At 72.9% G+C, this 57,671-nt stretch carries 24 protein-coding genes (1 of these 24 running past the window's edge); 17 read left to right on the top strand and 7 right to left on the bottom strand.

All coding sequences use genetic code 11. From position 1 onward, the window contains the following. From ACZ4E1_RS36195 to ACZ4E1_RS36155, 9 genes are all read left to right on the top strand, one after another. Positions 1–367 carry the 3' portion of an LmbU family transcriptional regulator gene (locus tag ACZ4E1_RS36195; protein ID WP_467547571.1) on the top strand. Its footprint begins 353 nt before the window's first position, so the window shows 367 of its 720 coding nt (coding positions 354–720); its start codon lies off the left edge, out of view; the stop codon is at positions 365–367. Between the two features lie 68 nt (positions 368–435). Beyond that, a complete protein-coding gene (locus ACZ4E1_RS36190; RefSeq protein WP_467547569.1) occupies positions 436–2,013 on the top strand; it encodes an amino acid adenylation domain-containing protein in 1,578 nt (525 codons plus the stop codon). Next, positions 2,010–2,228, top strand: a complete 219-nt coding sequence (locus ACZ4E1_RS36185; protein ID WP_467547567.1) for a phosphopantetheine-binding protein — start codon at positions 2,010–2,012, stop codon at positions 2,226–2,228. Before ACZ4E1_RS36190 ends, ACZ4E1_RS36185 begins: the two co-directional genes overlap by 4 nt. A 19-nt stretch (positions 2,229–2,247) precedes the next feature. Further along, complete coding sequence (locus tag ACZ4E1_RS36180) at positions 2,248–3,435, top strand: NAD(P)/FAD-dependent oxidoreductase (protein ID WP_467547565.1); 1,188 nt, start codon at positions 2,248–2,250, stop codon at positions 3,433–3,435. 40 nt (positions 3,436–3,475) lie between these two features. Continuing rightward, positions 3,476–11,254 (top strand): amino acid adenylation domain-containing protein, encoded by a 7,779-nt coding sequence (locus ACZ4E1_RS36175; RefSeq protein WP_467547563.1) that lies wholly within the window; start codon positions 3,476–3,478, stop codon positions 11,252–11,254. Positions 11,255–11,265: 11 nt separating this feature from the next. Beyond that, positions 11,266–20,127, top strand: a complete 8,862-nt coding sequence (locus ACZ4E1_RS36170) for an amino acid adenylation domain-containing protein (protein WP_467547561.1) — start codon at positions 11,266–11,268, stop codon at positions 20,125–20,127. A 4-nt stretch (positions 20,128–20,131) separates the two neighbouring features. Next, positions 20,132–23,986, top strand: coding sequence for a non-ribosomal peptide synthetase (locus ACZ4E1_RS36165; protein WP_467547559.1), 3,855 nt, complete (start codon positions 20,132–20,134; stop codon positions 23,984–23,986). Between the two features lie 42 nt (positions 23,987–24,028). Then, entirely contained in the window at positions 24,029–24,772 is a 744-nt protein-coding gene (locus ACZ4E1_RS36160; RefSeq protein WP_467547557.1) for a thioesterase II family protein, read from the top strand. Positions 24,773–25,126: 354 nt separating this feature from the next. Further along, entirely contained in the window at positions 25,127–26,353 is a 1,227-nt protein-coding gene (locus ACZ4E1_RS36155) for a cytochrome P450 (protein WP_467547555.1), read from the top strand. Here ACZ4E1_RS36155 and ACZ4E1_RS36150 read toward each other — a convergent pair. Together ACZ4E1_RS36150 and ACZ4E1_RS36145 are read right to left on the bottom strand one after the other, a co-directional pair. Further along, positions 26,328–27,020 carry a 4'-phosphopantetheinyl transferase family protein gene (locus ACZ4E1_RS36150; RefSeq protein ID WP_467547553.1) on the bottom strand — a complete coding sequence of 231 codons (693 nt, stop codon included), beginning with the start codon at positions 27,018–27,020 and terminating at the stop codon, positions 26,328–26,330. The genes ACZ4E1_RS36155 and ACZ4E1_RS36150 overlap by 26 nt on opposite strands. A gap of 36 nt (positions 27,021–27,056) precedes the next feature. Then, positions 27,057–28,559, bottom strand: coding sequence for an FAD-dependent monooxygenase (locus ACZ4E1_RS36145; protein WP_467547611.1), 1,503 nt, complete (start codon positions 28,557–28,559; stop codon positions 27,057–27,059). Positions 28,560–28,813: 254 nt separating this feature from the next. On the opposite strand from ACZ4E1_RS36145, the gene ACZ4E1_RS36140 reads away from it, so the two are divergent. The 8 genes from ACZ4E1_RS36140 to ACZ4E1_RS36105 all read left to right on the top strand — a co-directional run bounded on the left by ACZ4E1_RS36140 (position 28,814) and on the right by ACZ4E1_RS36105 (position 52,935). Further along, positions 28,814–29,116, top strand: coding sequence for a phosphopantetheine-binding protein (locus tag ACZ4E1_RS36140; protein WP_467547551.1), 303 nt, complete (start codon positions 28,814–28,816; stop codon positions 29,114–29,116). Continuing rightward, entirely contained in the window at positions 29,113–30,363 is a 1,251-nt protein-coding gene (locus ACZ4E1_RS36135) for a cytochrome P450 (RefSeq protein WP_467547549.1), read from the top strand. Before ACZ4E1_RS36140 ends, ACZ4E1_RS36135 begins: the two co-directional genes overlap by 4 nt. Further along, positions 30,360–31,121 carry a thioesterase II family protein gene (locus ACZ4E1_RS36130; protein ID WP_467547547.1) on the top strand — a complete coding sequence of 254 codons (762 nt, stop codon included), beginning with the start codon at positions 30,360–30,362 and terminating at the stop codon, positions 31,119–31,121. Before ACZ4E1_RS36135 ends, ACZ4E1_RS36130 begins: the two co-directional genes overlap by 4 nt. Further along, positions 31,118–34,219: a type I polyketide synthase gene (locus ACZ4E1_RS36125; protein WP_467547545.1), complete on the top strand. Its 3,102-nt coding sequence runs from the start codon at positions 31,118–31,120 to the stop codon at positions 34,217–34,219. The genes ACZ4E1_RS36130 and ACZ4E1_RS36125 overlap by 4 nt, the downstream gene beginning before the upstream one ends. A gap of 50 nt (positions 34,220–34,269) precedes the next feature. After that, the gene (locus ACZ4E1_RS36120) at positions 34,270–39,804 is read left to right on the top strand and encodes an SDR family NAD(P)-dependent oxidoreductase (RefSeq protein ID WP_467547543.1); all 5,535 of its coding nucleotides are present in this window, start codon (positions 34,270–34,272) and stop codon (positions 39,802–39,804) included. Between the two features lie 9 nt (positions 39,805–39,813). Continuing rightward, positions 39,814–46,413 carry a type I polyketide synthase gene (locus ACZ4E1_RS36115; RefSeq protein WP_467547541.1) on the top strand — a complete coding sequence of 2,200 codons (6,600 nt, stop codon included), beginning with the start codon at positions 39,814–39,816 and terminating at the stop codon, positions 46,411–46,413. A gap of 5 nt (positions 46,414–46,418) precedes the next feature. Then, positions 46,419–49,538, top strand: a complete 3,120-nt coding sequence (locus ACZ4E1_RS36110; protein WP_467547539.1) for a type I polyketide synthase — start codon at positions 46,419–46,421, stop codon at positions 49,536–49,538. Positions 49,539–49,674: 136 nt separating this feature from the next. After that, positions 49,675–52,935, top strand: coding sequence for an AMP-binding protein (locus ACZ4E1_RS36105; protein WP_467547537.1), 3,261 nt, complete (start codon positions 49,675–49,677; stop codon positions 52,933–52,935). A 94-nt stretch (positions 52,936–53,029) separates the two neighbouring features. Here the strand turns inward: ACZ4E1_RS36105 and ACZ4E1_RS36100 are convergent, their stop codons facing one another. The 5 genes from ACZ4E1_RS36100 to ACZ4E1_RS36080 form a co-directional block, all read right to left on the bottom strand. Next, complete coding sequence (locus ACZ4E1_RS36100; RefSeq protein ID WP_467547535.1) at positions 53,030–53,809, bottom strand: thioesterase II family protein; 780 nt, start codon at positions 53,807–53,809, stop codon at positions 53,030–53,032. Positions 53,810–53,936: 127 nt separating this feature from the next. After that, positions 53,937–55,253 (bottom strand): aminotransferase-like domain-containing protein, encoded by a 1,317-nt coding sequence (locus ACZ4E1_RS36095; protein ID WP_467547533.1) that lies wholly within the window; start codon positions 55,251–55,253, stop codon positions 53,937–53,939. 13 nt (positions 55,254–55,266) lie between these two features. Continuing rightward, positions 55,267–56,676 (bottom strand): adenosylhomocysteinase, encoded by a 1,410-nt coding sequence (gene ahcY / locus ACZ4E1_RS36090; protein ID WP_467547531.1) that lies wholly within the window; start codon positions 56,674–56,676, stop codon positions 55,267–55,269. Next, entirely contained in the window at positions 56,654–57,526 is an 873-nt protein-coding gene (gene metF / locus ACZ4E1_RS36085; protein WP_467547529.1) for a methylenetetrahydrofolate reductase [NAD(P)H], read from the bottom strand. Before metF ends, ahcY begins: the two co-directional genes overlap by 23 nt. Beyond that, positions 57,523–57,671 (bottom strand): vitamin B12 dependent-methionine synthase activation domain-containing protein (locus ACZ4E1_RS36080; RefSeq protein WP_467547609.1); only part of this gene is annotated, 149 nt, incomplete at its 5' end. The genes ACZ4E1_RS36080 and metF, both read right to left, overlap by 4 nt.

Genomic DNA, 57,671 nt, shown 5'->3' with positions numbered 1-57,671 from the left:
GACCCGACTCGCGCCCCCCGAGCAGGACTACTGGCTGCGCAAGGCGGAGCAGCAGAAGTGGTCCCGCAACGAACTGCGCCGGGCGGTCCGGGCCGGCCTGGCCGTGCAGAACGACTCCACCGAGGTCCCGGCCGACGGCGCCGACCGCGAGCGGGACGTGTCCCGGCTCGGCAAGCCGGGCCCCGCCGAGCGCGGCCGGCAGGAGGTCGCCACGCTCACCATCGAGCTGCCGGCCGGACAACTGGAGGGCTACGCGAAGGCGGCCGCGGCGCAGGGCCTGCCCGTCGCCACCTGGGTGGCGCGGCTCCTCGAGAGCGCGGACCGCGGCGCGGCGCAGGAACGTCTCGCCGAGAAGCGCACCGCCTAGGGCCTTGCGTTTGGAGCACCCCGCCTGGCAGCAGGCGACCCGGACCCTACTCATATCGGAGCCCATTGATGATCCTTCAGGGAAAGCGGGTCGCCCTGCCCCCGGCCCCCGTCGTGCACAAGCGGTTCGAGGAGAACGTGGCGGCCCGCCCCGACGCGGTCGCCGTCGTCCGGGCCGGACAGCAGGTGACGTACGCCGAACTGGACGCGCGAGCCAACCGGTTCGCGCAGTTCCTCGCCGCGCGCGGGCACGGCCGGGGCGCCAAGGTCGGGGTCTGCCTCGACTACTCGGCCGACCTGCTCGTCGCCATCCTCGGCACGCTGAAGGCGGGCGCCGCCTACGTGCCCTTCGACCCGGCCTACCCGGCGGCGCGGCTCGAACTGCTGCTGGGCCAGGTACCGGATCTGGCCCTGATCGTGGCCTCCCCGGCGACGGCCGACATGGTCGCCTCGGCGCCCGTCGACGTCGTCGACCTGAAGCACCTGAGCGAGGACCTGGCCGCGCTCCCGGCCACCGCGCCCGACGTCCACGTCACCGGGGACGACCTCTGCTACGCGGTGTTCACCTCGGGCTCGACCGGCACACCGAAGCTGACCGCGGTGCGCCACGAGGGCTGGTTCAACCTCATGAACTGGCTGCAGCTGGAGTACGGCCTGGACCACCGGTCCCACAACCTCGTGGTCAGCGCCTTCGGCTTCGACCTCTCGCAGCGCGCCCTGATGACCCCGCTGTTCTGCGGCGCCACCCAGTACCTGCTGGCGAGCCGCAACTTCGACGCCATGATGGCCTACCGCCTGCTGAACCAGCACGAGATACGGGTGGTGCACTGCGCCTCCAGCACCCTGTACGTGCTCGTGGACTGGGAGACCGCACGGGGCGGCGACGCGCTGACCCGCCTCGACTACGTGCTGTTCGGCGGTGAGGCGCTCAAGGCCGAGCGGCTCACCGACTGGGCGCGGCGCGAGGGCAACACGTGCACCCTGCTGCACCAGTACGGCGTCGCCGAGTGCACGGACGTCGCGACCTCCTACGACCTGGCCGGCTACCGGCCCGGCGTCCACGACATCGCACCGGTCGGCCTCCCCGCGTACAACACCGACATCCACCTCCTCGACGAGGACCTGCGCGGGGTCGCGCCGGGCGAGGAGGGCGAGATCTGCATCGCCGGCGCGGGCGTCGGCGCGGGCTACCTGGGGGCCGCGGGCCCCGAGAACCGGAAGTTCACGACGATCGAGGTCGACGGCGAGCCCGTGCGGGTCTACCGCACCGGCGACCGCGGCCGGCTGACCGAGGCCGGCGAACTCGTCGTCGCCGGGCGCATGGACTCCCAGGTGAAGGTGCGCGGCATGCGCATCGACCCCACCGACATCGAGCGCGCGCTCGGCCGCCTCGACGGGGTGCGCGAGGCCGCCGTCGTGGTCACGTACACCGACGCCGGCGAGGCGGAACTGACCGCCTTCCTGGTCCCCGCGGCCGACGACCTCACCGACGACGACGTGCGCACGGGCCTGCTGGAGACGCTGCCGCGGAACATGGTCCCGGCCAGGTTCCTGAACATTCCGAGCATTCCGCTGAGCCCGCACGGAAAAGTCGACCGCGCGGCACTCGCCGACGCATTCCGCAAGCAGGAGGAGTTGGAGCCGTGACCACCGCCGAACGTGTGCGCGCCATTTGGTGCCGGGAACTCAAGCGCGACGAGATCGCATTCGAAGACGATTTCTTCGCCCTGGGCGGCCAGTCGGTGATCATGGTGAGTATCCAGGGCGCCTTCCTGGAGGAACTCGACGTCGAGGTCCCGATGGACCAGATGTTCCTCAACCCGACCGTGGCCTCCATCTCCGCATACATCGACTCCCTCTAATCGATAAGAGAGGCGCGCCATGTACGACGTCATTGTGATAGGTGCCCGTTGTGCGGGTTCGCCGACGGCCATGCTCTTCGCACGGCAGGGATATCGAGTCCTGCTTCTGGAGAAGGCCCGATTCCCGCAGGACACCCTTTCCTCGCACTACATCCATATGCAGGGAATGTCTCTGCTCAACCGCTGGGGGCTGCTCGACAGGCTCCGCGACGCGGGCTGCCGGCCGATCACCCGGCAGAGCTACGAGGGCCCCGGGGTCCGGATCGAGGGCTTCTCCCAGCCGATCGACGACCTGCGGTACACGTACGCGCCGAGGCGGTACGTCCTCGATCCGATCCTCGCCGAGGGCGCCGCCGCGGCCGGGGTCGACTTCCGCGAGGGCTGCGCGGTCAAGGACCTGATCCGGGAGGACGACCGGGTCGTCGGCGTGCGGTACTCGACGCCCGGTGGCACCGAGACGACGGAGCGGGCCCGGCTGGTCGTCGGAGCGGACGGGATGCGCTCGCTGGTGGCGCGCAAGATGGGCGCGCAGAACGTCATCGAGCACCCGCGGATCACCTGCACCTACTACAGCTACTGGTCCGGGGTCCCCTCGAACTTCGAGCTGTACGAGCGGCCGGGGCGCTGGATCGGGGTCATTCCCACCAACGACGACCTCACGCTGCTGATGACCTACTTCCCGCAGGACGAGTACCAGGACGTCCGCAAGGGGGTGGAGCCGTTCTATCTCGACACCTTCCGCACGACGGCACCCGAGCTGTTCGAGCGGATGTCCTCGGGCAAGCGCGAGGAGCAGCTCTACGGCACGGGACATCAGGAGAACTTCTTCCGGAAGGCCTACGGGCCGGGCTGGGTGCTCGTCGGCGACGCGGTGAACCACAAGGACTCGATCACCGCCCGCGGTATCACCGAGGCGTTCGCCCAGGCGCAGTCCCTCACCGACCACATCGGGGACGGGCTGCACGACGACGCCGCGCTCGGGACGGCGCTGCGGCGCTACGAGGAGGACCTGAGCGGCGAGGCGCTCAGCCACTACCAAGGCGCCCTCAACGTGGCCGAGCTCAAGCCTCAAGGCCGGGTCGACATGCTGCAGAAACTGGTCGGCCACCAGGAGCACATCGACCGGTACTTCTCGACGCTGTCGGGTGCCTGCTCCCTCGACGACTTCTACAACGAAGAACTGCTGACCCTGCTCGACCAGGACTGAGTGACGACTCGCTCCCTGGTTCCGCCGATTTGGAGACACAATGATCCCGTTGTCGTTCGCGCAGCGTCGGCTGTGGTTCGTGGACCGGTTCGAAGGCCCGTCGCCGACCTACAACGGCGCGTTCGCCCTGCGGCTGACCGGTGAGCTGAACGTGAGCGCCCTGCAGACGGCGCTGTGTGATGTCGTCGACCGCCACGAGGTCCTGCGCACGGTGATCGTCGAGGGCGACGACGGTGTCCCGCACCAGCAGGTGGTGCCGGGCGAGCAGCGGCCGTTCGCCCTGACGGTCGTCGAGGCCGCGGGGGAGGAGCAGCGGGCGGCGGCCGTCGACGCCGCCGCCACCGCGACCTTCGACCTGGCCGCCGACATCCCGATCCGCGCCACCCTGGTGCGCTCCGCGCCGCACGAGCACACCCTCGTCGTCGTCGCCCACCACATCGCCGTCGACGGTGAGTCCTTCGGCCCGCTGTTCCGCGACCTCACCACGGCCTACGCGACGCGCTCGGCGGGCTCCGCCCCGGCCTGGGAACCGCTGCCGGTGCAGTACGCGGACTACACGCTGTGGCAACTGGACCTGCTGGGCGACGAGAACGACCCGGAGAGTGTCTCCGCGCGGCAACTCGCCTACTGGCGCGACGCCCTGGCCGACCTGCCGCAGCCGCTGGCCCTGCCGACGGACCGCCCGCGCCCCCGCGTGATGAGCCCCGACGGCGACCGGGTGCCGTTCGAGATCGGCTCCGAACTGCTCGACGCGGTGGAGAAGCTCGCCACCGAGCAGGACACGACGGTGTCGATGGTCATGCACTCCGCCCTCGCGGTGCTGCTGCACCACCTCGGCTGCGGCGACGACGTGTCCATCGGCGCGCCCATCACCGACCGCACCGACGAGGATCTGCGCGACCTCGTCGGCTTCTTCGTCAACACCTGGGTGCTGCGCGTCGACCTCTCCGGCAACCCCACCTTCCGCGACCTGCTGGCCCGCGTGCGGGACCGCTCGCTCGCGGCCTACGACAACCAGGACATGCCCTTCGAGCGGCTGGTCGAGCTGCTCAACCCCGACCGCTCCACCGCCTACAACCCGTTCTTCCAGGTCATGCTCTCCTGGCAGCCGCCCGTGCCGCCGCTCGAACTGCCCGGCCTGGACACCCGGGTCGAGCGCCTGGAGACGCAGACGGCCAAGTTCGACCTCTTCTTCGACCTGCTCCCGGACAGCTCGGGCGGGGCCCGCTGCCGGCTCGAGTACAGCACCGGCCTGTTCGACCGCGGCACGGCGGAGAGCCTCGCGGACCGGTTCGTGCGGGTGCTGGGCCGTCTCGTCGCCGACGCCGAGCGCACGATCGGCACCGTCGACGTCCTCGGCACGGCCGAGCGCGCGCGCCTGCTCACCGAGTTCAACGCCGACGACGACACCACCACCGCCGCCACCGGCGACCTGACCGTCCCCGAGCTGTTCGCGGCGCAGGTCGCGCGGACGCCGGACGCTCCCGCGCTCGTGTGCGCCGACCGCACCCTGACGTACCGGGAGCTGGACGAGCGGGCCGAATCCGTCGCGCGCGAGCTCGTGCGGCGCGGGGCCGGCCCGGAGGACCTGGTGGTCCTCGCGCTGCCCCGCACCGAGGACCTGGTCGCCGGCCTGCTCGGCATCCTCAAGTCCGGTGCCGCGTACGTGCCGCTGGACCCGCAGTACCTGAGCGGCCGGGCCGAGCACGTGCTCTCCGAGGCGGCCCCGCGCTTCGCGGTCACCGACAGTGCGACCTGGCAGGACATGCCCCCGAACGACGTCACGGCCGTCCTCCTGGACCAGCGCGCCCAGTGGGAGCCCGCCGGCGCGGACGACACCGCGCGCCGCGCCGCCCCGGCCCCGGACAACCTCGCCTACGTGATGTACACCTCCGGCTCCACCGGCAAGCCGAAGGGCGCGGCGATCACCCACCGCGGCGTCGTCAACGGCGTGCGCGAGCTGGTGCGCGTCCTCGACGCGCCGGCCGGCTGGAAGATGCTCGCCGGCACCTCCGTGAACTTCGACGTCTCCGTCTTCGAGCTGCTGACCACGCTCTCCACCGGCGGCACGGCCGAACTGGTGGCGAACGCGCTCGAGCTCGCCGACCGGGACAGCTGGGACGGCCACGTCATCAGCGGCGTCCCCTCGGTGCTCGGCGAACTCGCCGGCAGCCTCGACCGGTTCACGGACGTGCGCACCGTCGTGTTCGCGGGCGACGTCCTGCCGGGCCGGCTGGTGCGCCAGGTGCGCGAAGCGCTGCCCGACGTACAGATCGTCAACTCCTACGGGCAGAGCGAGAGCTTCTACGCCACGACCTTCTCCCTCGCCGCCTCCGACGCGTGGGCGGACGGAGACGTCGCGCCCATCGGCACCCCGCTGGGCAACATGCGGGCCTACGTCCTCGGCCCCGGGCTCGCCCCGGTGCCGCAGGGCGTGATCGGCGAGCTGTACGTCGTCGGCACCTGCCTGGGCCGCGGCTACCACGGCCGCCCCGGCCTGACCGCCGAGCGCTTCGTGGCGAACCCGTTCGGCCGGCCCGGCGAGCGGATGTACCGCACCGGCGACCTGGCCCGCTGGACCGCGGACGGACACCTCGAGTGCGTCGGCCGCGGTGACGGCCAGGTCAAGGTGCGCGGCTTCCGCATCGAGACCGCCGAGGTCGAGGCCGCGATCACCGCGCACCCCGGCATCAGCGAGGCCGTCGTGATCAGCCGGGAGGTGGCCGCCGGAGGGAAGCGGCTCGTCGCCTACGTCGTGCACACCGGCGAGGGCGCCGTCGGCGACGACGGCGCCGGCGGCATCGGCGACGTCGACGTGCAGGCCGGCGCCTCCGCCGCGGAACTGCGCAAGTTCGTCGCGGCCCGGCTGCCCGACTACATGGTGCCCTCCGCCTTCGTCGCCCTCGGCCGGCTGCCGCTCGGCCCCACCGGGAAGCTCGACCGCTCGGCCCTGCCCGAACCCGAGTTCACCGGCGAGGCCTACCGGGAGCCCCGCACCGAGGCCGAGATCATCATCACCGCCGCGTACGCGGACGTCCTCGGCGTGGACCGCGTCGGCGTCGACGACGACTTCTTCGCCGTCGGCGGCGACAGCCTGCGCTCGATCCAGGTGGTGGCCCGCGCCCGCGCCCGCGGACTGGAGGTCTCCACGCGGGAGATCTTCGAATGCCGCACCGCGGCCCGCCTCGCCGAGGCCGCCTCCGCCCGCCGCGAGCAGGTGCCCGTCCTGGCCGAGCTGGAGGGCGGCGGAGTCGGCCCGATGCCGCTGCAGCCCGTCGCCCGGCACATCTTCGAACAGGGCGGCGGCACGAACCGCTTCGCCATGTCGATGGTCCTCGAACTGCCCGCGGGGATCGACGCGAACGGCCTCGCCACGACACTGGACGCCGTGCTCGACCGGCACGACCTCCTGCGCGCCGAGCTGGTGCGCGGCGACGAGGACTCCCTCCGCGTTCGCCCGCGAGGCACCGTGTCGGCGACCGGCCTGATCCACCGCGTCGAGTGCGACGGCCCCTGGGACGCCGACGCCTCGCTGGAGGCCGCGAAGGCCGAACTGTACGACGCGGTCGGGCGACTGGACCCGGAAGCCGGAAAGATGGCGGCCTTCGTCTGGTTCGCCGCGCCCGACGGCACGGGACGGCTGCTCGTCGTCCTGCACCACCTGGTGGTGGACGGCGTCTCCTGGCGCATCCTCATGTCGGACCTCGCCGAGGCCTGGCAGCAGGTCCGGACCGGCCGGACGCCCGAGCTGCCCGCGGTCGGCACCTCGGCGCGCCGCTGGGCGGCGGCCCTGGAGTCCGAGGCGCTCTCGACGGAGCGGGAGGCGGAACTGCCGTACTGGCGCGACCTGCTGGAGGCGCCCAACCCGCCGATCGGCGCCCGCGCCTTCGACCCCGCCGTGGACGTGTGGTCCACCGTCGACACCGTACGGGTGCAACTGCCGCCCGAGGTGACCGACGCCGTCCTCACCAAGCTGCCCGCCGCGTTCAAGGGCACCGGCACCGACGTCCTGCTCGCGGCGCTCGCCCTCGCGGTGAACCGCTGGCGCGGCACGGACCGTTCCAGCCTGGTCCGCCTCGAAGGACACGGACGCGAGGAAGAAGCGGTCCCCGGCGCCGACCTGTCCCGCACCGTCGGCTGGTTCACGACCATGTACCCGGCGCGCGTCGACGTGAACGGCGTGGACATCGCCGACGTCCTGGCGGGAGGCCCTTCGGCCGGTACGGCCGTCAAGCGGGTCAAGGAGCAGCTGCGCGGCGTCCCGGACAAGGGCCTCGGCTACGGCCTGCTGCGCCACCTGAACCCGGAGACCGCCGAACAGCTCTGTGACCTCGCCGTACCGCAGATCGGCTTCAACTACCTCGGCCGGATATCCGACGCCGACGTCCCCGAGCACCTGCGCACCGACGGCTGGGGCCCCGCGTCCTGGTCCGCCGAGCTGATCGCCGAGCCCGACCCGGACCTGCCGGCGCTCTCCGCCCTGGAGGTCAACTCGGTCGCCACCGAGACCCCGGACGGCATCCAGCTGCAGGCCGCCTTCATGTTCCCGACCGGCGTGCTGAGCCGCGAGCGGACCGCCGAACTCGCCGACCTGTGGGTCGAGGTGCTGCGCGGCATGGCCGCGTACGCCGCCCGCCCGGCGATCGGCGGGCTCACCCCCTCCGACGCCCCGCTGGTGTCGGTCACCCAGGACGACATCGAGTCCTGGGAGGAGCGCTACGGCCCGCTGGCCGAGGTGTGGCCGCAGGCACCGGGCCAGTCCGGCATCCAGTTCCAGGCCGCACTCGCCGACGGCGCCTTCGACGTCTACCACATGCAGTTCGTCCTGCATCTGTCCGGACACGTGGACCCGGAGCGCATGCGGGCGGCCGGACAGGCGCTCCTGGAGCGTTACCCGAACCTGCGCTCCGCGTTCGTCTCCACCGCCGACGGCGACCCCGTGCAGGTCGTCGCCGAACACGTCGACATCCCGTGGCGGCACATCGACCTGACCGGCCGCAGCGGCGCCGAGCAGGACACCGCGCTCGACCAGGCCCTCGCCGACGACCGCGCGGACCAGCTCGACCCGAACCGCCCGCCGCTGCTGCGCCTGGCCCTGCTCACCTGCGGGCCGCAGCAGGCCAAGCTCATCATCACGGCGCACCACACCCTGTTCGACGGCTGGTCCTCGCCACTGGTCATCACGGACCTGATCAACCTGTACGGCGGAAGCCGCGACCTCGGCCCGGTCCGCTCCTACGGCGACTACCTGGCCTGGCTGTCCCGGCAGGACCGGGACGCGTCGGCCGCCCGCTGGCAGGCCGAACTGGAAGGGATCGACCAGCCGACGCTCGTCGCCGACGGCCAGAGCGCCGACGGCGAGGCGACCGCGCTGGGCCGCGTCGAGGTACCGCTCTCGATCGACAAGGGGCGGGAACTCGCGCGGCGCGCGGCGGAGCTGGGCGTCACCCTCAACACGCTGCTCCAGGGTGCGTGGGCCGTCGTGCTCGCCAAGCTGACCGGCCGGCAGGACGTCGTCTTCGGAGCCGCCGTCAACGGCCGGCCCGCGGACCTCACCGGCTCGGACGAGATGGTCGGCCTGTTCATCAACACCCTGCCCACCCGGGTGCTGTGCCGGCCGGACCAGACCATGGGCGAGGTCATCACCGAGCTGCAGAACCGGCAGATCAGCCTCTTCGACCACCACTACTACGGCCTCGCCGACATCCAGCGCGGCGTCGGACTGCCCTCCCTGTTCGACTCGATCGTGGTGTTCGAGAACTACCCGATCGACCGCGAGGGCATCGTCGACGCGAACGCCTCCGCCGGTCTCACGATCGACAGCATCCGGCCCTTCGCCGGCTCCCACTACCCCCTCACCCTCAACTCCTCGGACCCCTACCTCCGCCTCTCCCTCGACTACCAGCGGAACATCTACGACCGGGACGCCGCCGAGACCGTCGCCGCCCGGCTGGTCCGCGTCCTCGACCAGGTGCTCGCCGACCCGGCGACCCCGGTCGGCGCCATCGACGTCCTGTCGGCCGACGAGCGCGACCTGCTCGTCAGCCGCGTCAACGACACGGCGCGCGATGTCGTGGCGGGGACGTTGCCGGGTGCTTTTGAGGCGCAGGTGGAGCGGACTCCGGAGCGGGTGGCTCTGGTGGGTGAGTCGGAGTCGCTGACCTATGGGGAGTTCAACCGGCGTGCGAATCGGTTGGCGCACTGGTTGGTGGAGCAGGGGGCGGGTCCGGAGGATCTGGTCGCGGTGAAGATTCCGCGGTCGGTGGATCTGCTGGTGGCGATCTATGCGGTGGTGAAGTCGGGTGCCGCGTATGTGCCGGTGGATCCGGAGCTGCCGGAGGACCGGGTGCGGCATGTGCTGGACAGTGCGCGGCCGTTGCTGGTGCTGGACGAGGAGTTGCCGGATGTGTCCGGGTATCCGGAGTCGAATCCGGAGCGGTCGTTGTCGCCGGATCATGCGGCGTATGTGATCTTCACGTCGGGTTCGACGGGTGGTCCGAAGGGTGTGCAGGTGGCGCACCGGTCGATCATGAACCGGTTGGCGTGGGGTCTGTCGCACTTCGATGTGACGGCCGAGGACCGGGTGCTGTTGAGCACGACGGCGAGTTTCGATGTGTCGGTGCCGGAGTTGTTCGCGCCGTTGCAGGTGGGTGCGTCGATCGTGATCGCGCGTCCCGACGGCCGCCGCGACCCGGCGTATCTCGCGGACCTGATCCGCCGTGAGGGCGTCACCGGCGCCGACTTCGTCCCCTCCCTCCTCGAAGCCTTCCTGGCCGAACCCGAGGCCAAGGAGTGCACCAGCCTGCGCTGGATCGAGGTCGCCGGCGAGGCCTTCCCGCCGGCCCTCGCGGACCGGGCCGTCGACGTGCTCCCCGGCTGCGGCGTGCACAACCTCTACGGCCCCACCGAGGCGTCGGTCGAGGTCACCGCCTGGCAGCACGTGCCCGGCTCCGCCCGGGTGCCGATCGGCGCACCGGTGTGGAACACGCAGGTGTACGTGCTCGACGCGGCCCTGCGCCCCGTCGCCCCCGGCGTCGCCGGCGAGCTGTACCTGGCCGGCACCGGCCTCGCCCGCGGCTACCTCGGCCGGACCGACCTGACCGCGACCCGCTTCGTCGCCTGCCCCTACGGGGAGCCCGGTACCCGGATGTACCGCACCGGCGACCTCGTGCGCTGGAGCCACGACGGGCAGGTCGAGTACATCGGCCGGACCGACTTCCAGGTCAAGGTCCGCGGCTTCCGCATCGAACTCGGCGAGATCGAGCAGGTGCTCGGCTCCCACCCGGACGTGCAGAGCACGGTCGTGGTGGTGCGCGAGGACCGCGCCGACGACCAGCGCCTGGTCGCCTACGTCGTGCCCCGCGAGGGCACGGCCGCGCCGGACGCCGCTGTTCTCACCGAGCTGGCCCGCGAGCGCCTGCCCGAGTACATGGTCCCGTCGGCGATCGTGCCGCTCGACGAGCTGCCCACGACACCGAGCGGGAAGCTCGACCGCAAGGCGCTCCCCGCACCGGAGCAGACCGAGGTCGCGGCCGGACGAGGGCCGCGCACCCCCAACGAAGAAGTCCTCTGCCGGCTGTTCGCCGATCTGCTGGGTGTGGAGGAGGTCGGCATCGACGTCGACTTCTTCGACCACGGCGGGCACTCCCTGCTCGCCACCCGGCTGACCGGCCGCATCCGCAGTCAGCTGCACGTCGACGTGAAAGTCACCACGGTCTTCCGCAATCCGACCGTCGCCCAACTGGCGGAGCGGATCGAGGAACTGGCCACGTCCGACCGCCCCCGGCTGCGCCCCCAGCTGGGCCAGATGACCGTTTAGGAGAAGCGTCGATGATCCCCTTGTCCTTCGCGCAGCGACGGATGTGGTTCCTCCACCGACTGGAAGGCCCGTCCGCGACCTACAACATCCCGCTCGTTCTCCGCCTGGAGGGGGAGCTGGACACGGCGGCGCTGGCCGTCGCCGTGACGGACGTCGTCACCCGGCACGAGAGCCTGCGCACGCTGGTCGGCGAGAGCGAGGACGGCACTCCGGAGCAGCGGGTCCTGCCCGCGCACGAGGCCGCCCTCCGGCTCGAGACGGTCGACGTGGCCGCCGACGCGCTGGAGGCCGCGCTGCGCGAGGCCGCCTGCAGGGGCTTCGACCTGGACACGGAACTCCCGTTCCGCGCGACCGTGTTCCGTCTCGCGCCGCAGGAACACGTGCTCCTGTTCGTGTTCCACCACATCGCCGCCGACGGCGCCTCGATGGCACCGTTCATGCGGGACCTGCTCTCGGCGTACGCGGCGCGCGGACAGGGCCGTGCCCCGGAGTGGGCGCCGCTGCCGGTGCAGTACAAGGACTACACCCTGTGGCAGCGCCAGCTGCTGGGCGACGAGGACGACCCGCAGAGCGTCGCCGCCGAACAGCTCGCCTACTGGCGCCGGGAGCTGGACGGTTCCCCGCAGCCGGTGCAGCTGCCCCTCGACCGCTCGCGCCCGACGGTGGCGGGCCACCAGGGCGGCCACGTCGACTTCGAGATGGACGCGGACCTGCTCGCCGGGGTGGCGAAGCTGGCCGCCGAGCACGGTGCCACGGCGCCGATGCTCGCCCAGGCCGTGCTCGCGGTCCTCCTGCACCACCTCGGCGCCGGCAACGACCTGACCATCGGCAGCCCGATCGAGGGCCGCGCCGACGAGCAGCTCGACGACCTGATCGGGTTCTTCGCCAACACCTGGGTGCTCCGCGTCGACCTGGCGGGGAACCCGTCGTTCGGTGACCTGCTGGACCAGGTGCGCGACCGTGCCCTGGCCGCCTACGACCATCAGGACGTGCCGTTCGAGCGGCTGGTGGAGCTGCTGAGCCCGGAGCGCACGACCGCGTACCAGCCGCTGTTCCAGGTCATGCTCGCCTGGCAGTTCGAGTGGTCGCACATCGAGATACCGGGGCTGCGCGTCACACCGGTGCCGGCCGGTACCGGCACCGCGAAGTTCGACCTGTTCTTCAACATCGTCCCGGCACCGTCCGGGGGAGCGTACGGGCGGCTGGAATACGCCACGGAGCTGTTCGACCAGGGGACGGCCGAGAGCCTCGTCGACCGGTACGTGCGCGTCCTGCGTCAGGTGGTCGCCGATCCGGGCAAGCGCCTCGGCGCGGTGGACGTGCTCACCGGCACGGAGCGGGACCGCTTGACGCAGCTGAGCGGACAGACCGCGCCGGTGCCCGCCTCGACGGTGCCGGAGCTCGTCGCCGCGCAGGCCGCGCGCACACCGGACGCGACCGCGGTGGTGTCCGGTGCGCTGTCGTGGACGTACGCCGAACTCGAGGCCCGCGCGACCCGCCTCGCCGCGCTGCTCAGGAGCCACGGCGTCGGCCCGGACGTCCCGGTCGCCGTGGCCCTGCCACGCTCCGCCGACCTCGTGACCGCGCTCCTCGCGGTCCTCAAGGCCGGCGGCGCCTACCTGCCGATCGACCCGAACTATCCGTCCGCCCGCGTCGACTTGCTGCTCGGCACGGCCGACCCGGTGCTGGTGCTGACCGACCGCGAGACCGCGCCGGCCGTCGCCGGAACCCGGCGGCCCGTGCTCCACCTGGAGGACCTCGACCTCGAAGGCCCCACGCCCGAGCCGCTGGACGTCCGCGCCACACCGGACGATCTCGCCTACGTGATGTTCACGTCCGGCTCGACCGGCACGCCCAAGGGCGTCGCCGTCTCCCACGCGAGCGTCGTCAACGGCGTACAGGAACTGCGCCGACGCACGGGCGTCGAGGCCGGCTCCCGCATGCTGGCCGCGACCTCGGTGAACTTCGACGTCTCCGTGTTCGAGATCTTCACCGCGCTCACCAGCGGTGCGAGCGTGGAGATCGTCCGCGACGTGCTCGAAGTCGCCGAACGCGGCGGGTGGTCGGGCACCACCGTCAGCGCCGTGCCCACCGTCTTCTCCGCGCTGCTCGACCAGCTCGGCACCGGTGCCGCGGGCGGCCCGCGACTCGACGTGGAGACCGTCGTCTTCGCCGGCGAGGCGCTCTCGGCCGACCTGGTGCACCGCGTGCACGCCGCACTGCCCGGGGTCCGGGTCGTCAACGCCTACGGACAGACCGAGAGCTTCTACGCCACCACGTACACCGTGCCGCGACCCTGGACCGGCACCGGCGCGATCCCCGTCGGACAGCCGCTGGCCAACATGCGCGCCTACGTCCTGGGCCCCGAGCTGACCCCGGTCCCCCAGGGCGTGATCGGCGAACTGTACGTCGGCGGCCCGGTCGCCCGCGGATATCACCGCAACGGCCCGGCGACCGCGGAACGCTTCGTCGCCTGCCCCTTCGGCCCCGCCGGCGCGCGCATGTACCGCACCGGCGACCTCGCCCGGTGGGACGCGGACGGCAACCTCAGGTACGCCGGCCGGGCCGACACCCAGGTCAAGGTGAACGGCATCCGCGTCGAGCCCACCGAGGTCGAGACGGTCCTCGCCCAGCACCCCGCCGTCGCCCAGGCCGCGGTGACCGTGTGCGAGGACCCCGGCGGCAAGCCGAGGCTCGTCGGCCACGTGGCCACGGCGGGCGCGGTCTCGGTGGCCGACCTGCGACGGTTCGTCGCCGACCGGCTGCCCGACTACATGGTGCCCTCCCAGCTGATGGTGCTCGACCGGCTGCCGCTGACCGCCAGCGGGAAACTGGACCGGGCCGCACTGCCCGAACCGGAGTTCGCCGGCGCCGAGTACCGCGCCCCGCGCGACGAGACCGAGCGCGTGCTCTGCGAGGTGTACGCGGACGTGCTCGACGCCGAACAGGTGGGCGTCGACGACGACTTCTTCACCAGCGGCGGCGACAGCATCCGCTCCATCCAGGTCGTGGCCCGCGCCAAGGCGCGCGGCGTGCTGGTCAGCACCCGGGAGATCTTCGAGCACCGGACGGTCGCCCGGCTCGCCGAACTCGTCGGGGGCCGCGAGGAGGAGGAACGCGTCGTCCTCGCCGAGCTTCCCGGCGGCGGCGTGGGCTCCGCCCCGCTGACACCGACCGCCGCGCACGTGCTGGCGCTCGGCGGCGGCATCGGCCGGTTCTGCATGTCGGCGCTGCTGACCCTGCCCGAGGGCATCGACCGCGCGGGCCTCGTCACGACCCTCCAGGCGGTCCTGGACCGGCACGACGCCCTGCGCTCCCGGCTCGACCGCGAGCAGCGGGGCCTGGTGACGCGCCCGGCGGGCAGCGTGGACGCCGGGACGCTCCTGCGCGAAGTGCCGTACACCGAGGGCGAGGTACAGGCCGAGCTGGACGCGGCCGCCGACCGCCTCGACCCGGACGCGGGCGTCATGGCGCAGTTCGTCCGGCTCACCTCCGGCACGGAGCCGGACCGCCTGCTGGTCGTGCTGCACCACCTGGTCGTCGACGGCGTGTCGTGGCGCATCTTGGTCCCCGACCTGGCCGCCGCCTGGCAGCGGGTCCGCGACGGACTCGCCCCGCAGGCCGCGCCGCAGAGCACCACGCTGCGCCGCTGGGCGCACGCGCTGGCCGACGAGGCGGCCGCCCCGCACCGGACGGCCGAACTCCCCTTCTGGCAGGAGATCCTGAGCACCGACGAGCCGGTGCTCGGCGCCCGCGAACTGGACCCCGCGCGCGACGTGACCGCCACCGTGGACACCGTCCGCGTCCAGGTCCCGGCGGACGTCACCCGGACCCTGCTGGACACGCTGCCCGCGGTCTACCGCGGCGGCGCCGACGACGGACTGCTCGCCGGACTCGCACTGGCGCTGGACCGCTGGCGCGGTGCCCGCGGCATCGCGTCCTGCCCGACCCTGGTCCGCCGCGAGGGACACGGCCGCGAGGACCACCTGATCCCCGGCGCCGACCTGTCGGACACCATCGGCTGGTTCACCGCCATGTACCCCGTCCGCCTGGACCTGGCGGGCATCGACGCCGCGGACGCGTTCGGCGGCGGCATCGCTGCGGGGCGCGCGGTCAAGGCCGTCAAGGAACAGCTGCGCGCGGTGCCGGACAACGGCCTCGGCTACGGGCTGCTGCGGCACCTCAACCAGGAGACCGCCGGTGAGCTGGCCGGCCCGCGCGGACCGCAGATCGGGTTCAACTACCTGGGTCGCGCCTCCGGCGCCGACATCCCCGAGGAACTGCGCGGACTCGGCTGGACGCCGGACACCACGCACCAGGACCTGATCGCCGCGCCGGACGCGGACATGCCCGCGCTGTCGGCGCTGGAGATCAACGCGGTGGCGACCACCACGGCCGACGGCGAGGAGCGGCTGACCGCGTACTTCGGCTTCCCCGGCGGCCTGCTCTCCCACGACGACGTGAGCGAACTGGCCGCACTGTGGGTCGAGGCGCTGACCGCGCTGGCCCGTCACGCCGCCTCCCCGGACGCCGGCGGGCTGACGCCGGCCGACGCGCCGCTGGTCGACGTGGCGCAGGACGACATCGACACCTGGGAGACCCGCTTCGGCCGGCTCGCCGAGGTGTGGCCCGTCACCCCGGTCCAGTCCGGGCTGCTCTTCCACTCGATGCTCACCGCCGACGAGACCTTCGACGTCTACCACATGCAGCTGGTGTTCCATCTGTCCGGCGACGTCGACCCGGAGCGGATGCGGCGCGCCGGACAGGCCCTCCTGGAGCGCTACGCCAACCTGCGCGCGGCATTCGTCGACCGCGAGGACGGCGAAGTCGTCCAGGTGATCCCGGAGGCGGTCACCCTGCCCTGGCAGCACCTGGACCTCAGCGCGACCGACCCGTCCGCACGCGACGAGCGGCTCGACGCGTTCCTCGTGGGGGACCGGGCGGCACACTTCGACCTGGACACCCCGCCCCTGATCCGTCTCGCCCTCGTCACGCTCGAACCCGGCCGCTCCGAACTGGTCCTGACCGCCCACCACGTCCTGTACGACGGCTGGTCCACGCCCCTGCTGATGCGGGACCTGATGCTGCTCTACGCCTCGGACGGCGACCCGGCCGGACTGCCGGGCATCCGCAGCTTCGGCGAGTTCCTAGCCTGGCTGGTGCGGCAGGACGCCGACGAGTCCGCCCGGGTGTGGGCCGCCGAGCTCGACGGCATGGACGAACCCACCCTGCTGGTGCCGCGTGCCACCGCGGACCACGACGCCGCCGGTGGCGTCGGCGACATCCCGGTCGACTTCGAGGACATGGCCGGGGTGGCGCGCCGCGCCGCGCAGCTCGGCGTCACGGTCAACACCCTCGTGCAGGGCGCGTGGGCCGTGCTCCTGGCCCACCTCACCGGCCGCTCCGACATCGTCTTCGGCGCCACCGTGGCCGGCCGCCCGGCGGCCTTCCTGGACGCGGACGACATGGTCGGGATGTTCATCAACACCATTCCCGTACGGGTGCGGTGCGAGCAGCAGGACACCTTCGCCTCACTGCTCACCGGACTGCAGAACCGGCAGGGCGCCCTGCTCGACCACCACCACCACAGCCTGGCGGAGATCCAGCACGCCACCGGACTGAGCACGCTCTTCGACACCCTGGTGCTGTTCGAGTCCTTCCCCGTCGACCGCGACGCCATCGACGAGGCCAACACCTCGGCCGGGGTCGCCATCACCGGGCTGCAGCCCTTCGCGGGATCGCACTACCCGATCACCCTGGCCGCCGCGTCCGAGCCGGAACTGCAGATGGCCCTGCAGTACCAGCGCGACCAGCTGGGCGAGCCGACGGCCCGGAACCTCGTCGACCGGTTCGTCCGCGTCCTGCGCCAGGTCGTCGCCGACCCGGAGGTACGCGTCGCCGACCTCGACGTGCTCGGCGAGGACGAACGCCACTGGCTGCTGCGCACGGCGAACGACACCGCCGAACCGACCCTGGAACAGGGTCTGGTGGAGACCTTCGAGCGGCAGACCCGCGCGACGCCGGACGCCCTCGCCGTCATCGGCGAGGAGCAGTCGCTCAGCTACCGGGAACTGGACGCGCGGGCCAACCGGCTGGCGCACTGGCTGACCGGCCGCGGCGTGGGACCGGAGTCCCTGGTCGCCGTGTCGCTGCCCCGCTCGCCCGAGCTCGTGGTGGCGCTGCTCGCGGTCCTCAAGGCCGGAGCCGCGTACATCCCGATCGACCCGGACCACCCGCGTTCGCGGATCGACCACATCCTCGCGGAATCGCGGCCGGCCCTGGTGCTCGACGCCGACGCCCTGGCCGAGGACCGCTCCACGCTCCCGGACACCCCGCCCCAGGTGAGCGTCTCCGCGGAGAACACCGCTTACGTGATCTACACGTCGGGGTCGACGGGCGCGCCCAAGGGCGTCGCGATCCCGCGCGGCGCTCTGGCCAACTTCCTGGCCACCATGGCACGGCGGTTCCCGCTGGCGCCCACCGACCGGCTGTTCGCCGTGACCACGGTGGCGTTCGACATCGCCGGACTCGAGCTCTACCTCCCGCTGATCTCCGGCGCGGCGGTGGTGCTCGCGGGCAAGGAGACCATCTCCCAGCCGTCGGCCGCGATCGCGTCGATGCGCCGCCACGGGGTCGGCATCGCCCAGGCCACGCCCGCGTTCTGGCAGATGCTCCTCACGGACGACCCGGACGGCGCACGCGACCTGCGGGTCCTGGTCGGCGGCGAGGCGCTGCCCGCGCCGCTGGCCGCCGCGCTGGCCGGTCAGGCCGCCGAGGTGACCAACCTGTACGGGCCGACCGAGACGACGATCTGGTCGACCGCGGCCCCCGTCGGCCGGGGCGAGGAGATGCCGGCGATCGGCGCGCCGATCGGCAACACCCAGGTCTACGTCCTGGACGCGCGGCTGCGCCCGGTCCCGCGCGGCGTGAGCGGTGAGCTGTACATCGCCGGTGACGGCCTGGCCCGCGGCTACCAGGGCCGCCCCGACCTGACCGCCGTACGGTTCGTCGCCTGCCCGTTCGGTCCGGACGGCGCCCGCATGTACCGCACCGGAGACCTGGTGCGGTGGGGCGCGGACGGACGGCTCGAGTACATCGGGCGTACGGACTTCCAGGTCAAGATCCGCGGCTACCGCATCGAACTCGGCGAGGTCGAGCACGTACTCGCCTCGCACACGGGCGTGGCCCAGGCCGCCGTGGTGGTGCGTGAGGACCAGAAGGACGACAAGCGCCTCGTCGCCTATGTCGTGCCGGAACCGGCGGCCGCGGCCGCCGACGCGGACGCCCAGGTCGACGAGTGGCGCGAGGTCTACGACGACAGCTACGCGGCCTCCGAGGACGAAGCCCTGGGCGAGGACTTCGAGCTGTGGAAGTCCACCTACGACGGCGAGCCGATCCCGCGCGAGCAGATGCTGGAGTGGCGGGACACCGCCGTGGCCCAGGTCCTGGCGCACGGACCCCGGCGCGTCCTCGAAATAGGTGTGGGTTCGGGCCTGCTCCTCGCGAAGATCGTCGACGAGGTCGAGGAGTACTGGGGCACCGACATCTCCGCCAAGGTCGTGGACCGCGTCCGCGCCCAGGCCGAGAAGGACGGCCACGGCGACCGGATCCGGCTCGGCGCCCAGCCGGCCGACGACATCACCGGGCTGCCCCTGGGCGGCTTCGACACCGTCGTGCTCAACTCGGTCGCGCAGTACTTCCCGGACGTCGCGTACCTGGACCGCGTGCTGCGCCAGGGGATGGACCTCCTCGCCCCCGGCGGCCGGCTGATCGTCGGCGACGTCCGCAACGCCACCACGCTGCGCGCCCTGCTCACCGCGGTGCAGCGCACGGCGCATCCGCAGGCCTCGCCCGACGAGCTGCGCACCCTCGTGGAGAAGGCGCTGCTCGCCGAGCGGGAACTGGTCGTCGCCCCCGAATGGTTCACCGCCTGGGCACAGGAGCACGCCGACGGCGTGGACATCAGGGTGAAGCCGGGCACGGCGCACAACGAGCTGACCCGGCACCGCTACGAGGTCGTCCTGCACAAGCAGCCGACCGATGTCCTCGACCTGGCCACGGTGCCCGCCACGGCGTGGGGTGCGGACGTCTCCGGGCTCGCCGGGGTGCGCCGCCTCGCCGAGCGGGCGGGCGACCGCGCGCTGAGGATCAGCGGCATCCCCGACGCGCGGCTGGCTGGCGAGTTCGCCTCGGCGGCCGCGGCCGGAGTGATCGCCGCGACCGCCCACGTCGGCCGGCCGGTCGATCCGCAGGAGTTCGCCACATGGGCACGGCAGCAGGGCCGGTACGCGGTCCTCACCCCCTCCGGGGCCGACGCGAGCTGCTTCGACGCGGTGCTGCTGCCCGAGGAACGCCGCACGGTCCGCGGGGCGTTCGTGCCCAGCGGCGCGGCCGGACGGACCCGGGCCAACCACCCCGGGCTCGCCCGCGCCGTCGGCCCGCTGCTCACCGACCTGCCGCAGCACCTGCGCGGGCGCCTGCCCGAGTACATGGTCCCGGCCACCGTGGTGCCCCTGTCGGAGATCCCGCTCACCCCGAACGGGAAGCTCAACCGGCGGGCGCTGCCGGCGCCGGACTACGCGCAGGTGTCCACCGGCCGGGCACCGCGCAACCCGAGGGAGGAGACCCTCTGCGCGCTGTTCGCGGAGGTCCTGGGCCTGGGGAAGATCGGCATCGACGACGACTTCTTCGCCTTCGGCGGGCACTCCCTGCTGGCCACCCGCCTGATCAGCCGGGCCCGCGCCGAACTGGGCATCGAGATTCCCATCCGCAAGATCTTCGACCTGCCGACCGTGTCCGCTCTCGCCGCGTGGTCGGAGGAATCGGCCGCTCCCCGTCGCCCCAGCCTGCGCCAGATGTTCGTGAAGGAGTGAAGCAATGATTCCGCTGTCATTCGCCCAACGCCGTATGTGGCTGCTGCACCAACTGGAGCAGGGGGCGGAGACCTACAACATATCGGCGGCGTTCCGGCTGACCGGGCCTTTGGACCAGGCTGTCCTCGCCGCGGCGATGCACGACGTGCTCGGCCGGCACGAGATCTTGCGCACCATGTACGCGACGGACGAGGACGGGGAGCCGGTCTCGCGGATCCTGCCGCCGGAGCAGGCGAGGCCGGAGCTCCCGGTCGTCGAGGTGGCGCCCGGGGCCCTCCCCGCGGCGATCGACGCGGCGGTCTCGCACCGCTTCGACCTGACGGGCGAACTCCCGTTCCGTGCCAGCCTGTTGCGGTGCGCGCCCGAGGAGCATGTGCTCGTCCTGGTCATCCACCACATCGCCTCCGACGGCAGCTCGGGCGCGCCGCTGGCCCGCGACCTGGCCGAGGCGTACACCGCGCGCCTGGAGGGCCGCGCGCCGGCCTGGGAGCCGCTGCCCGTCCAGTACAAGGAGTACGCGCTGTGGCAGCGTGAGGTGCTCGGCGACGTGACGGACCCGGGCAGTCTCGCGGCGGCCCAGGTCGACTACTGGCGCACCGAACTCGCGGGCGTGCCGCAACCGCTGAACCTGCCGCTGGACCGCCCCCGGACCGCGGAGGGCGGCTCCCGCGGCGACACGGTCCCCCTCGTCGTGCGGCCCGAGGTGGGCGCCGGCCTGCAGAAGCTGGCGCAGGAGCGCGGGACGACCATGTCGATGCTCCTGCAGGCGGCGCTCGGCGTGCTGCTGCAGAAGCTCGGCGGCGGAGACGACGTGACGATCGGCTCGCCGATCGCCGGGCGGACCGACGAGGCGCTGGCCGACCTGGTCGGCTGCTTCGTCAACACCCAGGTGCTGCGCGTGGACCTCTCCGGCACCCCGTCGTTCACCGACCTGCTCGCGCAGGTGCGCAACAAGGCACTGACCGCGTACGAGCACCAGGACGTGCCGTTCGACGTGGTCGTCGAGGCGATCAACCCCGACCGCTCGGCCGCGTACCAGCCCCTGTTCCAGGTGATGTTCGCCTGGCAGAACTTCGCGAAGCGGGACTTCGAGCTTCCCGGCGTCAAGGTCGAGTTCGAGCAGGCGATCACCTCGACCGCCATGTCCGACCTGTTCTTCTTCCTGACCGAGGACGACGCGGGAGCGCTCCGCGGCGACCTCCAGTACGCCACGCACCTCTTCGACCGGGGGTCGGCCGAGGCCATCGCCGACCGCTTCGTCCGCGTCCTGGAGCAACTGATCGCCGCACCGGCCGCCCCGGTCGGCACGATCGACGTGCTCGGTGAGGAGGAGCGGGACTGGTTGGTGCGGCGCGTCAACGACACGGCGCACGATGTCGTGGCGGGGACGTTGCCGGGTGCTTTTGAGGCGCAGGTGGAGCGGACTCCGGAGCGGGTGGCTCTGGTGGGTGAGTCGGAGTCGCTGACCTATGGGGAGTTCAATCGGCGTGCGAATCGGTTGGCGCACTGGTTGGTGGAGCAGGGGGCGGGTCCGGAGGATCTGGTCGCGGTGAAGATTCCGCGGTCGGTGGATCTGCTGGTGGCGATCTATGCGGTGGTGAAGTCGGGTGCCGCGTATGTGCCGGTGGATCCGGAGTTGCCGGAGGACCGGGTGCGGCATGTGCTGGACAGTGCGCGGCCGTTGCTGGTGCTGGACGAGGAGTTGCCGGACGTGTCCGGGTATCCGGAGTCGAATCCGGAGCGGTCGTTGTCGCCGGATCATGCGGCGTATGTGATCTTCACGTCGGGTTCGACGGGTGGTCCGAAGGGTGTGCAGGTGGCGCACCGGTCGATCATGAACCGGTTGGCGTGGGGTCTGTCGCACTTCGATGTGACGGCGGATGACCGGGTGCTGTTGAGCACGACGGCGAGTTTCGATGTGTCGGTGCCGGAGTTGTTCGCGCCGTTGCAGGTGGGTGCGTCGATCGTGATCGCGCGTCCCGACGGCCGCCGCGACCCGGCGTATCTCGCGGACCTGATCCGCCGTGAGGGCGTCACCGGCGCCGACTTCGTCCCCTCCCTCCTCGAAGTGTTCGTGGCCGAGCCGGCGGCGAAGGAGTGCACGGACCTGCGCTGGATCGAGGTGGCGGGGGAGGCGTTCCCGCCGGAGCTCGCCCAGCGCGTGGCCGAGGTGCTGCCGGCGTGTGGCATCCACAATCTGTACGGGCCGACGGAGGCGTCGGTGGAGGTGACGGCGCACCAGTTCGTGCCGGGTGCGGACCGGGTGCCGATTGGTGCGCCGGTCTGGAACACGCAGGTGTACGTGCTGGATTCGGCCTTGCGCCCGGTCGCGCCGGGAGTCGCCGGCGAGCTGTATCTGGCGGGCGCGGGTCTGGCTCGCGGATATCTGGGTCAGACGGGTCTGACGGCGGGCCGGTTCGTGGCGTGCCCGTTCGGTGAACCCGGCGGTCGCATGTACCGGACCGGTGACCTGGTGCGGTGGAACGCGGACGGTGAGGTGGAGTACCTCGGCCGGACCGACTTCCAGGTCAAGATCCGCGGCTACCGCATCGAGCTCGGCGAGATCGAGCAAGCACTCACCGCCCACCCGGCCGTGGCACAGGCCGCCGTCGTGGTGCGCGAGAGCCAGGAGGGCGACAAGCGCCTCGTCGGCTACCTCGTGCCCACCCCGGACGCCGTCACGGGCGACGCCCCGGCCGGCGAGGGATGCCGGGTGTACGGTCCCGAGGCGGTCGGCACGCTGCTCGCCGACCTGTCCGAGCACCTGCGCGGCAGGCTCCCCGAGTACATGGTGCCGCCCACCCTGATCCCGCTCACGGTGATCCCGCTGAACCCGAGCGGCAAGCTCGACCGGCGCGCGCTGCCGTCGGAGCACGCGAACACCGAGTCGGTCCGGGAGCCGCGCAACCCCCATGAAGAGAAGCTGTGCGCCCTCTTCGGCGAGCTGCTCGGCGTCGAGAAGATCGGCATCGACGACGACTTCTTCGCACTCGGCGGACACTCGCTCATGGCCACCCGGCTCAGCGCGCGGATCCGCAAGCAGTTCGACGTCGCGCTCCCGCTGAGCACGATCATCAAGTACCCGACCGTGGCCGAACTGGCCGTGGTGCTGCTCACCGGCGGCGCCCACCAGGACCACAGCGACCCGTTCGCGGTGGTCATGTCGCTGAACAGCGAGCCGGACGCGAGCAAGGCGCCGGTGTGGTTCTTCCACGGCGGCGGCGGAGTGGGCTGGGGCTACTTCAGCTTCGTCCTGCACCTGCGGGACCGTCAGGCCTACGCCCTGCAGTCCCGCGGCTTCGACGGCACCGAGGTGCTGCCGGCCTCGGTGGAGGAGATGGTCGACGACTACCTCACCCAGATGTTCGCGGTGCAGCCGGAGGGGCCCTACTACCTGATCGGCTGGTCCTACGGCGGCACCGTCGCCCATGCGATCGCCGCCGAGCTGGAGCGGCGCGGGCACGAGGTCGCGTTCCTGGCCATCCTCGACTCCCTGCCGGCCCAGGAAGGCTTCGCGCAGCTGGCCGGTCGCGCCGTCGCGCAGTACCGGGAGGACCTCGAGGGGTACTTCGGCCAGTTCGTGAAGACCGACAACAAGGAACAGTTCCTGGACGCCATGGCGAAGGTCCTCGCCAACAACCAGCAGGTCATGGCCAAGTACCACCAGCCGGTCTACAGCGGCGACGTGCTGTTCTTCAACGCGGCGCTCAAGGAGGAGGGCTCCTGGGCGCCCCTGTGGCGGCCTTACGTACGCGGGTCCATCGAGGAGCACGATGTGCAGGCCACGCACGGCGACCTGCACATGCCCGCCCCCGTGGCGGAGATCTTCGAGGTGATCAACCGGAAACTGGCGGACTGACGTGACATCGGAACACCGTACGGATGATGGGGGTTGGTGGTAGTGACAGAGCACGTCAGGTCCACGGGGCACGAGGGCCCGGCCGCACTGCTGTGTGTGCCGTTCGCGGGCGCGGGGCCCTCGTTCTTCCACCCGTGGCAGAAGCTGGCCGGCGACCGGTGGCGCGTCACTTCGGTCGAGCTGCCCGGCCGGGAGCGGCGGATCATGGAGGAGCCCTTCCGCAATGTCTTCGAGGCGGCCAAGGCCTCGGTCGACTCCATCGTCGAGGACCTCGGCGCGGGCACCCGGGTGGTGCTGTTCGGCCACAGCCTGGGCGCGGTCCTCGCCTACGAACTGGTGCATCTGCTCGGCGCGCGCGGGGTGGAGGTCGAGCGGCTGGTCGTCAGCGGCTCGCCGGGCCCCTGGACCCAGCGCGAGCGCCGGGCGGCCGGCCTGCCGGACGACGAGTTCCTCGCCAGGGTCGAGGAGTTCGCGGGCTTCCGGCACGAGGCGCTCGACCACCCGGAGATGCGTGAACTGATCCTGCCCGTGCTGCAGGCCGACTGCGAGATGCACGAGAGCTATGTGCCGAGCACGGACGTGCCGGTCTCGGTGCCGATCTGCTCGCTGCGGGGTGACTCCGACGGTCTGGTCACGGCGGAGGAGGCCCGGCAGTGGCAGGACGCCACGACGGCGGAGTTCAGCTACGTCGAGTTCCCCGGGGACCACATGTATCTGGTCGATCTGGGCCGTGAGGTGCTGGACGTGATCGAGGCGGAGTCCGACCGACCGGTACGTATCGGCTGAGCACCAGGGCTTCTTGTCGGCGCCGCTCCGGTGACCTCGGGTCCCGGGGCGGCGCCGTGCTGTGCCGTACTTCTGACGTGGCCTCACTTTGGCGCATCCTTGATGCCAGGACGAGCCACCTGCCGGAGTCGGCATCACGGCACGACAGATGGGGTCAGGGGGTGTAAAAGGCGCTGTCGGCGGTCATCTTTCCGGTGGATCAAGAAGTGATCCCCCGCCATGAGCCGTACCAGGGTGCCACTTTGGCTCATTACGGTGCCATCGTGTGGCGCCATGGGGGCGTCATGGAGAGAGTGTGGATCAAGGGCACCGACCATGCCCGCCGCCTTCACCGACGAGGAAGTTGAACCCCCCATGAGCCGACTGCCTTCCGTCCCCCAGGGCCTTCCCATGGACCGCGACGCGGGACCGTTCGATCCGCCGCGGGAGATCACCCGGCTGCGCGAGCAGCGCCCCGTCTCCCCGATGGTCTTCCCCGACGGCCACGAGGGCTGGCTCGTCACCGGGTACAGCGCCGCCCGGCAGCTGCTGGCCGACACGCGGTTCAGCTCCCGCGAGGACCTCGGCGTCCTCCACATCCCCTACGAGACGCCCGGCATGCCCACGCCCACCGAGCCGTCCCCCCAGGTGCCGGGCCTGTTCATCAGCATGGACCCGCCGGACCACAGCCGGCTGCGGCGCATGCTGACCGGCGCCTTCACCGTCAAACGGATGAAGCAGCTCGAGGAGCACATCACCGGCATCGTCGAACGGCAGCTGGACCAGATGGCGGGCATGACGCCCCCGGTCGACCTGGTCAAGCACTTCGCACTCCCGGTGCCCACCCTGGTGATCTGCGAACTGCTCGGCGTCCCCTACGAGGACCGCGACAACTTCCAGGCGGACTCGGCCACGTTCATGGAGAAGGACGTTTCGCTAGAGGACAAGATCGCGGCATACACCGCCCTGACGACGTACCTCGGTGAACTGGTCACCCGCAAGCGCGAGATCCCCGGCGAGGACATCCTGTCCGACCTGGCCCGCCGCGAGGAGCTGACCGTCGAGGAACTGACGGGCATCGCCTTTCTGCTGCTGATCGCGGGCCACGAGACCACCGCCAACATGCTCGGCCTCGGCACCTTCGCGCTCCTGGAGCACCCCGAGCAGGCGGCGGCGCTGCGCCTCGACCCCGACCTCATGCCCGACGCGGTCGAGGAACTCCTGCGCTACCTGTCCGTCGCCGACATCTTCTTCCGCTACGCCACGGAGGACATCGAGCTCGGCGGCGAGACCATCGGCCAGGGCTCGACCGTCGTGGTCTCCCTGCTCGCGGCCAACCGGGACCCCGAGCGCTTCGAGGACCCGGACACCCTGGACATCCGGCGCTCGGCCCGCGGCCAGCTCGCCTTCGGGCACGGCGTGCACCAGTGTCTCGGTGCCCAACTGGCCCGGCTGGAGATGCGCGCGGGTTTCGACGCCCTGCTCCGCCGCTTCCCGAGCCTCCAGCTGGCCGTCCCCACGGACGAGGTGCGGCTGCGGACCAACATGAACATCTACGGAGTGCACGAACTCCCGGTCACCTGGACGGAGCCGGCCCGCTGACGTCCGGGCCCACGGCCACCGCCGCCGCGTAGCCCCCGGGCACCGGGACGTCCGCGACCGCCCAGCCGTCGGGGGAGTCCGGAACGGGGCCGGTGCCCACGTAGTCCCGGTCGGCGCCGCGCGCCAGGCCCGAGCCCAGCCCCTTGAGGAACGCCTCCTTGCGGGCCCAGGCGCGGGCCACGGCGCGGCGCCGGCCCGCGGCGCCCCCGGCGGCGGCGATCTCCTCGCGCTCCCGGGGGTGCAGCATCGCGGTGAGGTCCTCGGTCGCCTCCGCGCCGGGCAGCCGCTCGATGTCGGCGCCCACCGGCGCGGGGGCCACCGCCACCAGGGCCAGGCCGCCGCTGTACGACAGGGAGAAGTGGGTGTCCGGCGCGTCGCGGAGCGCCGGGCGGCCGTGCGGACCGCCGCACTCCGGGCAGGTCTGCCGCAGGAACCGCAGCTCGCCCGGGTGCCCGCCCAGCGCCGCGGCGAGGACACGGCGCAGCGCGACGTGCGTGGCGACATAACGCGCCCGGTCCCGCTCGAAGCGGAACGCCTCGGCCCGTCTCTGCTCCTCCGCGTCGAGGATCCCGCCCGCGTTCACGCTCCCGGCATCGGTGCGCGCCAGCCACAGACGCACCTCGCCCGAGCCGACGCCGACGCTCTCCAACTCGCTGATGTGCTGCATGAGTTCACCCGACCCGGGCACTGCGCGGGCCTCCGCTCACCCTTGGGCGGCGGGGCCGAACCAGGTGGTCAGCGCGGTGCGGAGCTCCGCGAGGTCCGGTGTCTCGTCCTCGTCGGCGGCCCACGCGACATGGCCGTCGGGGCGCACGAGGACCGCGGCGGGAGCGGGGATGTCGCCGATCGCCGGGACCGGCCAGTACTCCTCCTCGCCGCGCGCCTCGACCACGTCGACGCGGTCGGCCCACCCGCGCGCCGCCGCCGCGATCGCGGGGCTGCCCTGAAGGTCGAGCAGGACAGGACGCCCCGCGTGCAGCAGCTCGTACACGCTGACGGCGCCGTCGGGAGTCTTGAGGTCGGCGTCGGGCACCCGCAGGCCCGCCAGCACATGGTCGCCCCCGACCGGGTACCGGAGGTCGAGCGCGGTCAGCATGTGGCGCAGGTGCCGGTTCACGTCGTCGAAGACCATGAGCGCGCCGAACACCTCGCGCAGCGCCTCCGTCTGCGCGCCGGGCCGGACCAGGGCCGACTGGGCCCGCGTGTTCTGCAGGACGCGCTCCCCGACGGGATGACGCTCGGCGTGGTAGCTGTCCAGGAGGCTCTCGGGGGCCCGCCCGCACACCACGGCGGCGAGCTTCCAGCCGAGGTTGACCGCGTCCTGCACGCCCATGTTCAGTCCCTGGCCGCCGGCCGGGAAGTGGATGTGCGCCGCGTCGCCGGCGAGCAGCACGCGCCCGTCGCGGTACCGGTCGGCCTGTCGCGCCGCGTCGTTGAACCGGGAGATCCAGCGCGGGTTGCGCATGCCGAAGTCCGTGCCGGCCAGCCGGGTCAGGCTCTCCCGCAGCTGCTCGAACGTCGGGGTCTCGTCGCGGTCCGGCACCCGGTCGTACTCGGACGCGATCACCCGGTACCAGCCCGGCTCGAAGGCGATCGCGGAGTAGTCGCCGCCCGCGCAGCGCCGCACCCACACGTAGTCCTCGGGGAGGTCCGGGAGTTCCACGTCGCCGATGAGCGCGGTCATGGTCGGCTCGGTGCCGGGGAAGCCGATGCCCGCCAGCTTGCGCACGGTGCTGCGGCCACCGTCGCACCCGACGAGATAGCGGGCGCGCAGCGTCGCCGGAGCCTCCCGCTCCGAGCGCACGTCGACGCTCACACCCGACGCGTCCTGGCGCACCCCGACGACCTCGCCGTCCCTGCGCACCCGCACGCCGAGCTCCTGAGCCCGCTCCTCCAGCAACTCCTCGATCACGGACTGCAGGATCATCAGCGGGTACGGGTGGCGCGACTCGGACTCGTCGAAGTCGAGGTAGAGGCCGGAGAAGTGGCCCACGGGCTGCAGTTCGCCGGCCGCGAGGAAGCGGTCGAGGATGCCGCGCTGGTCCAGCACCTCCAGCGTGCGGGAGTGGATCCCGCCGGCCCGTGACTCGCCCGAGCGCTGCGAGCGCTTCTCGACCACCATCACGTCGGCGCCCGCGAGGCGCAGCTCGCAGGCGAGCATCAGGCCGGTCGGCCCGGCGCCGGCGATCAGTACGTCCGCGTCCATGCCGGTGTGTCCCACGTCGTTACCCCTCAATCCACTGGGCCTTGGCACGACTGCTCCGTCCCGCCGGCGGGACAGTCCTGCGGGTCTTCCGGAGCGTCAGCATGAAGAGCCGCCGCCCCGCTTTCAAGGCAGTCGGACCCCGCGCGCGTGCCGTCACCGGCCCGGTGTGACCGGCCGCGCGTTCGCGTAACACTCCCCTCGGCCATCCAACGGATTTGTCTCGCCGGCGGGACAGCGCACAGGAAGGACGGGCCATGGATTCGTCGCCTCAGGTGATCCACCGGCACGGTGGGCAGGACGGGACCTCGGAGGGACACGGCACGCCGCTGACCCTGGGTCAGGAGATCGCCGAGCTGTGGAGCGAGCTGCTCGACGGCCGTGAGGTCGGGACGGACGACGACTTCTTCTCGCTCGGCGGCAACTCGCTGACCGGGATCAAGATCATCGAGCGGGTGGCGGAGACCTACGGTGTCCAGCTGTCCGTGCGCGACTTCTACCTGGCGCAGACCCCGGCCCGGGTGGCCGAGCTGATCGAGCAGGGGAGGGCGGCGGCGTGAGGCTCACGCCGGGGCCCGCACGCGACGTCGACCTCGACACCGTCGACCTGTTCGACCTGGACCTGTACGGCTCGGGCGATCCGCACCCGATCTGGGACGTGATGCGGGACAAGGCGCCCGTCCACCACCAGGTGCTGCCCGACGGGCGGGAGTTCTGGTCGGTGACCCGGCACGAGGACGTGTGCCGGGTCCTGGGAGACCACCGCGAGTTCACCTCCGAGCGCGGCACCGTCCCCACCCACCTCGGGACGGACGACGTCGCGGCGGGCGTGCTGATGACGTCCACCGACCCGCCGCGGCACACCGAGGTCCGCCGGCCGCTCGGCTCCAAGCTCACCGCCCGGGCCGTCAGGTCCTGGGAGGAATCGATCCGCGGCACGATCGTGCGCTTCCTGGAACCGGCGCTCGACGGCGAGCCCTTCGACCTGGCCGAGCGGGCGCTGCTGCTGCCGGCGATGGTCACGGGCCCGCTGCTCGGCCTCCCGGAGAAGGACTGGGAGGAACTGGTCCAGCTCACCGCGATGGTGACGGCGCCCTCGGACCCGCACTTCCAGCTCGGCAACGAGGCCGCGACCCTCGCCATCGCCCACCACGAACTCCTCACCTACGTCAAGGAGTGGGTCGGCGCCCGCCGCTCGTCGGGCGGCGAGGACGACAGCCTGCTGCACCACCTCATGAGCGTCCGCCCCGGCGGCGCACCGCTCTCCGACGAGGAGATCGCCCTCGACGGGTACAGCATCCTGCTCGGCGCCAACGTGACCACCCCGCACACCGTCTCGGGCACGGTGCAGGCGCTGATCGAGCGGCCCGAGCAGTTCGCGAAGGCCCAGGCCGATCCGACGCTGATCCCGAACCTCGTCGAGGAAGGGCTGCGCTGGACCTCGGCCGCGTGCAACTTCATGCGCTACGCCGTGGACGACGTGCAGGTCGCGGGGGAGACCATCCCCGCCCGGGGAGCCGTCGTCGCCTGGATCGGATCCGCCAACCGGGACGCGTCCCAGTTCCCCGATCCGCACACCTTCGACATCACCCGTGAAGGCGCCAAGCGGCACGTCGCGTTCGGCTTCGGTCCGCACTTCTGCATCGGTGCCCCGCTGGCCCGGATGACGCTGCGCATCTTCTTCGAGGAACTGCTCCAGCGCTTCGACTCCATCGACTTCGCGGGCGAGGCCGAGCACCTGCGCTCGTACTTCATCGCCGGGCTGACCCATCTCCCCGTCACCGCGCAGAAACGGCAGACGCCATGACCAGCGGCTCCACCACCGTCGCCTCGCCGTGGTTCGTGCGGCCGCCGTCCACGGACCACGCCGCCCGGCTCTTCTGCTTCCCCTTCGCCGGATCCGGGGCCTCCGCCTTCAGCGCCTGGCCGACCGCCGTCGACGGCGTCGAGATCTGCCCCGTGCAGTTCCCCGGCCGGGAGAACCGGCTCGGCCACCCGCACTACGGCACGTACGAGCAGCTGGCCGACGCGCTCGTCGAGCAGCTGACCCCGCTGCTCGACCGGCCGTTCGCCTTCTTCGCGCACTGCGCCGGGGCCATGCCCGCCTACGAGACGGTGCTCCGGCTCGCCGCGGCGGGACTGCCCGCGCCCGCGCGGCTGTTCGTCTCCGCGCAGCCCGCCCCGCACGACGCCGCGAGCGACCGGATGCTCGCCATGTCCGAGGACGAACTGGGCGCCGAGGTCGAGGCGTTCATCCGCAGCCGGGGCATCGAGCCGCGGCCGGACATGGTCGCCCTGGGACTCATGGTGCTGGTCCGCGACCACGCCGCCGCGCAGCAGTACCGGCGCACCGAGCCCGCGGCGCTGCCCTGCCCCGTCGACGTACTGCACTGGAGCGAGGACCGCGACGTCAGCCTCGAACAGCTCCAGGGCTGGCGGCGGTACGCGGACTCCGTGGAGTTCCGCGTCCTCGACGGCGGCCGCTACGACTTCATGGACGCGCCCGAGGAGCTGCGGCACCTGCTGACCGCCTGGCTCCCGGAGAACCGGAAGGGACACGTATGAGCGGGGCCGCCGGCGATGTCGCCGTGATCGGGATGTCGTGCCGATTCCCCGGGGTGCCCGACCTCGGCGCGTTCTGGAGCCTGCTGCGCGACGGGAAGTCGACCGTGGGCCGCTTCCCCGCGCACCGGGCGGCGGACGCCGACTCGGACTACCTCGCCCACCCCGACGCCGACACCCTGAGGTCGGGATCCTTCTTCGACGCCGTCGACGGATTCGACGCGGAGTTCTTCGGCACGGGCCCGGCCGAGGCCGCCGCCATGGACCCCGTCCAGCGGCTCGGTCTCGAACTCGCCTGGGAGGCCGTCGAGGACGCCGGCGTCCCCGCGTCCTCGCTCGCCGGCCGCGAGATCGACGTCGTGGTCGGTGCCGCGCCCTCCGGCTACGAGCAACTGCGCAAACGATCCGGCAGCGACCAGGACGACCACTACGCCGCCCTCGGATCGAGCGGCGCCCTGATCGCGAACCGGATCTCCGGCCTCTTCGACGTCCGCGGCATGAGCTTCTGCGCGGACTCCGGACAGGCCTCCTCCCTCGTGTCGCTGGCGCTGACCTGCGAGCGGATCCGCAGCGGCGCGGTCGATCTCGCCCTCGCCGGAGGCGTGCACCTGATCGTCGACCCCGAGCAGGGAGCCGGCCTGGCCAACCTCGGCGCCCTGTCGCCCGACGGCGTCTGCGCCACCTTCGACGCGCGCGCCAACGGCTTCGCCCGGGGCGAGGGCGGGGCGTTCGTCCTGCTCAAGCGGCTCGACCTCGCAGTCGCGGACGGCGACCACATCTACGCGGTGGTGCGCGGCTGGGGCGTCGGCAGCGGCGGCGCGTCCACCCGCATGCCCGACCCCAGCCCCGAGGCCCAGGCGGCGGCGGTGCGGTCCGCGCTCGCGAGCGCGGGCGCCTCGTTCGACGCCGTCGACTACGTCGAGGCCCACGGCACCGGCACCCGGCGCGGCGACCCGGCCGAACTGTCGGGCCTGCGCGAGGTGTTGCGCGGGAGCGGCCGGACCCGGCCCCTGATCGTCGGCTCGGCGAAGACGAACGTCGGACACCTGGAACCCGCCGCCGGGATGGTCGGCTTCGTCAAGACCGCGCTCTGCCTGGACCGCGCCCACCTGGTCCCGAGCCTCAACTTCCGCTCCCCGAACCCCGCCGTCACGGACTTCGCGCAGGACTTCGAGGTCCTGACCGACACCCGTCCCTGGCCGGCCGCCGCCGGACGGCGACGCCTGGCCGGAGTGTCCGCCTTCGGCATGGGCGGCACCAACGCGCACGTCCTGCTGGAGCAGGCCCCCGAGCACCAGGACCGGACCGACCGCGCCGACCGCACCGCCGCGCAGGAGGCTCCCGCGGGCGTCGTCCCGTGGGCGCTGTCGGCGCACTCGGAGCAGGCCCTGCGCGCACAGGCCGCCCGGCTCGCGCAGTTCGTCGCCCAGGACCCCGCGCTGTCGGTCGCCGACGTGGGGCACGCGCTCGTGGCGACCCGGTCGCAGCTCGCCCATCGGGCGGTCGTCCTCGCCGGCGACCGCGACGAGGCGCTCGCCGGACTCGCCGCGCTGGCGGACGGGACCGACGCGCCCACGGTGGTGCGCGGCGTGGCCACCGGCAGCGCCGCGGGCCCCGTCGTCTTCGTTTTCCCCGGCCAGGGCTCGCAGTGGCTCGGCATGGGCCGGGAGTTGTACGCCGGTTCGGCGGTCTTCGCGCGCTCGATCGACGCCTGCGCGCGGGCGCTGGAGCCGTGGGTCGACTGGTCCCTGGTCGACGTGGTGACCGGTAGCGAGTCGGCCGCCTCCCTCGACCGCGTGGACGTCGTCCAGCCCGCGCTGTTCGCGATGATGGTGTCCCTCGCCGAGGTCTGGCGGTCCCTCGGGATCGTCCCCGAAGCGGTCGTGGGCCACTCGCAGGGCGAGATCGCCGCCGCCTGCGTGGCCGGGGCGCTCTCCTTGGAGGACGCGGCCCGGATCATCGCCCGGCGCAGCCGGACGCTGAAGGAGCTGGCCCTGCCGGGCGGGATGTGCGCGGTCGGCGCGACGCCCGAGTGGGTGCGCGAGCGCCTCGAACGCTGGACGGGAAGGCTCTCCCTCGCCGTCGTCAACGGGCCCGCCTCGGTGGTGGTCTCCGGCGACGACGAGGCGCTCGACGCGTTCGCCGCGTCGGCGCAGGAGGACGGCGTACGGGTCCGGCGGGTCAGGGTCGACTACGCGTCGCACTCCCACCACGTCGAGCACATCCGGGAGGCGCTCCTGGAGGGGACCGACGGCGTCGAGCCGCGCGAGTCCGCCGTCACGTTCCATTCCACCGTCACCGGCGGCCCCCTCGACACCCGCGCGCTCGACAGCGCGTACTGGTACGACAACCTGCGCTCGATGGTCCGCTTCGGCGAGGTCGTCGACCACCTCATGCGCACGCGCGGCGGTGTCTTCGTCGAGGTCAGCCCGCACCCCGTGCTGGAGATGGCGATGGAGGAGGCCGCCGACGCGCTGGCCGACCCGCCCGTCGTGGTCAGCACCCTGCACAAGCGCGACGGCAGCCTCACCAAGATCCTCCGCTCCCTGTCCGGCCTCCACACGCGCGGCGGGCCGGTGAACTGGAACGCCGTGCTCCCCACCGAGGGGGCACGCAGGACCGGACTGCCGACGTACGCCTTCCAGCGGCAGCGGTACTGGCTGACGGCACCGGACGAGTCCACGACCGCGGACAGCGGCGGCGCCCCGGGCGCGGCAGCGGCCCCGGCCTCGGCGGCGGCGATGCTCGACCTCGTGTGCGCCGAGACGGCGGCCCTGCTCACCGGAGCCGACGCCCCGGCGACCGGCGGCGACCTCCTGGCCCGCGCCACGGAGACGTTCAAGGCCCTGGGCTTCGACTCCCCGATGGCCGTGGGCCTGCGCAACCGGCTCACCGCGGCCACCGGGGTGCGGCTCCCCGCGACCGTCGCGTTCACCTACCCCACGCCGAGGGCGCTCGCGGAGCACCTGTACTCCCTCCTCGAACCGGCTGCCGACGCGGCGCCCGTCCCGGTGCCGGCGTCTGCCGCTCCGGCGGCTCCGGACGCGCCGGACGACAGCGATGACGATCTCTACGCACTGATCGACCGCGGATACGTGTAGCACCGCCTGCGCCGCACCTGTTCGCCCAACAACCGATGAGGGAGGCCCTCGTGGAGGATGTCGACAAGCTCCGCTCCTACCTGCGGCGTGCCGTAGGCGACGCTCAGGCACTGCGCGAGCGGGTGCGCGAGCTGGAGGAGTCCGCTCGCGAACCCGTCGCCGTCGTGGGCGTGGCCTGCCGCTTCCCCGGCGGGGCGACGTCCCCCGAAGGGCTCTGGGACCTCGTGTCCGGTGGAGTGGACGCGATCAGCGACTTCCCGCGCGACCGGGGATGGGACCTGGAGGCCCTGTACGACCCGGACCCCGAGACACCCGGCACGACGTACACGCGCTCGGGCGGATTCCTGCACGACCTCGCGGAGTTCGACGCGCCGTTCTTCGGCATCAGCCCCCGCGAGGCGCTGGCCATGGACCCGCAGCAGCGGCTGATGCTGGAGACGTCGTGGGAGGCGCTGGAGCGGGCGGGCGTCGACCCCGAGTCGCTGCGCGGCTCGCAGACCGGCGTGTTCACCGGGATCTACGCCGTCGACTACGGCCCCCGCACGGGCGGCGAGGCCGGCGCCGAGGTGGAGGGGTTCGCGGCCACCGGAACCTACACGAGCGTCGCCTCGGGCCGGGTGGCGTACACCCTGGGGCTCGAAGGACCGGCCGTGTCCATCGACACCGCGTGCTCCTCCTCGCTCGTCGCCGTGCACCAGGCCGTACGGTCCCTGCGCTCCGGAGAGTGCACCCTGGCGCTGGCCGGCGGGGCGTCGACCCTGTCGACCCCGGGACTCCTGGTGGAGCTGGGCCGGCAGCGCGGCCTGGCGGCCGACGGCCGGTGCAGGGCCTTCGCCGACGCGGCGGACGGCACCGGCTTCGCGGAGGGCGCGGGCGTCCTGGTCCTGGAGCGCCTGTCGGACGCGCGGCGCAACGGGCGCCGGATCTGGGCCGTGATCCGCGGCTCGGCCATCAACCAGGACGGCGCCTCCAACGGCCTGTCCGCCCCCAACGAACTGGCGCAGCGGCGCGTCATCCGGTCCGCCCTGGCCGACGCGGGCCTGCGGCCCGGCGAGGTCGACGCCGTGGAGGCCCACGGCACCGGCACGAAGCTCGGCGACCCGATGGAGGCGCAGGCGCTGCTGGCCACGTACGGGCAGGAGCGGGAGACCGGCGAACCGCTGTGGCTGGGCTCGCTGAAGTCGAACATCGGCCACATGCAGGCCGCCGCCGGAGTCGGCGCCCTGATCAAGATGATCATGGCGCTGAGGCACGGGACGCTGCCCGCGACCCTCCACGTCGACCGGCCCTCGACGCACGTCGACTGGTCGGCGGGCGCCGTGGAACTGCTCACCGAGGCCAGACCGTGGACGGCATCGGGACGCCCCCGGCGGGCCGGCGTGTCCGCCTTCGGCATCAGCGGCACCAACGCCCACGTGATCGTCGAGCAGGCACCCGAGGACGCGGAGCCGGCCACCGGCACGCAGGAGGCTCCGGCGGGTGTCGTCCCCTGGGTGCTGTCCGCGCGCTCGGAGCAGGCGCTGCGCGAACAGGCCGCGCGCCTGCGGGAGTTCGTGGCCGCCGACGCCGGGCTCACGCCCGCCGGGGTCGGGCGCTCGCTGGTGACGACCCGTTCGCTGTTCGAGCACCGTCACGTCGTCCTCGGGGCCGGCCGTGACGAGCTGCTCGCCGGCCTGGCGGCCGTCGCCGCCGGCGAGGAGGAGGGCCCGGCCGGCACCGCGGGACCCGTCGGCAGAACCGTCTTCGTCTTCCCCGGCCAGGGAGCGCAGTGGGCCGGCATGGGCCAGGAACTGTGCGCCGCCTCCCCGGTGTTCGCCCGCCGGATGCGGGAGTGCGCCGACGCGCTGGCACCCCACGTGGACTGGTCCCTCTTCGACGTCCTCGGCGACGCCCAGGCCCTGGAACGGGTGGACGTCGTCCAGCCCGCCCTGTGGGCCGTGATGGTGTCGCTGGCCGAGGTGTGGCGCGCCCACGGAGTGCGCCCCGACGCGGTCGTGGGCCATTCGCAGGGCGAGATCGCCGCCGCCTGTGTCGCGGGCGCGCTGTCGGTGGAGGACGCCGCCAAGGTGGTCGCCCTGCGGGCGAAGGCCATCCTGGCCCTGTCGGGGCGCGGCGGCATGGTGTCGGTCGCGCTGCCCGTGGAGGACGTGCGTCCCCGCCTGACGGACGGACTGTCGATCGCGACCGTCAACGGCCCCGCGGCCGTGGTCGTCTCGGGCGACGTGGCCGAACTGGACGCGCTGCTCGCCGCGTGCGAGGCCGACGGCGTCCGGGCCCGCAGGGTGCCGGTGGACTACGCCTCGCACTCCGCCCACGTCGAGATCCTGCGCGACGAACTGGCCCGCGTCCTCGACGGCATCCGGCCGCGCACCTCCGACGTGCCGTTCTTCTCGACGGTGACCGCGGACTGGCTGGACACGAAGGCCCTGGACGCCGAGTACTGGTACACCAACCTGCGCAGCACCGTCCGCTTCGAGGAGGCGACCCGCGCCCTGGCCGAACAGGGCTACCGCTGCTTCGTCGAGGCCTCCGCCCACCCCGTGCTCACCCTCGGCGTCGAACAGACCCTGGACAGCGCGGGCGTCGAGGCCGCCGTCGTCGGCACGCTGCGCCGCGGCGAAGGCGGCCCGGAGCGGCTGTACCGGTCGCTGGGCGAGGCGTTCGTGGCGGGCGCCGAGGTGGACTGGACGGCGACGTACCCGGACCACGACGGCACCTGGAGCGAGCTGCCCACCTACGCGTTCCAGCGGCAGCGCTACTGGATGAACGCACCGCACGAGACGACCGGGGTGGGCGGCACCTGCGACCACCCCCTGCTCGACACCGTGATCGAACTGCCCGGCGACGCGGAGAACGGCGGCGTGGCGGGCACCGGACGCCTGTCCCTGGAGCGGCAGCCGTGGCTCGCCGAACACACGGTCCACGGCGCCGTCCTGGTACCGGCCACCGTCCTGTTCGAGCTCGCGGCATGGGCGGCCGACCGGGCGGGCCGCGACGCCGTCGCGGAACTCACCCTGGAGACCCCGCTCGTGCTGGCGCGGACGACCGAGCGCGAGATCCGCGTGGTGGTCGACGGCGGGGGCGCGCTCACCCTGCACTCCCGGGCCCAGGGGGAGACGGAGTGGACGCGGCACGCGGCCGGCACCGCCGGCACCGGCGCCGGGCCCGCACCGGACGACGAGGCCCTGCCCGTCTGGCCCCCCGCGGGTGCGGTCGCCGTCCCGCACGAGGACGAGTGCACCCGCCTGTCCGGCCTCGGGATCGTGCTCGGTCCCCGCTTCCGCGGCCTGGAGAAGGTCTGGCGGCAGGGCGACGCCCTGTACGCCGAGGTGCGCCTGCCCGCGGGCGACGGCGCGGGCGGCCGCTACCGGATCCACCCCGCACTGCTGCACGCCGCACTCCTTCCGTTCGGCCTGGACGGCGGCGACGGCGCCTCCCGGCCCGAGGGCCTGCTGCCGCACTCCTGCACCGGCCTGCGCCTGCCCGCCGGCGAGCCGGCCGCCCTGCGCGTCCGCCTCGCCCCGGACGGCGAGAACGGCCTCGCCCTGACCCTCTGGGACCAGGACGGCGTTTCCGCCGGAAGCGTCGCCGGACTGACCCTGAAGCCCGCCGACGCCGGACAACTGGCCGAACTGGGCTTCGACCACCAGGACTCGCTGTTCCACGTCGAATGGACCCCGCTCTCCGGCGCCCCCGCACGCAGCGGCGGCCGGTACGCCCTGGTGGGCGGCCCCGAGGTGCCCCCGGAGCTCCGCGCGCCGGACGTCCCGGTCTTCACCGGCCTCGACGGGCTCGCCACGTCCGACGACGGAACACCCCCCGTGGTGATCGCCGCCGTGGGCACGGCCGGCACCGACGGCGACACACCCGCCGCCGTCGAACGCACCCTGCACCAGGTGCTGGAGTGGACACAGGCCTGGCTGCGCGACGAACGCTTCTCCGCCTCCCGGCTGGTCCTCGTGACCCGCGACGCGTTCCGCGACGACGAGGTGCGCGACGCCGATCCCGCCGCGGCCGCGGTGTGGGGCTTCGTGCGCTCGGCCCAGACGGAGAACCCGGGCCGCTTCACCCTCGTCGACACCGACGGCCGGCCCGCGTCGCAGGACGCGATCCCGGCGGCGGTCGCCACCGGGGAAGCCCAGCTCAAGATCCGGTCCGGCCGGATCACCGTCCCCCAACTGGCCCGCCCCGCACCGGCGACCGCCCCGCAGGACGCCCCCGCCCTCGGGACCGGAACGGTCCTGATCACCGGCGGCACCGGCGGCCTGGGCGCCCTGCTGGCCCGTCACCTCGTCGAGCACCACGGCGTACGCCACCTGCTGCTGACGAGCCGGCGCGGCCCCGCGGCCCCGACCGCCGCGGCCCTGCACACGGAGCTCACCGAGGCCGGGGCCCAGGTCGAGATCGCCGCCTGCGACGTCACCAGCCGCGCATCGGTCGCCGCCCTCCTGGAGGCGGTGCCCGACGGGCACCCGCTGACGGCGGTGATCCACTGCGCCGGTGTCCTGGACGACGGCGTGGTCGAGACCCTCGTCGAGGACCGGGTCGACTGGGTGCTCGCGCCGAAGGTGCGCGGCGCCTGGCACCTGCACGAACTGACCGCGCACCTGGACCTGTCGGCCTTCGTGCTGTTCTCCTCGGTCGCCAGCGTCCTCGGCACCGCCGGGCAGGCCAACTACGCGGCGGCGAACGGATTCCTCAACGGGCTCGCCGAGGTCCGCCGCGCGGCGGGACAGGCGGCGACCTCCCTGTGCTGGGGCTTCTGGGCGGAGCGCAGCGACATGGTCGCCGACCTCGTCGACGCGGACCTCGTCCGCCTCGGACGCCAGGGCGTGCTCCCGATGGCGACGCAGGCCGGACTCGCGCTCTTCGACGCGGCGATCGCCCGCGAGGAGCCGGTCCTGGTCCCCGCACGCCTCCAGCTCACAGCGCGGGGCGGCCCGGACACCGGACGGATGACCTCGCCGCTCCTGCGCGCGCTGCTCGGTCCGAGCGCCGCACCGGCCGGCCCGGCGGACACCGCGGCCACGGGCCCCGACTTCGCGGAGCACCTGCGGTCGCTGTCGCCCGCCGAGGCCGAGGCGGCGCTGCTCGATCTCGTACGCGAGCAGACGGCCCTCGTCCTCGGGCACAGCGACACCTCCCGGATCGGCCCCGCCGCGACGTTCAAGAAACTGGGCATCGACTCGCTCACGGCGCTCGAACTGCGCAACAAGCTGTCGGCCGTGACGGGGACGAAACTGCCCGCCACCCTCGTGTTCGACCATCCGAACCCGAGCGCCCTCGCCCAGTCGCTGGCCGGGAGCCTCGCCCCCCGGACCACGGCGGACGAGGTGTCCGTCGCGGATCACCTGCGTACGGAGATCGAGGGACTGGGCGCCCGCATCGAGGAGGCGTACCTCGGCCTCGCGGCGGACGAGCGGACCGGCGTCACCGCCCTCCTCGGCGAACTGCAGTCACGCGTCCGCTCGCTGGCCGGCGCGGGCGCCCCGGCCGACGACGGCACGGACGCGATCAGCGCCGACCGGATCAGCGCGGCCTCAGCGGGAGAACTGCTCTCGCTCCTGGACAAAGAGCTCGGCTAGGGGAGAGCGATGACGAACGACAGCAACGCCGATGTGCTCGACTACCTCAAGCGGACCTCGATCGAGCTCATGGACACCCGCAAGCGTCTGAAGGAGCTGACCGACGCCGCGGCGGAGCCCGTCGCCATCGTGGGCGTCGCCTGCCGCTTCCCGGGCGGGGTCACCTCCCCGGAGGGACTGTGGGACCTCGTGGCCTCGGGCGCGGACGTCGTCTCGGGATTCCCCGAGGACCGCCACTGGGACCTGGAGAGCCTGTACGACCCGGACAAGACCCGCCCCGACAGCTGCTCCACGCGCTCGGGCGGATTCCTGTACGACGCGGGCGACTTCGACGCCGACTTCTTCGGCATCAGCCCCCGGGAGGCCCTCGCCGCCGACCCGCAGCAGCGGCTCCTCCTGGAGGCGTCCTGGGAGTCCCTGGAGCGCGCCGGCATCGACCCCGACACCCTGCGTGGCAGCGACACCGGCGTCTTCGCCGGACTCGCCTACTTCGGCTACGGAGACCACCACTCCACCCCCGAGGCCGTCGCGGGCTACGCCCAGACCGGCTCGCTGCTGAGCGTCGCCTCCGGCCGGGTCGCCTACACCCTGGGACTCGAAGGGCCGACGGTCTCGACCGACACCGCCTGCTCCTCGTCCCTGGTGACGGTGCATCAGGCCGTGCGGTCGCTGCGCCAGGGCGAGTGCGGCCTCGCGCTGGCCGGCGGGATCACCGTCATGGCGACCCCGCAGGTGTTCCGTGAGTTCTCGCGCCAGCGCGGCCTGGCCGCCGACGGCCGGTGCAAGGCGTTCGCCGACGCGGCGGACGGCACCGGCTTCTCCGAGGGCGTCGGCATGCTCGTCCTGGAGCGGCTGTCGGACGCCCGGCGCAACGGGCGCCGGATCTGGGCCGTGATCCGCGGCTCGGCCATCAATCAGGACGGCGCCTCCAACGGCCTGACCGCCCCCAACGGCCCCGCGCAGCAGCGCGTGATCCGGGCGGCCCTGGCCGACGCGCGGCTGCGCGCGGGCGAGGTCGACGCCGTGGAGGCCCACGGCACCGGCACCACGCTCGGCGACCCCATCGAGGCACAGGCCCTGCTGGCCACCTACGGACAGGAGCGGGAGACCGGCGAACCGCTGTGGCTCGGCTCGCTCAAGTCCAACATCGGCCACACCCAGGCGGCCGGCGGCGTCGGCGGCATCATCAAGATGGTCATGGCGCTGCGCCACGGCACACTGCCCGCGACCCTCCACGTGGACCAGCCCTCGACGCACGTCGACTGGTCGGCGGGCGCCGTGGAACTGCTCACCGAGGCCAGGCCGTGGACCGCGCCGGGACGCCCCCGGCGGGCCGGCGTGTCCAGCTTCGGGGCCAGCGGCACCAACGCCCACGTCATCATCGAGGAGGCGCCCGCCGGGGAGGCGGCGACGGACCCCGCCGAGGAACCGGACAGCACCACGGCGCTGGTGCCCTGGGTCCTGTCGGCCAAGTCCGAGACCGCGCTGCGCGCCCAGGCACAGCGACTGCGGGAGTTCGCCGCGGCCGGCACCGGCCCCGACATCGCGGACGTGGGCGCGGCCCTCGTCCGCGACCGGTCGCGGTTCGACCACCGTGCGGTGGTCCTCGGCCAGGACCGGGAGGAACTCCTGACCGCGCTGGGCGTGCTCGGCGACGGAGGGGAGTCCGCGGCCGTGCTGCGCGGCACGGCCAAGGAGCGGGGCACGACCGTGTTCCTGTTCCCCGGCCAGGGCTCACCGTGGGCCGGCGCGACCGCCCTGCTGTACGCCACGTTCCCCGTCTTCGCACGGAGCATCGACGAGACCTGCGCCGCCTTCGACACCCACCTCCCCTTCGCCCTCAAGCCCCTGCTCCTCGCCGAGGAGCCCGAGGGCCGCGAACGCACCGACTACACGCAGGCGGCCCTGTTCGCCCTCCAGGTCGCCCTGTACCGGCTCGTCACGCGCTACTGCCCCGAACCCGGCCACCTGATCGGTCACTCGGTCGGCGAGATCGCCGCCGCCCACGTCTCCGGCCTCTTCGACCTGGACACCGCGACCAGGCTCGTCGCCGCCCGCGGACTGACCATGCAGAAGGTCACCGAACCCGGCGCCATGCTCGCCGTCCGCGCCTCGGAGGCCCGGCTGGGCACCCTGCTCGCCGCGCACGACCGCGTCGGCATCGCCGCCGTCAACGGCCCGGAGTCGGTCGTGGTCTCGGGCCTGCGCGACCAGGTCCACGCGATCCGCGACCGGCTCGTCGCCGACGGCGTCTCGGCGAAACTGCTCCCGGTCGACCACGCCTTCCACTCCCCGCTGATGGACCCGGTCCTCGACGCGTTCGCCGCGGCGATCGACGGGATCACCACCGGCGAGATGACGATCCCGATCTTCTCCACCCGGCTGGGCCGCAAGGCCACACCGGAGGAACTGAGCGCCGTCTCGTACTGGGTGGACCACGTCCGCGCACCGGTCCGCTTCCACGACGCGGTCGAGTCCGCCCGCGCGGCCGGCGCCGGCGTCTTCCTCGAAATGGGCCCCGGCGCGACGCTCACCGGCATCACCAAGGAGGTGTTCGCCGCCGAGGGAGTCGGCGACACCGTCGTCCTGTCGGCGTCACGGCGCGACCGCGGCGGCCCCCAGGCCCTCATCGGCGCGCTGGCCGGCCTGCACGCCGAAGGCCTGCCCGTGGACCTCGGCGCCCTCTTCGGCACCCGCCCGCACGTGGACCTGCCGACGTACGCGTTCCAGCACCGGCGCTACTGGATGGACTTCCGGCCCGCGGACGGGACCGCCGACGTCGCCTCCGCCGGCCTCACCGACCCCGGGCACCCGCTGCTCGGAGCCGTCGTCGAACACCCCGGCACCGACGAGGTGATGTTCACCGACCTGTGGTCGCTGCGCACCCACGCCTGGCTGGCCGACCACGCCGTGTTCGGCGCGGTCGTCGTCCCGGCGACGGCCTATCTGGACCTGGCCCTGTCGGTCGGCGACCACGTCGGCTGCGGCACGGTCGAGGAACTCTCCCTGGAAGTGCCGCTGATCCTGCCCGACGAGGGGGACGTGCAGATCCGGGTCGTCGTGGGCGAGCCGGACGAGACGGGACGCCGCTCCCTCGACATCCATTCCCGCCCCGCCGACGCCGGCACCGGCCCGGCCGCGGGCGGCTGGACCCGGCACGCCATGGGCACCCTGACCCCGGACCCCACCGGTCCGACCGGCGGCGAGGACACCGACGCGCTCGCCGTCTGGCCGCCGGCCGCGGCGCAGCGCGTCGACACCGACGGCCTGTACGCCTCCCTGGAGGACGGCGGTTTCGACTACGGACCCGGATTCCGCGGACTGCGCGAGGTGTGGCGCCGGGGCGAGGACCTCTTCGCGCTCGCCACGCTCCCCGAGACCGCCGACGGCATCGCGGCCGACGGCTTCGGGCTGCATCCCGCGCTCCTGGACACCCTGCTGCACGCGGCGGTCGCCGGCGGCGTCATCCAGGTGACCGGCGAACAAGGATGGATGCCGTTCTCGTGGGCGGGCGCGCGCCTGTCCGGGGGATGCGGCCCCACCGCCCGCGTCCGGCTCACCCGCACCGGCGAAGGCGTGGTCTCCCTCACCGTCGCCGACGCACACGGCCGCGTACACGCCACCGTGGACGCCCTCACCTTCCGGCCCGCGAGCGCCGCACAGGTCCTCGCCGCCCGCGGCGGCCAGGACCGGCCGCTGTACGAGGTGCGGTGGCGGCCCGCGCGCCCGGGCACGTCCGTGGCCGCGACCGGACCGTGGGCCGTCCTCGGGAACGCGCACGGCGGTCTCGCCGCCCGCCTGGCCGGCCCGCACGCCGAGATCCACGCCTGCCTGGACGACGCCCTCGCCGCGCCGCGGCAGCCCCGGCAGATCGTGCTGTGCCTCGACGACCACCTCGACGCCGACGCCGATCCGCTCACCGCGACCGGCGACGCCGGAAAGTTCCTCCTCGCGCAGCTCCAGCACTTCCTCTCCGAGGAGGCACTCGCCGCGTCCACGCTGGTGGTGCTGACCCGGCTCGCCGCCGACACCGGCACCGGCGAGGGGACCGAGAGCCTGCCCGGCGCCTCCGCGTGGGGCCTGGTCCGCTCCGCCCAGACCGAACACCCCGGCCGGTTCCGGCTCGTGGACCTCGACGACGCGGCCGACTCGTGGGCGCGCGTACGGGACGCGCTCGCCCAGGACGAGGAGCAACTGGCCGTGCGCGACGGCGAGTTCCTCGTCCCCCGGCTCGCGCCCGCCGCCCCCGCGGATCAGCGCCTCGCACCGATGCCCGACGGCCCCCACCGCCTCGGCATCCCGAGCAAGGGCACGCTGGAGAACCTCACCTGGGTGCCGTCCCCCGAGGCCGACGCCCCCCTGACCGGCGGCCAGGTGCGCATCGCCGTCCAGGCCGCGGGCCTCAACTTCCGCGACGTCACCCTCGCGCTCGGCCTGATCGACCGGACCGCCATCGACGCCGGACTCGGCAGCGAAGGCTCCGGCGTCGTCCTCGAAGTCGCCGACGACGTGCGCGACGTCGCACCGGGCGACCGCGTGACCGGCATCTTCCCCGGCGCCTTCGCCCGCGTGGCCGTCGCCGACCACCGCCTGCTCACCCGCGTACCCGACGACTGGAGCCACGCCGAGGCGGCGTCCATGCCGAGCACGTTCCTCACCGCCTACTACGCGCTGTTCCACGTGATGCGGCTCAAGAAGGGCCAGCGGATCCTCATCCACGCGGCGGCCGGCGGCGTCGGCATGGCCGCCGTCCAGCTCGCCCGCCACGTCGGCGCCGAGATCTACGCCACCGCGAGCCCCGCCAAGTGGCCCGTGCTGCGCGCACTCGGCGTGGACGACGCGCATCTCGCCTCGTCACGCGACCTCGACTTCGCCAAGACCTTCCTGGACGCCACGGACGGCCGCGGCGTGGACGTCGTCCTCAACTCCCTCGCCCACCGCTTCGTCGACGCCTCGCTGACCCTGCTCCCGCGCGGCGGCGACTTCATCGAGATGGGCAAGACCGACATCCGCGACGCGGCGCAGGTGGCGGCCGACCACCCCGGCGTCGACTACCGGGCCTTCGACCTGTACGCGGCGGGACCGGACGCCATCCAGGCGATGTTCCGCGACGTCATGGACCTGTTCGCCGACGGACGGGTGCGGCTGACGCCGGTCTCCGTACGCGACATCCACGACGCCCGCGCCACGTTCCGCGAGATGAGCCAGGGCCGCCACGTCGGCAAGCTGGTCCTCGACGTCGGCGGCGGCTTCGGCGGCGGCACCGTACTGGTCACCGGCGGCACCGGCGGCGTGGGTTCGCTGATCGCCCGGCACCTCGTCACCGAGCACGGCGTCCGCAGCCTGACGCTGGCCGGCCGCCGCGGACCGGCGGCCGAGGGCGCCGCGGAACTCGTCGCGGAACTGGAAGCCGCGGGCGCCGCCGTCCGCGTCGTCGCCTGCGACGTCGCGGACCGGGACGCGGTCGCCCGCCTCCTCGCCGACATGCCCCCCGGGCAGCCGCTGACGGCGGTCGTGCACGCGGCGGGCACGCTCGCCGACGGCACCGTCGAGTCGCTGACCCCCGACCACGTGGACCATGTGCTGCGGGCCAAGGCCGGCGGCGCCGTCCACCTGCACGAGCTCACCCGCGACCGCCCCCTGTCCGCGTTCATCGCGTTCTCCGCCCTCGCGGGCACCCTCGGCACCGCCGGACAGGCCAACTACGCCGCGGCGAACGCCTTCCTGGACGCCCTGGCGACCCGGCGCAGGGCGGCAGGACTGCCCGGCACCTCGCTGTGCTGGGGCTGGTGGGAACAGAGCAGCGGCATGACCGAGGACCTCGACCGGGCCGACCTGTCCCGGCTGCGCCGGATGGGCATCGCCGCGATGCCCACCGCCGAGGCCCTGGACCTGTTCGACGCGGCGTGCGCGAGCGGCAAGCCGGTCCTCGTACCGGCCCGCATCGACGTCGCCGCGCTGCGCGGCCTGGCCGAGGAGGAACGCCCGCCGCTGCTGCGCGCGCTCGCCGACGCCGGCCGCCCGCGCCGCGCCGGGACCGGCCCGGACCGGGAGAGCGGCGGCGCCCGCGACATCGCCGCCCGGATCGCCGCCCTGCCGGCCGACGAGGCGCAGGAGGCCGTCCTGGACTGGGTCCGCGATCAGGTGGCCGTCGTGCTCGGGCACACCTCCGGCGCCGCCGTCGACGCCGAACAGGCCTTCAAGGAGCTGGGATTCGACTCGCTGACCTCGGTCGAACTGTGCAACCGCATGGCCGCCGCCACCGGGCTGCGCCTGCCCACCACCCTCGTCTTCAGCTACCCGACCCCCCGGGAACTCGCCGAACACCTCACCGGGCTGTTGCGCCCGACGGCGGAACCCGCCACGGACCAGGGCGGAGACGGGGACGGGGACGGGGCCGACGACGAGCGGATCCGCGCCGTGCTGCGCACCCTGTCGCCGCAGACCCTGCGCGAGGCGGGCCTGCTCGACCTGGTCCTCGCGTGCGCCGCACCGGACGGCCCGGACACGGACGGCGCGGCGCACACCACGAACGACGACGACACGGACGAACTGTCGGACCTGGACCTGGACGCACTGGTCGGTCTGGCCCTGGACGAGAAGGGGTGAAGGACATGACCGATGCCACCGAACGCACGGCGGACGGCCAGGACCGGGTCCAGCGGGCGCTGCGCACCCTGCTGGAGGAGCGCGACCGGCTCCGGCGCGAGAACGACGAACTGAAGGCGGGCCACGGCGAACCGATCGCCGTCGTCGCCATGGCCTGCCGCTACCCCGGCGGCGTGGAGACCCCCGAGGACCTGTGGCAGCTGGTCCGCGACGGCCGCGACGCCATCGGCGACTTCCCCACCGACCGGGGCTGGCGGGAGGACATCCACGACCCCGACCCCGACGCCGTCGGGAAGTCGTCCACGAACCAGGGCGGCTTCCTCACCGACGCCGCCGGATTCGACGCCGAGTTCTTCGGCATCAGCCCCCGCGAGGCCCTCGCGATCGACCCCCACCACCGGCTGCTCCTGGAGACCGCGTGGGAGGCCTTCGAACGGGCCGGGATCGTCCCCGCCGACGTACGCGGCTCGGAGACCGGCGTGTTCTGCGGGGTCAGCTCGACCGAGTACGGGTGGCGCTTCCTGGAGACCGGGCAGAGCGAACTGGAAGGCCATCTGCTGTACGGCAGTTCGCTCAGCGTCGCCTCCGGCCGCGTCTCCTACCAGATGGGACTCACCGGCCCCGCCGTGTCGGTGGACACCGCCTGCTCCTCGTCGCTCGTCGCCCTGCACATGGCCGCGCAGTCGCTGCGCTCGGGCGAGTCGTCGCTCGCGCTGGCGGGCGGCGCCTCGATCATGCCGACGCCCTCGTTCTTCGTGGAGTTCTCCCGGCAGCGGGCCCTGTCGGCCGACGGCCGGTGCAAGGCGTTCTCCGACTCCGCCGACGGCACCGGCTGGGCCGAGGGCGTGGGCGTCCTGCTCCTGGAGCGGCTCTCCGACGCCCGCCGCAACGGCCACCCGGTCCTCGCCGTCCTGCGCGGCTCCGCCGTCAACCAGGACGGAGCCAGCAACGGACTGACCGCCCCCAACGGGCGCGCCCAGGAGAAGGTGATCCGCAAAGCGCTGCGCAACGCGGGTGTCGCACCCGCCGACATCGACCTCGTGGAGGCCCACGGCACCGGGACCACGCTCGGCGACCCCATCGAGGCCGGTGCCCTCCTGGCCGCCTACGGGAAGGACCGGCCGGCCGGCCGCCCGCTCTGGCTGGGCTCGCTCAAGTCGAACCTCGGCCACGCCATGGCCGCCGCCGGTGTCGGCGGCGTCATCAAGTCCGTGATGGCCCTGCGCCACGGCTACCTGCCCCGAACCCTCCACGTGAGCGCCCCCTCGACCCACGTCGACTGGTCGTCGGGCGCGGTCGAACTCCTCACCGAGGGCCGCGCATGGGACCGCGCGGACGGTCCGCGCCGCGCGGCCGTCTCGTCGTTCGGCGTCAGCGGCACCAACGCCCACGTGATCCTCGAAGAAGCCCCCGAGCAGAGCGGCGAGAGCGACGGGAGCGCAGAGCCGGCGCCGGGCGTCGTCGGCGGACTCGTGCCCTGGATCCTGTCCGCGAAGAGCGCGAGCGCCCTCCAGCAGCAGGCCGCGAAGCTGCGCGACTTCGTCACGGCCCGCCCGGACGCGGACATCGCCGACCTCGGACGCGCTCTCGCGTACAACCGCACCCGGTTCGAGCACCGCGCGGCCGTCCTCGGCCGCGACCGCGACGAACTGCTCACGCACCTGGCCGAGTTGAGCGACGGCACGGAATCCGCCGCCGTGACGCGCGGCACCGCCGGCAAGCTCGGCGGCGTCGCCTTCGTCTTCCCCGGACAGGGCTCGCAGTGGGTCGGCATGGGCCGGCAGCTCTACGAAGCCTTCCCGGTCTTCGCCCGCAGCCTCGACGCCTGCGCGGACGCGCTGTCCGAATGGGTCGACTGGTCGCTCCTCGACGTGGTGCACGGCAAGGAAGACGCACCCGGGCTCGACCGCGTCGACGTCGTCCAGCCGGCCCTGTTCTCGATCATGGTGTCCCTGGCCGCCCTGTGGCGCTCCTGGGGCGTCGAACCCGACGCCGTGATCGGCCACAGCCAGGGCGAGATCGCCGCCGCCCACGTGTGCGGCGCCCTGTCCCTGCGCGACGCCACCCGGGTCGTGGCCCTGCGCAGCAAGGCCCTGGTGGACCTGAACGGGCACGGCGCGATGGCCTCCGTCGCCGAGTCCGCGGACACCGTCGAACAGCGGCTGGCCCCCTGGGGCGACCAGGTGAGCATCGCCGTCGTCAACGGACCGCACTCCGTCGTGGTGTCCGGGGAACCGGACGCGCTCGACGAGTTCGTCGAGAAGATGCAGACCGAAGGCGTCCAGGCCCGCCGGATCGCCGTCGACTACGCCTCCCACTCCCACCACGTCACCCGCGTCCGCGACCAGGTGATCGACGCCCTCAAGGACGTGACCCCGCGATCGTCGGAGCTGCCGTTCTGCTCCACGCTGTACGGCGAGACCGTGGACACCGCCCGCCTCGACGCCGACTACTGGTACACCAACCTGCGCGAGAAGGTCCTGTTCGCCTCGTCCGTCCGGAGCCTGGCCGACGACGGGTTCCGGGTGTTCGTCGAGATGAGCCCGCACCCCGTCCTGACCGCGCCCGTGCAGGAGACCGTCGAGGACGTCGACGGCGCGCTCGTCCTGTCGTCGGTACGGCGCGGCGGCGACGAGGTCGAGTCCGTCGTCCGCTCGCTGGCCCAGCTCCACGTCCACGGCGGAACCGTGGACTGGGACGCCCTGTTCGGCGCCCGCCGGCCCGCCGCCCTGCCGACGTACGCCTTCCAGCGGCGCCGCTACTGGCTGAACTCCACGCACTCCGCCGCCGCGGCCGAACTGCCCGCGCAGCCGGAGCCCGCGGCCGACGAGCAGCTCGCGCCGCTGTCCGAGCGGGTCGCCGCCCTTCCCGGCGACGAGGCGACCGCGCTGGTCCTCGCCCACGTCCGCGAGAAGGTCGCCGCGGTCCTCGGCCACCCGTCGAGCGACTCCGTCGACCCCGACAAGGAGTTCAAGGAGATCGGCTTCGACTCGCTGCTCTCCGTCGAACTGAGCAAGCGCCTCACCGCGTCGACCGGCCTGAAGCTGCGCGCGAACCTCGTGCTGCGCCAGCCGACACCGCGCCGGATCGCCGCACACATCACGGCGTCGCTCGCCAAGCCCTGACACGCGGTCGCGGGGGCGGCGGCTTGTCCCGCCGCCCCCGCCGCATGTCCCGCCGGCGGGACACCGCAAGGGCCCGACCGAGGCCTGTCCCGCCGGTTCCCAAGTGCCTTGAAACGTCTGTTCCACGTGCCTGAAGGTGGGGGTGATCTGCGAATTCCTCCGATTCCCGGGCCTGTTTGCTGAGGGGTTGATCTCTGTGCGTTCGTTCGCTGCGTCGCCTGCGCATCAAGGACTGTGGCTGGCGGAGAAGGTGTCTCCGGACACGCTGAACCATGCGCTGACCATGTGGGACGTGGACGGTGAACTGGACCCGGCGGTCATGGAGTCCACGTTCCTGCACGTGATGGACGAGGCGGAGGTCCTGCGCGTCACCTTCACCGACGGCGGCGGCGGGCTGCGCCTGACCCCCCGGGAACTCCAGGACTGGCGGCCCTTCCACTGGGACCTCAGCGCCGAGGCCGACCCCGAGCAGGCGGCCCGCGACGCACTGGCCGACCTGCTGCGCAAGCCCTTCGATCTGGAACGGGACCTGCTGTTCCGGCAGGGCGTGGTCAAGCTCGGCCCGGCCCGCTTCCTCGTCGTGATCGCCTACCACCACCTGATCTCCGACGGATTCGGCACCGGAGGCCTCCTGTCGCGGCGCCTGGCCGAGGTGTACACGGCGCTGGCACGGGGCGAGCAGATCCCGGAACTGCCCCACCCCTGGGACGTCGAGTCGTTCACGGCCCAGGCCGCCGAGTACCGCGCGTCGCCGGCGTTCACCGAGGACACCGCGTTCTGGAGCGGCTATCTCGCCGACGCGCCCGCGCCCGCGCAGATCCCGCGCGTCGAGCTGCCCGAGGCGCTGCGCGCCACGCTCGACGAGCCGCTGAGCACGGCCGACCGCTGGGGAGAGCTGACCGAGCCGATCGGCATGGTCAGCCGGACCCTGACCGTCACCCGCGCCGAGGCCGACACGTGGAACGAGGCCGCCCAGAACATGGGCATCTGGCTCTCCACGTTCCTCAACACCGCCGCGGCCGCCTACTTCCGCCACCGCTGCGACCGCCCGGAGTTCCTCTTCTCCCTGGCCGTCGGCAACCGGGTGGGCGTGGCGAGCAGGACGCCCGGCCTGGCCGTCAACGTGGTCCCGGTCCGCACGAAGGTGCCGCTCGGCACGGACCTCACCGAGCTGGCCGACGCGCTGGTCGACGAGACGTACGAGATCTTCGACCACGCCGCCTGCCACTACTCGGACATCCAGCGCGCCAGCGACACCGTCCTGAGCGACCGGGGCAGCTTCGGCACCGTCATGAACATCGTCGAGTTCGTCGACCACCTCCACTTCGGCGACCACCCCGCCCGCTACCTCGGCGGCACCACCGGCGCCTTCAACGAGCTGTCCATCTGCGTCTACAACGACGGCACCGACGACAGCGACCTCTACCTGCGTCTCGACGCACCCTCGGGCCTGTACTCGCGCGCCGAACTCCGCTTCATCGGCGGCGAACTGCTCGAGCACATCCGGGCCGTGGCCGCCGACGCCGACCGGCCGGTCGGCGCGCTCGACGTGGTCGCCGGCGCCGACCGCGACCGGGTCCTCGCACCCGACGCCACGGCCGCCCCGGTGCCCGGCCTGAGCGTCGACCGCCTGTTCAGCCTCCAGGCCGAGCGGACCCCCGACGCCGTCGCCCTCGTCCACGGCGACACCGAACTGTCCTACCGCGACCTCGACGAGCGGTCGACCCGCCTGGCCGGGGCCCTGCGCCGGCACGGCATCGGCCCCGAGACCACGCTCGCCGTGGCGCTGCCCCGCTCGGCCGACCTCGCCGTCGCCCTGCTCGCCGTGACGAAGACCGGCGGCGCCTGGCTGACTCTCGACCCGGCCGCCTCCGCCGAGGAGTTCACGCCGCTGGTCGCCGACGCCGCCGCGCGCGCCGTCCTCACCGAGGCCGCCACCGCCGACACCCTCGCCGCCGGGCTCGGCCTGCCCGCCCTCACCTGGGACGACCTGAACCAGGACGCCGAGGACGCCGCGGCCGCCCCCGAGACACCGCTGCCGGTCCACCCGGACCAGGTGCTGGCCGTCCTGCCCGGCTCCGCCCCCGACGGGACACTCGCCGCCGTCGCGGTCACCCACCGGAACATGGAGCGGTCCGCCCTGGACCGCCGCCGGCGCGCGACCGGCCCGCACACCGTGCTGTGGCACGGCCCGCACACCTCCGACGCGCTCGCCCTCGAACTGTGGACGCCGCTCCTGAACGGCGGGCGCGTCGTCGTGGCGCCGCCCGGCGACCTCGACCTCGACGGCCTGACCGAGGCGCGCGCCGCCCACGGCGTCTCCGCGCTGTGGCTGCCCGCCTCCCGGTTCGCCGCCGTCGCGGCCGACCGCCCCGAGCGACTGGCCGACCTGCGCGAGGTGTGGACCGGCGGCGAACCCGTCCCGGCCGCCGCCGTACGACGCCTGCGGGCGGCCTGCCCCGACCTGACCGTCGTCAACGGCCACGGCCCCGCCGAGGCCCCCGTGTTCGCCGCGGCGAACGACGACCCGGCCGAGGCGGGCGCGGCCGGCGGACCGCCGGACAACACCGCCCTCTACGTCCTCGGCCCCGGCCTCGCCCCGGTCCCCGTCGGCGTCACCGGCGAGCTGTACGTCGCCGGGCCCGGCGTCACGCGCGGCTGGGCCGGCCGCCCGGCTCGGACCGCCGCCCACTACGTGCCCTGCCCGTTCGGGCCCGCCGGCGCCCGCATGTACCGCACCGGGGACCTGGTCCGGTGGGGTGCCGACGGCCGCCTCCAGTACGTGGGCCGGACCGACGCCCGGGTCGACGTGCGGGGCCTGCGCGTGGAACTGCCCGAGATCGAGGAGGCGCTGTCCGCGTACGACGGGCTGGTGCAGGCCGCCGTCACGGTCGGCCACGACGCCTCCGGGCAGCAGCACCTGGTGGCCTGGCTGGTGCCGGCCGAAGGGCGGACCGTCTCCGGCGAGGAACTGCGCCGGTTCGCCGGGACGCGGCTGCCCGAGCACATGGTGCCCTCGCTGTTCACCGTGCTGGAGCGGCTGCCCGTCACGGCGGCCGGCCGGACGGACCGGGGCGCGCTGCCGGCGCCGCAGTTCGACGACCGCAAGTACCGGGCCCCGCGCAACGACACCGAGAAGTTCCTCGCCACGGCCTTCGCGGACGTCCTCGAACTGGACCGGGTCGGCATCGACGAGGACTTCTTCGACCTCGGCGGCAACTCGCTGCGCGCGATCCGCCTTGTCGGCCTGATCCGGGCCGAGCTGAAGCAGGAGGTCTCCATCCGCAAGCTGTTCGCGGCCCGCACCATCATGGGCCTGTCCGACATGCTGAAGGACGCCGGCCGTTCCAGCAGGCCCACTCTGCGCCGGAGGACCCGCGAGGGCGCCGTCCTCTGAGCCCGCCCGCACGCCTGTCACGCCGAAGGGACCCCCTGGTGGTCGCAGGGGGTCCCTTCGGCGTGACAGGCGGCGTCGTGCCGCCGGGGGCGGGTCAGGAGACGGCGGCGCCGGCGAGCAGCCCCTCGGTGACGGCGGCCGCGACCTCGGCGACCCGGTCCGCGAGGTAGAAGTGGCCGCCGGGGAAGGCCTGCAGGGTGAAGCCGCCGGTGGTGTGGTCCCGCCAGGTCGCGGCCTCCTCGACCGTCACCATCGGGTCGCTGTCGCCGACCAGGACCGAGATCGGGACGGCGAGCGGCGCGCCGCCGTGCCACCGGTAGGTGCCGAGCGCCCGGTAGTCCGCGCGCAGCGCCGGGAGGACCATCTCCACGACCTCGGGGTTGTCGAGCATGCTCTGGTCGGTGCCGCCCAGCTTGCGCACCTCCGCCAGGACCGCGTCGTCGTCATAGCGGTCGAAGGCGTGGCGCACGGGGACGTCGGGCGCACCGCGTCCGGACAGGAACAGGTGGTGCGGGCCCGGCAGTTCACGCCGGAGGATCTCCCGAGCGGTCTCGTAGGCGACGATCGCGCCCATGCTGTGGCCGAACAGCGCGTACGGGCGTCCGGGGTCGGCGGTCAGTACCGGTGCCAGCTGGTCGACGGCGGCGTTCACGAGAGCGAGGACGCTCGTGAAGGGCTCCTCCTGGTAGCGGTCCTGGCGGCCCGGGTACTGCACGGCCACCACGTCGACGTCCGCGGGCAGCGTGCGGGACAGGGGCAGATAGGCGGTGGCGGAGCCTCCGGCGTGCGGGAAGCACACGAGCCGCGGCCCGCCGCCGGGGGCCGTGGGCGCGGTCGCGGGCGTGGTGAAGCGTCGGAACCAGGTGCTGTTCACGGTGATGTGTCCCTTCGTCTGGGGCGGCCGGTGCGGACAGACGAAAGGCCCGCCGGTGCCCTCGGGGGGTTGGGGCGCCGGCGGGCGGTGCTGCGCTCCGCGAGGTCGTGACCGTCCGCAGCGGAGCTCACGCCATCGAGCATCCCGCCGGCTGCTCGACAGCTGCTCGGGAAGCGCTGGAGAGACGGACGAGGGGGAGGGCCTGCTCGGCCTTCAGGACCGTGGCCAGCCTGCGCACCCCCTCCTGGATCCGCTCGGGTGTCGGATAGCAGTACGACAGGCGCATCTGCCGTGCGCCGGACCCGTCCGCGTAGAAGCCGCTGCCCGACGCGTACGCCACGTGTGCGGCCACCGCGCGGGGCAGCATCGCCTTCGTGTCGACCCCTTCCGGGACCGTCACCCACACGTAGAACCCGCCGTCCGGCACCGTCCACGTGCAGCCGGCCGGCAGATACCGTTCCAGCGCGGACAGCATCGCGTCGCGGCGCTCCCGGTAGTTCTCCCGGAACGTGTGGACCTGGCCCTGCCAGTCGTGCGTGGCCAGGTAGCGCGAGACCATCATCTGGTTCAGCGTGGGCGGGCAGAGCGTCGCCGACTCCGTGGCCAGGACCAGCTTCTCGCGGACCGGCCGCGGTGCCAGGACCCAGCCGACCCGCAGCCCCGAGGCGAACGTCTTGGAGAACGAGCCCAGGTAGACCACGTTCTCCGGGTCCAGCGAGCGCAGCGCCGGACGGATCTGACCGTCGAAGCCGAGCAGCCCGTACGGATTGTCCTCGACCACCAGCACGCCGTGCGTGCGGCAGATGTCCAGGATCTCCGCCCGCCGGCCGTTCGTCAGCGTCACCCCGGCCGGGTTGTGGAAGTTCGGGATCGTGTACAGCAGTTTCACCCGCTGTCCGGCCCGGCGGGCCCGGTGCAGCGCGGCCCGCAGCGCCTCGGGCACCAGGCCCTGCGCGTCCATCGGCACCTGCACGACCTGCGCCTGGTACGCGGCGAACGAGCCCAGCGCGCCGACGTACGAGGGGCCTTCGGCGACCACCACGTCGCCGGGGTCGCAGAACAGCCGGGTGACCAGGTCGAGGCCCATCTGGGAGCCGACGGTCACGACGACGTCGTCCGGATGCGCGGTGATGCCTTCCAGCGCCATCACGTCGCAGATCTGTTCCCGCAAGGGGGGCAGCCCGTGGGCGGACGCGTACTGCAGTGCGGTCAGGCCGTCCTCGGCGACGATCTGCGCGACCTGTTCCGCCAGTGTGTCCAGCGGCAGCGCGGTCAGGTTGGGCATGCCGCCGGCCAGCGACACCACTTCCGGTCGGCCCACGACCGAGAACAGCGCCCGGATCTCGGAGGCCGTCATGCCCGCGGTGCGGGCGGCGTAGCGGTCGCGATGCGGGTCGAGCGCGTCGCGGTGGCCTCGCGTCGTCGTGAGGCTGTTCCCGGTCATGACACCTCCCGGATCAGTAGCGGTAGTGGTCGGGCTTGTACGGGCCGTCGACCTCGACGCCGATGTACGACGCCTGCTCCGGGCGCAGCTGGGTGAGCTTGACGCCGAGGGAGTCGAGGTGGAGACGGGCGACCTTCTCGTCGAGGTGCTTGGGCAGCACGTAGACGTCGGTCGGGTACTCCTCGGGCTTGGTGAACAGCTCGATCTGGGCCAGCGTCTGGTCCGCGAACGAGTTGGACATGACGAAGGAGGGGTGGCCGGTGGCGTTGCCGAGGTTCAGGAGGCGGCCCTCGGAGAGGACGATGAGGACCTTGCCGTCGGGGTAGGTCCAGGTGTGGACCTGCGGCTTGACCTCGTCCTTGACGATGCCGGGGGTCTTCGCGAGGCCGGCCATGTCGATCTCGTTGTCGAAGTGGCCGATGTTCCCGATGATGGCCTGGTGCTTCATCTTGGCCATGTCGGCGGCCATGATGATGTCCTTGTTGCCGGTCGTGGTGACGAAGATGTCGGCCTGGTCGACGACCTCGTCGAGGGTGGTGACCTGGTAGCCGTCCATCGCCGCCTGCAGGGCGCAGATCGGGTCGATCTCCGTGATGATGACGCGGGCGCCCTGGCCGCGGAGGGACTCGGCGCAGCCCTTGCCGACGTCGCCGTAACCGCACACGACGGCGGTCTTGCCGCCGATGAGGACGTCGGTGGCGCGGTTGATGCCGTCGATGAGCGAGTGGCGGCAGCCGTACTTGTTGTCGAACTTCGACTTGGTGACGGCGTCGTTCACGTTGATCGCCGGGAACAGCAGCGTGCCGTCACGGTGCATCTCGTAGAGGCGGTGGACACCCGTCGTGGTCTCCTCCGTCACGCCGCGGATCTCCGACGCGAGCCGGGTCCAGTCCAGCGGGCTGTTCTCCAGCAGGCCCCGGACGACGGCGAGTTCGTCGTTGGAGGCCTCGGGCAGCTCGCCGGTCTTGCGGTACTCGACGCCCTTGTGGACGAGGAGGGTGGCGTCGCCGCCGTCGTCCAGGATCATGTTCGGGCCCGCGTGGCCGGGCCAGGTCAGGGCCTGCTCGGTGCACCACCAGTACTCCTCCAGCGTCTCGCCCTTCCAGGCGAAGACCGGGATGCCGGCGGCGGCGATCGCGGCGGCGGCGTGGTCCTGGGTGGAGTAGATGTTGCAGGAGACCCAGCGGACCTCGGCGCCGAGGGCGACCAGGGTCTCGATGAGGACGGCCGTCTGGACCGTCATGTGCAGGGAGCCGGTGATCCGGGCGCCGGCCAGGGGCTGCGCCGCCGCGTACTCCTTGCGGATCGACATCAGGCCGGGCATCTCGTGCTCGGCGAGGGTGATCTCCTTGCGGCCGAACGCCGCGAGCGAGAGGTCCGCGACCTTGAAGTCGGTGAAGTCAGCGCTGGGCTGCGAGGACATGCTGGGCACTCCTTGAGTTCAGTACGTTGCGGTGGATGTCGAGCGTCGCCGTGGAGCGGTTGAGCGTGATGTAGTGCAGGCCCGGGGCGCCCTCGGCGAGCAGCCGCTCGGCCATCGCGGTCGCGTACTCGACACCGATGCGGTGCCCCTGTGCGGCGTCACCGCGGGCGGCTTCCAGGCGGTGGGCGAGGGACTCGGGGAAGGTGGCGCCGCTGAGTTCGGCGAAGCGGGCGATCTGGCGCACGTCGGTGGCGGGCATGATCTCGGGAATGATCGGGGTGTCGCAGCCGGCCGCCGCGACCCGGTCGCGCAGGCGCAGATAGTCCTCGACGCGGAAGAACATCTGGGTGATCGCGTAGTCGGCTCCGGCCCGGCACTTGGCGACGAAGTGGCGGATGTCGCTCTCCCAGTCGGGGGAGCGCGGATGACGCTCGGGGAACGCCGCCACCCCCACGTGGAAGTCGCCCGACTCCTTGACCAGGCGCACCAGTTCATGGGCGTGCGTGAAGCCCTGCGGGTGCGGGATCCAGGGGGCGTTCGGGTCGCCCGGCGGGTCCCCACGCAGTACGAGGACATCGCGGACGCCGGCGTCCGCGTACTGCCCGATGATGTGCCGCAGCTCGGCGACCGAGTGCCCGACGGCGGTCAGGTGCGCGACGGGGCGCAGTGTGGTCTCGGTGACCAGACGCTTCGTGACGTCGATGGTCCGGTCCCGGGACGAGCCGCCCGCGCCGTACGTGACGGACACGAAGTCGGGCGCGAGCGGTTCGATGCGGCGGATCGCGTGCCACAGGGTGCGTTCGCCCGCGGCGCTCTTGGGCGGGAAGAACTCGAAGGAGAACGTCGTCATGAGCGGCCTCCCGCGTTGAAGTAGCTCGCCTCGGGGTGGTGGACGACGAGGGCGTCGGTGGACTGCTCGGGGTGGAGCTGGAACTCCTCGCTGAGGTGGACGCCGATGCGCTCGGGCTCCAGGAGCTCGGCGATCTTGGCCCGGT

The organism is Streptomyces sp. NPDC025806, from assembly GCF_055558275.1.
This window is presented reverse-complemented; position numbering and strand designations above follow the sequence as displayed.

Excerpts from the sequence above, each read along its gene's own strand:
- ACZ4E1_RS36125 (WP_467547545.1), top strand. The coding sequence starts at position 31,118 with ATGAGCGGGGCCGCCGGCGATGTCGCCGTGATCGGGATGTCGTGCCGA.
- ACZ4E1_RS36165 (WP_467547559.1), top strand. The coding sequence starts at position 20,132 with ATGATTCCGCTGTCATTCGCCCAACGCCGTATGTGGCTGCTGCACCAA.
- ACZ4E1_RS36115 (WP_467547541.1), top strand. The coding sequence starts at position 39,814 with ATGACGAACGACAGCAACGCCGATGTGCTCGACTACCTCAAGCGGACC.
- ACZ4E1_RS36175 (WP_467547563.1), top strand. The coding sequence starts at position 3,476 with ATGATCCCGTTGTCGTTCGCGCAGCGTCGGCTGTGGTTCGTGGACCGG.
- ahcY (WP_467547531.1), bottom strand. The coding sequence starts at position 56,676 with ATGTCCTCGCAGCCCAGCGCTGACTTCACCGACTTCAAGGTCGCGGAC.
- ACZ4E1_RS36190 (WP_467547569.1), top strand. The coding sequence starts at position 436 with ATGATCCTTCAGGGAAAGCGGGTCGCCCTGCCCCCGGCCCCCGTCGTG.
- ACZ4E1_RS36145 (WP_467547611.1), bottom strand. The coding sequence starts at position 28,559 with ATGGACGCGGACGTACTGATCGCCGGCGCCGGGCCGACCGGCCTGATG.
- metF (WP_467547529.1), bottom strand. The coding sequence starts at position 57,526 with ATGACGACGTTCTCCTTCGAGTTCTTCCCGCCCAAGAGCGCCGCGGGC.
- ACZ4E1_RS36150 (WP_467547553.1), bottom strand. The coding sequence starts at position 27,020 with ATGCAGCACATCAGCGAGTTGGAGAGCGTCGGCGTCGGCTCGGGCGAG.
- ACZ4E1_RS36155 (WP_467547555.1), top strand. The coding sequence starts at position 25,127 with ATGAGCCGACTGCCTTCCGTCCCCCAGGGCCTTCCCATGGACCGCGAC.
- ACZ4E1_RS36140 (WP_467547551.1), top strand. The coding sequence starts at position 28,814 with ATGGATTCGTCGCCTCAGGTGATCCACCGGCACGGTGGGCAGGACGGG.
- ACZ4E1_RS36130 (WP_467547547.1), top strand. The coding sequence starts at position 30,360 with ATGACCAGCGGCTCCACCACCGTCGCCTCGCCGTGGTTCGTGCGGCCG.
- ACZ4E1_RS36095 (WP_467547533.1), bottom strand. The coding sequence starts at position 55,253 with ATGACCGGGAACAGCCTCACGACGACGCGAGGCCACCGCGACGCGCTC.
- ACZ4E1_RS36180 (WP_467547565.1), top strand. The coding sequence starts at position 2,248 with ATGTACGACGTCATTGTGATAGGTGCCCGTTGTGCGGGTTCGCCGACG.
- ACZ4E1_RS36110 (WP_467547539.1), top strand. The coding sequence starts at position 46,419 with ATGACCGATGCCACCGAACGCACGGCGGACGGCCAGGACCGGGTCCAG.
- ACZ4E1_RS36170 (WP_467547561.1), top strand. The coding sequence starts at position 11,266 with ATGATCCCCTTGTCCTTCGCGCAGCGACGGATGTGGTTCCTCCACCGA.